This window comes from Tissierellales bacterium, assembly GCA_025210965.1.
Taxonomy (GTDB): domain Bacteria; phylum Bacillota; class Clostridia; order Tissierellales; family JAOAQY01; genus JAOAQY01.
In genome coordinates this window covers 115343-160697 of sequence record JAOAQY010000181.1, presented here as the reverse complement: position 1 = coordinate 160697, position 45355 = coordinate 115343, and the positions used below count along the sequence as shown (strand labels likewise).

The following is a 45355-nucleotide window of genomic DNA, read 5'->3' as shown; positions in this document are numbered from 1 at the left end:
TTTTAGGATAGTATATAAAAGAAGGGGATATTTATCATTTTTCGTGTATGGTTTCGGAAGTATGATATTTAGGATAGTATAAATACTAAATTTGTTTATGTAAATTGAATTAATTGGTTTCGGAAGTATGATATTTAGGATAGTATAAAAACGATTTCTGAAGTTATGCAATTAATTATCAAGTTTCGGAAGTATGATATTTAGGATAGTATAAAAAGTATAAAAAACAGAATTAACTTATTGTAAGTGTTTCGGAAGTATGGTAACTTAGAATAAAATCAAATATGGATTATAACTAGTCAGTTTTTGTGTCACATAACTTTGGCTTTATAGAAATAAAAAAGCTAATAGGATTTTATTTAAATCAGCTAGTGATAGAAGATGTAACTACCATAAGTAATAATCATCGTAAGATTAAAAGTATTTCCCTTCAAATAATAGTTTGAGGTTTCGGAAGTATGAAGCTTAGGATAGTAGCAAAGGAAAACATTGGCAATGTAAGTTGCTTTACAAGTTTCGGAAGTATGAAGCTTAGGATAGTAGCAAAGGATATGGGAGGTAAGATGAGAGCGAGCATATGTTTCGGAAGTATGAAATTTAGGATAGTAGCAAAGGAGGCGCGCTTATTCTATTACTTTATACTGCGTTTCGGAAGTATGAGACTTAGGATAGCATTTAATAGTAAACGTTGGAAAATATAAATTTAGAATTTTCTAAAGTAATGAAGTCAAGATGTAATTAGAGAATGTGTTGTGGTTTTATAAAGAGGGTAGAAGAATGAATATAAACATAGATTACTTCGTCAGAAAAAAATATAAAATTCCAAATAATATTTCTATTAAATCAGAATATAAGTACTTGAAGGTGATAAATAATCGAAATGTTGTTTATTTAGATATAATTATGCAGTGTGGCGGTTTTGCAATGCAAAAACAATTTCAGAAATTAGTACATAAAGTAAGTGGAACAGGAAGAACTGAGGAGAGTTCTAGAAAAGTTACTTCTGGAATAATAAATGAACTTTTAGCTGATGGTTTTATAGGTGAGAATAGAATTAATCAGAATAAAGTAATTTATCTTAAGAAACCTGCATTTGCTTTAACTGTTGGTGATTACAAAACATCTAAACGGATTACTTTGTCCAGGGACTTTAAAAACGATAAGTTGAGAATTTCATTATTAAAATTGGAAATGTTCATAATGAATGAACAATTAATTAATAGTAAAACTATGATGTATCAGTTGAAATTGGTTACGAAGCATATAAAAAAAGCAATTATTAGTAATGATAATAAATATAGATATGATCTAGATATACTGAATAGAATTTTGAACTTGGAAGATTATAAAGAGATAAAGAACTTGTTGATGGAATATCCTGAGAGAAATAATAAGCTTGGAATAATCAGAGGTATTTGGATTGATGTTGCAGATATATATAGAAAAATGATATTGCAGAGAGAAAGTATTTTTTTATCTCCAGAGTACTATAAATTATTTACATCAAATGAAGGGGAGATAACTATTCATTATATTCCTCATATTCTTATATTTGATGTAGGAAGAGATAATGAGTATTTTAAGAATAAATCTATGAAGCTGTTTAAAATGTTCTTTGAAATTGAAAATAACGATCTTAATAAGGTAAGATTAAATTATGAAAATAGTTTTGGTAAGAATATGGGGAATGATTTTGAAAATCATATAGGATATGTCCTTTCTATCATTGGAGAGGATGAAAATGTTCTTCAGGAGAAAAAGAAAGCCTTTGATGAAGTTACAGGAAATTCATTAGATACTCCTGTTATGAGAGAATGCAATATAATTCCTCTTCATACAGCCGAATATTTGTATCATTCAAGCCGTAAAGGAAATAGCTATAGCAAAAGCCATGATGCACGAATTGATAGTATACTGAATAAAAAGTTTAAAGATATAGAGAATGAGGGAATAAGAAAGGCAAATAAACAGTGTATAGAAATGTAAAATAAAAGAGAGCTCATACAAAGGCTCTCTTTTTTGTATCTGTAAGAATGAACAATCACTGGTTAGATATATGAGCTTGAACAACCAAACTACCCATATATGAATAAAAAACCTCTTAAAAATCATTGAAAATTTTTCTAAGAGGTATTTTATTTAAACAAGATCTGAGGTATTAACTGTGTGGGAAATTTTATAATCACCATCTTCTTTTTTTATAAAAGCCGTTATTCCTTGGCTTCTTAAGTCTGATAGTTCTTTCAGGAATTTGTAATTTCTTTTTCCTTTATAATTACTTGGGTATGAGTGAAAATTCTCTATGTACTTTAGTTCTTGTTCTTCAGGAGTCAAAACATCTTTTTTATAGAATGTACCGTAGGATTTTCTATCTGATGAGTAGTTTGAACGTAATGCTGTAGAAGGACTTACATTGTAAACACCATCTTCATAAACAACATTACATTCATCATAAGCACCAAGGACTCTTTTTATATCTGCTCTAACATCTTCTGGTAGAGAATTAAATATTTCTTTATTTTTCATAGTATCATCCTTTCTTATTATAATTCCTAAAATGATTATTAAAGTTTATTTCTAATTTTATTATACTATAAAAATACTCCGTTTAGAAGTATTTTTATAAAAATTATCAACTTTTGGGTTACTAGAGGAAAGAAAATTAATATATGGGGAACTAATATATGATGAATAGTGAGTAGAGAATAATATACAAGAAATTGCATTGAAAATGTTATAGTTTGAGGATATAACAAGTAATAAATAAAAAAAGTAATTGTGTATTTCGTAAACATATCAATATACATATATTACAATTTATATATTTTTTTGGCTTTAAAGTTCATTTCAAACATTATTTGTGATATAATTTATAGGAAAAATAATTTATTTTTAGGAGGAATTTATGAAGAAACTACATTTAATCTCAATATTATGTGTCACATCTATACTTCTAGTTGGTATGATAGGCTTTTCTTTTGCTGACGAAGTAATCTTAGAAAATGCTCAACTAGGAAATGACATAAAGATATTAATCAACGGAGAAGAGTACATACCTGAAGATTCGAGCAATACATTATATGCTCCAATTATGTATAACGGGAACCTATATTTCCATGAAAATTTAGTAGAATTAATTTCTAAATTAAACATTAATTATGACTACGATAACAAGGAAGTTAGTATTGGAAATGCAAAAAATCCCCAATATGTAACTGCTAAAGATCTTAATGCTAAAAATTTATATTATACAGAAAATCCTAAAGAGCTTTCTATTAAGAAGCAAACCTTTAAATCTGTTTGGAAAGTTGATCCATATTTTAGCGGTTATGATAATATATATTTTGATACCGAAAAACTACAAGGTAAAATTAACACTATTAAAGGAAATCTCTACTTTGAAAAATCCGGAAAAATTAGTGAAGTTAAAGTATTATTCAGAAAATCTAAAAGTGAATATTCTGAAGTACTAGAATATGTTACAGTTAAATCTGGAGAAATTACACCTTTCGAAATAGATACAAGAGGTGCTGAAATCATAGTAATGTTTATAAGTCAGTATGACGTAAAATATGATAAATTGAAAAATTTATCAATATTCGACCTACAATATAAATAACAAAAAATAATCTTCCTATTAATTAGGAAGATTATTTTTTATGTGAGTATGAGTACTCGCAGAGCAGGAAGTTTTACAATAATATAGGTATTTATAAAACTAAATTATTGAACTCAGCAGAGGAGTTAAATCATAGACTATGGAACTTTACTGATATGAGGTGCAAAGGGTGGCATGTAGTTGGAAAGAACCAAGATACTGAAAATGAGAAGTACTATTTCCATAGTTTTATCTATAGATTTTTAGTATTTTTTTATTGGTGTAATAAAATAGAGAAACAATTAGAGTGTATAGATACAACAATGGCCACTAATAAAGAGACAAGATTTCTAATGTTACTGAAATCAATGAAGTTAGTATTTTGTGATGCAGAGCTCTTTAATGACGATGATTATGATAGAAGATGTGAAAAGGACCATTTTTTCAAAAATAAGTTCGAGACATATATAAATTTTGTAGAATCCGGTGATGATGTACTAAAATATGATGAATACCTTAAAAAAGTAGAAGAGGATACGGATACACTTTTACCTTGGTTCGATTATATATCTGATATTGGGTTAAAAGGAATAATTGATAATAATTATAATGTGATCATTTGTTTTCATATTCTGCTAGTATCATTTCTAAATGTGTATGGTTATAATTTTCAAAAGACAAGTATAAAAAAGTATAATCGATAATCAAATTGCATTTAAACGCTTTTTTCGTTTAAACACAACAAAAGTCTTGCTAATCACGATATTTAATTATACAATTAACATAATAAAACACATAATCTGTTTAAATGTTTAAAAGGAGTTGTGAAAAATGAAATTATTGAAAGTCAAAGCTAAAGGCCTTAATTTGTTTTCGAAAGAATTGGAGATAGATTTCTTAGCACTAGACCGTGTTATGAGAGATAATAACGATATGTTATTTGAAATTTCACCAAAAATATATTTGAATAATGTACTTGCTATGATAGGAATAAATGCATCTGGTAAAACGACTACACTAAAAGTTATTTCATTCGTACTAAATATGTTAAATAATGAGTCTATAAATAAGATAGAAACAAATGATATCTTGGAAGGTATTTCTAGTGGTAGTGAGGTAGAGTTTGATGTATTTTTTACGGATTCTAGTGACTATATATTTAGACTAGAAACTAAGATTGAAGCTGAAAAGGGAATGAGTTCAGATGTTGATAAATATGTTATAGCCAAAGAGAGATTATGGAGTAAGAAAATAACATCCATTAAAACAAAGAAGAGTATATTTGATTTTACTAATATGGAACCTATTCAAGTAAGGAAAGGTGATGAAGAATTTTTACCTGAAGATATTAGTATAATTATTGCCCTGAATAAGAGAAATAATAGCAGGGTGATGTTCCAGGATCTAATTAATTGGACCAATGTCAATTTGATTAGAATATTGGGTGATTTTCCCCAGGAGCTGATATCTTTTCTTGATTCAAGTATAGAATATCTGAATCTAAACGTTGACGAAGAATTTGAGCAAGATGTTGAATTGAGGCTTAAATTTAAAGGTAGAGAAGAGATAGTGCTATATTCTATAGAGAAATTAAATAATTATCTTTCTTCTGGTACTGTGAAAGGTATAAATGTATTTATTAATGCAATGATCGTACTTTCTAACGGAGGATATTTGATTATAGACGAACTAGAAAATCACTTTAATAAGGAAATTGTTGCTACATTAATAAGGTTTTTCATGAACAAGAAGGTGAATAAAAAAGGAGCTTCCATAATATTTTCAACTCATTACCCAGAATTACTTGATGAGTTTGAAAGAAAGGATAATATATATATAATTAGGAATAATGGTGGCATTTATGCAGAAAACTTATCTAAACAATCAATAAGAAACGATGTTAAGAAAAGTGATGCTTATCAGAGTGACTTATTAAAAGGAACTGCTCCAGATTATTACTCTTATATTGGCCTAAAGAAAGTATTTAAAAAGTTAGGTGATAGATATGGAGCTTAATAGTACTGTAGCATGTATTTGTGAAGGCAATGCCGAAAGAGCAATTATGGATTTATTACTTGAGAATAACTTACTAATTTTTAATGAGGAACAATTACTAGACGGAGAAATAATACGTTGTAGGAATGGAAAAAAGTTTGAGAGTAGGTATTTAAACAAAAGATTTAAAGAGAAGATAACAGTACTGAGGATATTGGACTCAAGAAGAGAGAACTTTAAACTGAGCAAAGCATATCAACATCAAGTAGATGTTATTAATATCATTACTGCTCCTGAAATTGAAATTCTTATTATACTATGTGAAGATAAATACAAAGAATTTAATAAATCGGGATTAAAACCTAGTGAGTATTGTAAGGCAACACTTAAAATGAAAGATGTTAAAAGTGGTAAGACTGTAAGAGATTATTTTAAAGATATAGAAAAGCTAAAGTTTGCAATCCAGAAGTATAAGCAAATAAAGAAGGTCAAAAAAGGAGAGAAAACATTACTAGATCTTTTAAGGAATATATAGTTTATAAGAAAGTAATCCTCAATGTGAAAGCATTGGGGATTTTTTTGTATAAAAAAATTAATAATCATCTCGTTGATATAGAATTATTATTTTAATAGTTTATCAAATCTTTTCTTCGATAGGATAGAAGAAAGTAAATTCATGATTATGTTTATTTATGTAGTTCTCCAGTACTAATGAATCTTTTTCAGAGAAACCGATTATTTTTAGGCCCCTCCTGGTAAGCTTAGAAATTTCTTCAATGTTTTCTTTAGTAATAAGATTGTGGAAGATTACATAATCAGGATTAAGCATGAGGATGTTGCCTTTTGATTTTATAGCTTCTGCATTTTCCCCCTATTCAACAAAATTATATCTCTCTAGTACATTTGCATATAAGGATGGAGCCAGAGATACACATTTATCAGTTTCAAGTGATTTCATTTCAGATGATATAACTGAAATTCTTTCGTTGTTAGCCTCGATATAGTTGATTACTTCCAAAACTCAATTTCGCTAAATTTTGATATGGAAGTGAAGATTCCTTGAAAGTTATTACTAAGAATATCATTCTGAGAGGATACAACACTATCCATAATTTTTATATATTTGTTTTTATTAATCTTCTTCTTTGTTATTTGAACACTTCTTTTTTAAATTATTAGCATCAACTGTTATTTTGAGCTCAGAGTATAATGCCATGAAGTAGACGTAGTCGTCGATGAATTGAAAACCTAGTTTTTCAGCTGATGCAAGAACTTGATTATACTCTTCTTCACTAACTTTGCATATAATTAGTCTTTTCTTTCCTACTTTTTCTTTTTTTTCTTTTTTACTCTGTACGTATATATTTTTTATTGTTTTAGGTTCATGAAGACATACTAGTTTAATATATGTGTTCCTGGACATAAGTTTACACTTTTCTTTTAGTATTTTCTCTTCTTCTTCTGTTAATTTAGTTTGAAGATAATATTTCCTTTCTCCCATATTTCCTCCTAGAATAACAGGCCAGTATTTATTACATAGGCAGATAAGCCCATTAATATACTAGTTAGTATGAATTGACCTGTGAAGTTAAATAGTCCATATATAAATTTTAGTGTCATTACTATCATAATAGATATTACGCTTGGTATTAGGAATACCATAATTATCACCTCTATTTAAATTATAACAAAAAATACTCCATTATGAAATATTTTTTCAGAAATTATGTTTTTTGAGACTTTTTAATCATTGACATTTTCTTTGTATATTATTTAAATGATGTTTTAGAATTATATATATTGTGTTATAATATATTATAGTTTTTATTCTTTTCTAATATATACTTTATAGGATAAAAATTTACATTTATAAGGTGTCATTTACAATAAAAAATTAAAGGAGAAGGGCAATTGAAGATTGATATTAAGAATAAGAAAATCATAACATTTTTAGTGTTAGTGATTATAGGTTTATGGTATTACGAAGAAGAAATTAAAGAAATACCTCTTCAGGAGACTAGGGTAGTTGTAGCAACAAAAGATATTGCATTTAAAGAAAAACTAACTAGTAATAATACTAAAGCTTTGAATGTTGTACTAGGTGATTTAGATAGAGATAATCTAGTTCTTGATACGGAGTATAGCGAAGGGAAGATAGCAAATGCTCCAATTTACAAGGGGGAAATGATTAATACGAGTCGTATTGTAAAGAACTTAAAAAATGACAATAGAAGCATTTCTTTAGAGTTAAGAAAAGAAGATAAGGCACTTAATCTAAAGAAGAATCAATTTGTTGATCTTTGGATTGAACCAAATGAATTAGGTGAATCTTTAGAGAAAACATCATTAAAACTATTTGAAGGTAAAAGAATTATTTCTATAAAAAACGAAAGATATGAAGAAGATGAGAGTATGCCTCAGTATATTACTGTAGAAATGGACAGTGATGATGAGGTACAGAAGTTTTTAAATATTTCAGATGCATCTTTCTATAAAACGAAAGTTGTTGTGAACGATATTGATTATTCTGACATGAAGGAAAGGAGTAAGTAGAGATATGAAGGTTATTAATGTTACAAAAGCTAAAGGTGGGGTTGGTGGAACAACGCTAGTAATTAAAATTGCAGAAGAATTAGCTAAGTTGAAAAAGAAAACATTAATTGTTGAGAATACGTATTTCTTCTTAGATTTAATGAAATACTTAGATATGGAAAGCGAAGTCGATTTAAATAAATCTATAGATGAAATAAGTAGTTTGATAAAAACAGGGCTATTTGAACCAGAAGAAATTAAGGAAAATATTCATTCTTATAATAAGCATATTGATATTGTTGTCGGTACTAGAAATAAGGATAATAGATTAGTTGGTAATTCTGTAAATGAACTTAGAAATAAAGTCGAGGGTTATGATTATATAATTTTCGATAATCAAAAATTGATACTTAAGGACTTTTTCTTATTTGACCATAATTTCATTGTTGGTGAAATCAATCCTCATAATAAAAGCTATTTTAAAGAAAAGTTTGAGGATGAAAATTTTAGTGAAGAGGACCAATTAAGATTTGTTAATAGAACTTCTTTGGTAATTAATAAGGTTTTCGATGAAGAGGATATAAAACTTTATGGTAAGAAGAGAGTGCAAAATGAATTTTCCAATGTATTTGAAGTTCCACATACTAAAGTATCATCTGGTAAAGTTGATGTTTCGAGAATAGTTTCTTTTTTAGAAGGTGAACAGCCTCAAAAGAAAAGTATGTTTGGCTTTCTTAAAAGGAGGAATTAATTTTGAAACACTATTATAAAACTGTAATAGAGTATATCAAAAATGCTAGTAAAAGTGAGACATATACAGAACGTTTGATTAAAGCATCTGCAGGTGATTCTAAAGCAAGAAAGTATATAGAAGATAAAATTAGAAATAAACTAAAAATTGATTACAAAAATGAATATAGTAAGAATAATATGACCGAGGAAATTGAAGCTGATGTTAGAGAAATTTTCAATATAAGTTTTGGTTCAAAAGGGATTCAACAATATTTAGATAGAAAAGATATTAACGAGTTAATGATTAGAGGCAAAAAAGTTTTTATTGAAATAGAGGGTGTAATTCACCCGATGGATGAACTAGACTCAGTAGATGAGGCAGAAGAAATAATCAAGAAAATTGTTTCTGAGAATTTCCAAGGCGAGATTAATAAGATCAATGCTGAAGTTGAAACTCGGAATGAAAATGGAGATAGAGTTAAGGCCATGTTACCACCCGTGGCTGAGGAACCTATACTTAGTGTAAGGATGTTTAATGCATTTGATCCAACATTGGACAATATGCTTAAAAATAAGACTATGAGCTCCAAAATGGCGAATTTCATAACCTTTACGGTTAAAAATAAAACTAATAATTCAGTTATAGGTGGTATGGGATCCGGTAAAACTGCTTTACTGGAGTTTATGATTAGCCTGATAAATGCAGGAGAATCAATAGTTGTAATTCAAAATCCTTTTGAAATTACTAAGCTATCTAAAAAATTCCCACATTTAGTAGTAAGTAATCTACAAGTTACTAAAAGATATACAGCAAAAGATTTAATTATTTCTGCTTTAAGACTTAATGCTACTCGTATAATTCTTACCGAGGCTAGAGGAGACGAGATGAATGAAGTAATTAAAGCTAAAATGAGGGGGCATAAAGGCTCTATGTCGTCATCCCATTCATTAAGTGCTGAGGATATGATTGATGATAATGTTGATATGATATTGGAATCCGGGAAAACCGTTGCGGATATTAATCCTATAAAAAGAAGAGTGTGTAGAGCTGATGATCTTGTTTATAAAATGGAAAAATTAGGCGAGGAAGTAGACGAAAATGGAAGACGATTCAGAAGAAGAGTCTTATCAAGTATTTCAGAAATTCTAATTGATGATAACTTCAAAATTACGACTAATGTAATTTTTGAGTATAATAGAGAACTTGATGAATTCATTTGGGTTAATCCTATATCAGATACTTTGGCAAAAGAATTAGAGAAAAATGGAGCACCTCTAGAAGAAATAGCTGAATGGCAGACAGTAAGTTAGGAGGGGGAAATAATTAAGTATATTATAGCAATAGTAATATTATTACTAGTAATTTATTATGATGTACTAATAGGATATTTGTTTAAGAGAAGAAGAATTGTGGCTAGAACATCTTTAAGTAAGTATTTTAAGAAGTTTACATCAGAAAAGGTAATATTTGTTCAATTAAATTTGGACTCATTATATGAAAAAATACTAAGAGTAGTCATAACATTTTCCGTAGTAGTGTTACTACTAACAAAGAGTATATGGTTCTTTTTAGCAGTAACTGGACTAGGACTAGTTTCAATGATTTTGATAGTAAATATGATAGTTATTCGTAAATATAATAAGGTGATAGAATATTTTCCAGTAGCAATAGGAGTTTTTTTAGATCAGTATATGGAAGCTACAAGTATAAGACAAAGTTTTTATAAAAGTTTGCCAGAAATACCTAGAGAATTAAAACCCTTATTCGATTGGATTAGTAAGTCATTAGCTACTACTACAAATACTAAAGAATCTTTAATAGAGTTTCAAAAAAAGTTTGATGATGAGAATATAAATCAATTTATTGAGCTTCTAATTATTTCAGTTGATACAAAAAATGTACATGAAGAAATAACTAAGCTTAGTAACAGTATCCAAGAAGAAATTGAAAGGACTAATGATAGGAAATCAGATGTTGCTTTTGCAAGGATATCTTTTTATGTTATAACAGCTTTTTCTTTAGCAGGACTTGGATTTACCTATGCCTATTTTCCGGAGATGCAACTCTATTATTTATCTCCGGCAGGTTTAAAATCAGTTTTAGGTTTTGGAGTATGTACACTACTTGGTTTCGTTTCAATGACACTGTTACCGTATTATTAGGAAAAGGGGGATACGAAAATAGAATTTAATATATATATTTTAACCTTAATAGGTTCGTTAATTATTATATACTTTGACTCTATAAATAAAACTCTTTTCAAAAAACGTAGAATTAAAGTAAGTAATAGAAAAATAAAACAGCAAGATAAGTTAATAAGTAAAGAAGAAGAACTAACGCTTGAAATATGTAATATACAAAAAGGGTCTTATGTTAGAATGAAAATTCTAGCTTTTTTAGGGGGCCTTAGTGTTGCTCTAGCATATGTAATCTCAATTATAAATATTTCTGATTTAACAGCAGTTATTATTTTTATTGTATTGGTTTATTTTCCAAAGGGATATTTAAATTTAAGATATTTGAAAAAGATTACTGAAGTTGATAAGGAAGATCTAAAGACTATGGATTATGCATGTATATTGATGTCAACAGGCTCTTCAACAAGAGATATAATAAAATCTTTGCATAAGAGTGCCAAAGTTCATAAGGAAGTATTTAGAAGAGCATCTGTATCTAATAGTGTCACAGAATCAATTGAAATAATTAAAAGTGTGAGATATGGGAATTTAAAAAAAGTTGGTATAGCACTATCTAATGCCTATCATAATGATTCTACTTCTGCTATATCATATCTAGAAGCTAGAAAAAAATCGATTCTTGGAATGATGAGAACAGATGAGAAAAATAAAACTGCAAAGAGAAAGTTATTTTCAGTTTTAAGTTTAGCATTTCCTTTATTGGGGATGTGTATGATATTTTTACTACCATGGTTAGCACACATGATTAATGACATAAGTCAATTGAATAGGTAGTTATTATATATATAAATTAAGTGGAGGTGGGAATTGATTAATAAAAAGGGTTCTTATATTCTAGAAACCATACTTTATTCTGCATTGATTTTAGTGGTTTTAGTATTAAAATTTCGCAACCCTGTTATGAATGCAGTAGGTATGACTAACGAGAACTATGTAAAGATAAACAATACAGATATTGAAAGAATGAAATATGATGAATAAAAAGTGAGGGCGAATATGAGAAGAAGAATTAAAGAGAGATTAATAATAATTGGTAGTTATTTCGAAGCAATAAAGAATGATATTAAAAATAATAAGGGTTCCTTTTCAGTAGAATTTTTACTTATACTTAGTGTTATCGTTGGTGTATTTTTTGTAAAAGGTATTTTACCTGCAAAAGATGCGACTTTAGAAAGTACTGAAAGTTCAGTGGAGAGTATAAAGAAATTAAATGATGAAGATTAGGAAGAATAATAAAGGGAGTGCAATAATTGAGCTTTTATTGATACTCCCCCTTCTTATATTTCTGATTCTATTTTTTGTTTTTTTAATTGTGTTTGGATATGATAGTCACAAATTTAATAGAATTTGTGATAATTATTTTGAAAAAGCTCTTGTAGAAGGACAGTTTACAAATACATTAAAGGACGATTTTATAAATGAACTCGATGATGGGGGATTTAATAAAGACTTAGTTGAAATTACATCTCCACAATCAGAAGTATTAGATTCAGATGATGACACTTATGTGGTACGTGGTAACAGTATTGATGTGAAAATTAAGTATAATAAGGAATACAAAATAAATATGTATACTCTTGGTATAAAAAAGATTCTTATAACTAAGAGGTGCCAAGGAATGAGTGAGGAGTTACGATGAATAAACGTGGTAGCTTAAATTTACAGTTGATGATTGTTATACCTTTTATTATACTATGTTTTGTAGTTGTTTATCAGTTTACAATGACAAGATCTACAGTTAATAAGATGAAGAATGTAGTAAATATTGCTACTAATTCAGGTGCTTATAATGTGGTTAAGGGTACATCTTTAGCACAAGGGGTATTCTTGATTGATGAAGATGAAGCAAAACTAGATGTAAAGAATGTTCTAATTAAAAATTTTAATCTGAATAGTGATTTATCTCCTGATAATAGTAGCTACCTTAAAACTTTCGAGATTAAGGAATTAAAGGTAATCAATTCTATAGGTAATTATCATTCTGATGTAATGGATAGAAATTATGATGTAGAACATCCATCTATATTCCTTGTAATTGAGGTAGAAATCAAGGATATATTCGGAAAAAAAATAGTAATTGATTCATTAGCCTCCAGTCAATTAAAAAGCAAATATTAACATAAAAATACTTCGTTTTGGAGTATTTTTATGTTATAATAAATATATAGAAAACAAGGAGGAGAAGTAATGAAAAAATTAAAAATTTTAATATTAATAGCGATGTTAACAGCAATGTTTGGACAGATTTGTTATGGAATAACATATGATGAGTTGAGAGTAAAGCATGGAATTGATGAAGCTTATGAAAAAATAAAAACTAGGGAAGATTTATATAAATTACGAGATAGTGATGTGTATAAAAAATACGAAAGAGAGTTATCTGATTATGTTTCTTATTCAGACTTTTCAAGAATAGCATTTAGAATGGCGGGCTATGAAGAGAGTTCTCTAGAGAGAGCAGAATATTTAGGTTTTGATAAAGTTATGAGAGAAAAAGCAACTTCTGAGGATTTATCAAAATTGACAAAAGGAAATGCACTAAGATATCTATTCCTATTCAACGGATACGATACAAAAGGTTACGAGAAGTTATTTGAAGATAAGAATATGGTTACATGGGAAGAAGCAGAAGAGTTAACAAAAGGCATAAAACCTTTCGTATGGAACAAGGAATTTGCAAATAAAGAAATGTGGTCAGATGAAGAATTTATTGATTTTGTTAATAATAATCCAGATGCACCACTTTATATGTGGACAAAGTCATTTGAACTTAATGGTAAGGAAATCACTTTAGTTGATAGATTAAAAGATAATCATAAGGTAAAGTTATCAGATCATTATAAAAACATACCGGATGTAAATGAGAGAGTATTTCAAATGCTAAAGATAGTGACGTTCAATGCAGTAAAACATGGTGGTACCGCAACATTTTTCAGTGATGAAAAAAGAGGATTTATATGGATTGGGTTCAATGGAGATTATTTAGATGCTCAGACAACTGATAATTTCAGAATTACATTAGAAAATCAACCTTGGGAATTCAAAAATAAAAATACTGTAATAACACATACGTTTAACAGAATGTATACTCTCAATAAAGTGACTGATAGTGGTGGTATTTGGACAGGTATATATCCAGAAATATTTAAAGAATGCATTAAAGAGCTTTATAGGGAAAATTACAGTGATGAAATGTTTGACTATTTTGGTAGAGTAGCTAAGTATGAGTTTGAAAATGACCAAGACCGTGTATTTAACGGAATTGATGTATATTACAGAGCGGAAGACTTAAATCAAAGAGTAAGCAGTAAAATAAAGTAAGTGGGTGATATGGAAGATGAGAAAAATAGCGATAGTTTTAACCTTACTATTACTTATACAAGCAATACCAATAGGGAGCTTGGCTTTTGCAAGCTCCCTTAGTCCAGTTGACTTGGTAAATATGGATGAAGCGGAAATAGAAGCTCTGTCAGATACCGATATATATAATGCTATTACGTCTTCTGATAAGTATCCTCCGGCTATAGATGGGATACTTAAATATAGTGGTAAAACCGAGATGGTTAAAGTAAATTTAAATATAGATTCCTATAGAAAGTATAGACTGATTGTGTATGGAGTTCCTTTCGAAAAAGAAAGTAATTATAACGGGAAAATATTACCAGGATCTGAATCGAAATTTCTAGGTTTTAATGAAAAAGGAATCCCAGTAACAAATGATAAATATCCAAGTTTGCCTGGTGATAAAGAGCCCTATGAGAAGAAGTGGAACCACTATTCAGGGCAGTATAAAAAATCATGGCAAGATGTATCTAATACTGATGCATCAGGAGAAGATATTACAGCTCTATATAAACACCTTCTTCTATCAGGAACTATAAATGATGATGCATCTGATAACTATACACTGGCCTATATACTTTATGGAGTAATGGGGGACCTAAAAAAGTATCTTGGTGGTGATGAAGATACACTGAGAGAAAAGTTAGAAAGTGTAGTTCAATTACAAATGCTTCCTACCTTTGTATCAAAGGGAAGTTTCAAGATGACCCATAATACTGTAACGGATGAAAATCCTACAGGAAGTAAAAGATACGACACTATGGAATGGGAACGACTTGGAGATATAAAGGAACATTTAACAATAGTGCCAGAAAATAAAAAAATCATAATGTTACCTGAGCAGGATGAAGTAACAAATAAGTTTACTGTAACAGTACACTATGATGATAAAGTCAGTGGTATGGATACAGAGCAATTAATAAAGGAAAACGTTGAATTAGATTTAGGTGGAAAATTTGAAACTGTTAGGTCGAACAACCCGACGTTTACTTTTACAAAAATATACAAAAGAGATGAGTATAATTTTGGTACTTATGACATAGAAGAAACTGGAGGTTTTTATTTTGAAAGTATCTTCGGTGATAAGTATGATAAAGAAGGTAAAGCTAATTTTGAACTAGATGTAAGAATGAGGGGGAATATAGGTGTGCAGTTTGATGTTAAGCATGAGGATGCGGTACATAACTCAGTAAACCCACCTGTTTATACTGAAAATGGTAAATGGGATTCTCCGGATGATAAAGTGACAGTAGTTCTTGAGGATAAAACAGAAGTAAATCCTCAGGAAGTAGAACTAGATGATGGAACTATAAAGAAAGTGGAAGTTATTTCGTGGGTATGGTACCTAAAAAATAAAGATGGTTCATATCAGCAATTATCTACTACACTTAATCCTACATTTACTAAAGAAGTAGTTTTCGGTTCAGATTATTTGACGGATTCAACAGGAGAGAATGGTGTAGTAAGTGAACTTACATTTAAGCTTGAAGCTATGGATAATCTAGGGAATAAAGGTGAAATGGAAAGAACTATATCTATTACTCAAATAGGAAATGATCCACCACCAGTAGAACCAGAGAAAAATAAACCTCCTAACGCTGTTATTAATGTTGAAAGAATGATAAGAGCAGGGGATAGGATTGATGCAGATGGAAGACAGTCTAGTGATCCAGATGGTAGGGTTGTTGCTTATCGTTGGGATATAGATGACGCAGAGTATGATGACTGTGATGAAGAGGACGATAGGGTAGAGTTTTATTTGTTTGAAGAGGATGATGATTTCACTATTAATTTAACAGTAGAAGATGATCTAGGACTTACAGATGATACGGATGTTGATGTTCAGGTAGTAAATCCTTTAGAACCTAAGATAACTGTATCTGGATTCCTAAAGGAAAATAGAAAGGTTAATCTAAGTTCTCATTTAAGTAGGGACACTAAGTATTTCCGTATAGATGATGATAGGACTAGTTGGAAGATAACTCCTCTTGATGGACAGAATACAAATGTTATAAAGATTGACGGAGATGCGCTAGGGAGAGACATTGATGTATTGTTTAAAGAGAAAGGTCGATATCGAGTAGATATGACTGTAAATGCGAAGTGTTCTTTTCCGAAGTATGATGATATAGAGTACAGTAATAGTACTTACAAAATTATAGAAATTGTTCCGGATCAAAAACCAGTGGCCGGGATAAGTGTGAAAAAAGTGAATTATAGAAATCCAGATACTGATGGAATTGCAGTTCTTCAAGTAGCTGATAGTTCTAAAAGTTTAGACGGTGATTCTATAAGTCATAAAAAATGGTCATATGCATTTGATTCAAATAATGATGGGAATTTTTCTGATGAGGTTTTTAATATTGTTAGTGATGATAATGAGAATGTTGTCCATGTTGATGTAAATCATGTAGGAAAATACTTATTCAGATTAGAAGTAACAGAAAAATTTGGTCAGCCTACTATAGATAAATTTATTACTCCTGCAGATATTAAGAAAGATGATATTTCTGATATAGAAATATCAGAAAAAATTGCAGAAGTAAGAAATGTAGCACCAATAGTAGAACTAAATATTTTACCTGATGAACCTGTAGAGATTGTAGTATTCTATGATATGTACGATGAAAACAAGTTGGGTATGAATTCTGAGCTTGATAGACTTAGGATGGAACTGCTACAAAGAAAAGTTAAGGCTAATATAAAAATGGTGGATGTTTCTAAGGATACGATTACTATTGGACAAGGTATCAATATATTATGTAATTTCGTGAGAAGAGCCACTGGATATTTTGTTTTCGATGAAAAATATAGTGTTTCATCAAAAGGAGATTCTGAAACTTCCTATGATGTAAAGAAAAATGTTTCAACAGTACTTGAAACAAAACAAGCACTTCAACAAAATACAGATAGTCTTCCTGTTAGGGAAGGTGGTACTTTTGTTAAGTCTAGAACTTGGCATTCAGAAGAAGAATCAGACAAGAGCAAATCGGAATACTTAAACTACGAACTTGATGTTGATGACGCAAATGTCGGACATGTAGACGTAGATGGAGATATTAAAACTTTTTATGAAAAGAAAGATGGGGACCGTTATTACGATTATACAGGAATGCATCCATTTAAAGGTGTTGTAGAAAAAACATTCTCCTACGCTGGAATTGTTAGAGAAGAAATTTCGGATTATAAAGTTGCTAATATTGACGATATAGTTCAAAACAACACTTTGGATACAGCAATAGATAAAAAGTATGCTGTATTTTTAACTGATAAGAGAAATACATTTCACTATATGAGTGAGATTACTCAAAACACTCTTAAAGGTAGAGGTTATCAGTTAAGATATTCAATGGATAGTTTTGCGCTAGAATTAACCCCAGATCTACCAAAAATTAAAGAAGTAAAAATGGTAGGGAGTAAAGTGTATTACTTAACTCAGTATGGAAATATACTAAGTTCGGGTACAACTTTGAAAAATGGTTCAGGAAAATCATATTACGAACTAGAGGATTCTATTACATGGGATTCACTAGTAGATAATAATAGTGGTATAATTACTTGGGATAAAATGTCTAAGATAGATCCTTTGCCATCATTTCAAAACAAATATATTGTCATGGGTGCTTCAGACACTTATCGTTGGGGCACTGGACATGAATTATACGGAACGTTAAAGTATGATGAATCAACTAAAGTTCTAAGTTTAGTAACAAATATATCTTATGCAAAAGATAGTAGAAGAAGAGAAACTATTACTTATAATGCTACGGATATAATAGCAGAAGGTATAGAAATGGATAAGGTTTACTATATACCTCAGACTCATATGTATATATATGAATCTGATGGGAATGTTAGTTTGTTTGGCCAACTTAATTATTCTGGTAGTTGGTCACAAAACGAAAGATCCCATGATGATGGAAGGTATTATTCATCTGGTAGGACGTATTCTGTTCCATCTCCAATTGTACTGCAAGGAGATACAACCATCGAAGAAATCAGAGTTTCTTCGTTTCCGTATTTAGGTTCAGATAAGTTTTATATGGAATACCATAACGATAGGAAGTTCACTATGGTTACTATTAAATATCATAATGGTCTTTATCAGACCATTACGTCTGATAGAGGATATACATCAAAGGAGTATTACTTATCAAGTGGTTGGGAAAAGAGAAGCAAAGGTATGACATTTGCCTCTAAATATAACTACATTTATTCTAATAAAAATAATTTTAAAGTAGCAAAATATGATGATAAATATAATGAGGCAACTCGTCTTGTTTATTTTGAATATGAAGACGATGAATATGAAGATAGACGTACAATTGATTCAGACGAAGGTAATGTTCCGGACCGAATAGATATTCTATACACTGATAATGAGAAAATTATTGATTCGGCAATGAAGTTATCAGGTAATGAAGTTACCATAGTAAAAGTGAATGCAGATGGTAGTGTTCAAGGCTATGGAACTACCCGATACGGAGAACTTGGTAACTATTATAAAGACAGAAAAACCAATGTATCTCTGACTGGTAAGACTGGTTATGAGCACGATGAAGGAGTTAGAAAAGGATACAGTGATTGTACTTATGTATATTATCATTCTCCAGGATGGGTTACACCATTAGTATCTCATAATACTTTAAGTTCACCATATGATGCTAAAAATTACTTTTCAGCATATGAGATGATTTCCACTGATGTATTGGATCATACTTATGAAAGTGATTTGCCGGGACTTGTAGACCAAATTGTAGATGATAATTCCAATAATAATGATAAAGAAAATGCTTATATATTATTGGATACTAAAGCTACAATGAAATCTTTTTATTCTGATTACGAGAATGATGATTTGTATGATTATAGATGGGACATGAGTCACAATGAAAATTATTTCGAAAATAATTTAGGAAAAGACCCAAGAGCTATACCAGGAGGGAATCCGATAGAGGATTTTCCGTATACTGGACATTATAAGATTGACCTTAAGGTAAGGGATAATCCAGTAGGTGGTGATGACAGGTTTGATAATTATCGCTTATGGAATAAGAATAAAACGATTCTTAATATATATGTTCATAGGAAGCCAGTTGCAAAAGGGGAAATTTTCCTAGGGAAAGTAGGTGGCAAGTACCATATCTATGCTATGGATTCCGGTTCTTTTGATATAGATCATCAGAGTGAGACTAATAGAGGTATAGTTGAGCACGATTGGTACTGGAGAACTGCTACCGAACCTCTTTGGAAGCATGGGAAACTTGATGTAGTCGGAGCGGAATATGCTATGACTTATGAAGTTGCTCATAGGGTTAAAGATAAGGAGGGGCAATGGTCTGATATGGAATATATTCACTGTAACACGAAACCATATCCACCAGTCGCTCTATTTGAGATTGACCCAGAGGATTATTTACGAGATACTCAGGAGTTGAAAATAAAGGATAAATCCACAGACCCGAATGGAGATAATTCCATGGAGAAGTGGACATGGAAATTACTTAAGAAGAATACTTCGGGAGTATATGTACTATTAGATACAGTTATAAAAGGACAGGTTGATTTTAGAAAAGATTCCACCGAACCGCCATGGACAGATTATAGTACCAGGGGGATAGGGAAATACAAAATAACCTTGCAAATTGTAGATAATATGGGGAGTGTATCGAATCTTTGTTCTAGGGAATTTGAAGTCATACCAGAGAACAAGTCCCCGATAGTAGATTTCAGAATGAGTCCGGACCCTGTTTGGGTTGAAAAAGATGTAAATTGGAATGAAAGTGCCAGTGATCCAGATGGCAATCCGATAAATATCAGTTGGAAGTTTGAAAGGTATGGTGTCCAAAATATATCAGATATAAAAAGTACAATGACACCTACTATCAAAAATTTCTCAACCCTTAATATATTCTCAAGTGGAAACAAGTCTTTTGAGTTAAATAGTATGGAGTGGGGAGCTTATAGAGTAAGTCTAAGTGCTACTGATTCTCCTGATATGCCTCCGTATATAAACTCAGACATAAAGACTAAAACCTTAACTAAAGAGGTTTACGTAGTTCCTAAACTCCGTATAGTGAGCAATTATGTCCATAATGGAGTTGAGATGGTGTCAGGAGATGATTTAACTATAAATGCGACCACTAATCTAGAGGTTACACATTTGTATGCAGATTTCTATGATGACAGTGATACTAAACTAACTACTGTTAAGTTTGAAGAGTATAAGGATAAGTCAGATGATAGAAATTGGACCGTGGATACGGTCATCCCCGACTTAGAAAAAAATGGTGATATTAAGATTGTACTAAGAGCCTGTACGAATTTCGGGGGAAAGACAAAACTTAATTTCACTAGAATTGTTGAAGATACAATAACACTAGATGATGTTATTGCATTGAGGTTATTAAATTATAGGATAACAGATATAGTTAATCACACAGACTATACCTATCCCATAGCGAAAGTAGATTGCCCAGTTCCTTATAAAACGGGATATTATGTAACTTTTAGGATAGATTCTAAAGGAAAACCGACCATGGTTAAGGCTAAAATGTCCATAGATGGTTCCTTGGATGAAGAAATAATCCTGAGAAAGTTATCTGCTGATGAGTGGGAAGGGAAGTACTTTGCGGATGCTGATTTAAAATCAGGCAAAATTACAACCAATCTAACTGCTTTTAAAGGAACGTCTATTTACAACTTTAATTCAAAGGAGAGTTGGGATGGACATATTCTTGATATTAATGGATCAGCATTCCATGATGCAAGAATTAATAGAACTAACTAATTAAAGTATTTGGTGCCTGCTAAATTACTAATTTATAGGCACCAAGGATGGAGGAGAAGAAATGAAGAAAATATTATTGATACTTACAGTTCTTATGGTTATGTTAATGACTCCAACTTATGCATACTCTGTGAAAAATTCAGGGGAAATAGAAGTAACCTATTCAAATGGTGCACTATATGAAGGTAGCATTATGAATGGGAAATGGCATGGTAAAGGAGAATTGAAATTTCCTGATGGAACTGTATACAAGGGGATGTTTCAATATGGTGTATTTAATGGCATTGGGAATTTGGAATTTCCTAATGGGGATGAGTACGAGGGTGTATTCACTAATGGCATAATTCATGGCTATGGTGAATATAAGTTTGCAGACGGGAGCTATATTGAAGGAACTTTTGTAGATGGTGCTATCGATAAGTATCAATTATATAAAGAGAATACTAGAAGTAAAGGCACTCTTTATAAGAAAGGAAATAGCGTTAGAAAAGAAATTCTTAGAAGTATAGATCTCCAAACGGATTATTTAGCCTTTAATGGACGAGGTAAACTTAGATTTAATAATGGAGATATTTATAGTGGAGAATTAGTTAATGGTAAGTTTTCTGGTAAAGGAAAGTATGAGTCATTTTTAGGTGTTATATATGAGGGTACTTTTTTAGAAGATAAATTTTCAGGTAAAGGAACTCTTTATACATCAATCGGTGATAAGTACACAGGATATTTTAAAAATGGACTTTATGATGGAGAAGGTATATTGACTAAATTTAACGGAGATAAATATCAAGGAAATTTTTTAGAAGGTTTATATGAAGGTGAAGGGAAAATAACATACTATAATGGAAATGTATTTGAAGGGGAGTTCTTGGATGGAGAAAAGCATACGTTGAAAATACATTATAAAGATGAGAAGGAGGATAAAAAGTGCCATGGATATGGTAAATTGACAATTCATCCTAATAACTCAGAGAAAAGGGATGGTAAGAAGGATGTAGTATATGAAAAATGGGATAAGGGAGTTAAGAAATCCCGTATAGAGTATAAAAAATAAGAGGGAGGATTTTAAATGAAATCAACAGGAATTACTAGGAAAGTAGACGAGTTAGGAAGAGTAGTTATCCCCATTGAACTAAGAAAAACTATGGATATTGAATCAAAAGATGCATTAGAAATATTTGTAGAAGGAGATATGATTGTTTTGAAAAAATATGAACCTGCTTGTATTTTTTGTGGTCAGGCAAGAAATATTAAAAATTTAAATGGAAAAAATATGTGCTCAGAGTGTATAAATGAAATTAAATCCCTATAAGTTTGATTTAGTTCTGAATTAGTAGCATAATAAGCATATGAATATAGCCCAATTTTGAAGGGCACTAAAACAATAAGTTGAAAAAAACTTAAAAGAGGAATAACCATTCGTGGTTATTCCTCACCTTTTTTTTGAAATATTGAATTATGAATTGATGAAATTATATAAGGTATGTTATTGTTGTTTAAAAAATAGAAGGGTATATTATTAAGTCTAATTTGATTAATACTTTTATAAAACATGCCATGATTCAAGAAATCCGTTTTAATAAAAATTATGTCGTAATTAGTGACAGTTTCTAGTAGATATTTTTGATCAACACTTGCTGTTTTGATTCCAGTAAGTAGATTGTTTAGCTCGTTATGAATTTTGTTATGCCCCCCAATCAGCATAATTTTCTTATCTGAACTATTGATGTCTTTAATTTTTCCTTCAGTGTCAAGTTTAGACAGTATAGGCTCTTCTGGAATACTTATATTATTAATAGAATCTTCAAGTATTTTGATTTTGTTTTCAGAAGTCTCTAACTTCTTCTGTAATTTCTCACTCTCTTTTTTTTCATTTTTTAGTTTCTTATTTAGTGATATAATTTCCTTCTCTAGATTTTTTTTATAAGTATCCCGTAAGTAATTTACTTGTTTATTAAGCTCTTCTGTAGCTTTTTTTTCTGCACTTAGGTCTTTACTAATTCTTTCTATGGTACTTTCAAGAACCTCAATTTCATAAAACATTGTTTCTGAATTATTTTCGAAATACTGCCTTTTAACACTCTTATATGCTCTGCAGGTGAATAAAATAATTAAATTAGAAACTAAGAACTGAGTGGCCTTTTCAATATTTTGATTATGATATAAGTCCCAATACAAGCTTAAAATCGCCAATTTATCATCTTTTGTGATATCTATAGACTTTACCATTGATGAAAGCATTAAGTCTTCTAAATCAAACATAAAAGAGTTAGAAGTTATAGTGTTTCTTACTTCTTCAGAAGGTGATTTATCTAACTGGAATAACATATCAAGATTTGATAGTTCTCTATTGGCACTCTCTACACGTTCTAGTATTTGTTTTGCCTTAACTGAAGAGTTACTATTATTTAACAATTCATAAGTTATTCTATTTTCAATTAATTCTGATTCTGCGTTTTTATAATGATTAAATCTTGTGTAGATCATTTCTTGAAAAGTATCAACATCTTCGTTTGGACCGATTGGAATATTATTCGACTTAGCTAATAGCATAGTTATTGTTATTAGTCCATTCAAGTGATCGTCTGAAACTTTATTGATATCACCTAATAATGTATCTACTACTTTTTTTAGATCAATAGTTTTTTTTCTGTTTATGTATTTTAGTAAAGAACTCCACCCAGATTCTATTATTTCATATAAGTAATCATCTTTCTCCATTAATATTATCCCAAGGGCTCTTTTTGCATAAACTTCATGTTCTATATGACCGTTTGTTATGATTGGGTGATTATATAAATTTGAATTAGTGGCTAATTTGTGAGCTACTAATTTGACATCTTGATAAATTCTATCGATTGTTTTGTGACATTTTAAATTTGTGGCCATTGCTTCAACGACAAATATTGTAAGGTCAATTACTTTGGAATTATTCATAAGTTACCTCCCAAAATGAATTATATCATAGAAAAAGTAAGTTAGTTCAAATATTAGTAAATAGAGAGCCTAGTTTAGAAAATTGTTTAAGTGAAATTTTATTAAAGTTATATAGTAATTATATTGAAAATTAGATTAAATTAAATGTAAGAATGCTAAAAAACACTTGCACTAAATATATATATTGTGCGATAATGGTTATAATATAATAAATCAAACTTGAAATTTGAAAGGTGGAGTATATGTGGTCGAATATACCAAGTATGACTACGAACACGAAGACACTTATGGTGGACTATATGAAGTTACAAAGTCATGCAAATATATTGAAGATGGAATTGAAAAGTCACTAAGTGAAGTTCAATTACCAAAGAAAGGGGAAGTGGGAGTATTTTCTATAGGAGCTATATCTAAAAAGGCCAGGGAGTATACTGGTGAAGTAATGGAGAACTACGGAGATAAAATTGTAGTTATTAATGCTGTATTGGGTTTTAAGGAATCTTTTACTAAATGTGATTTCATAACTAGAGAAGTATCATTTAAAAAATTAAATATATAATGTGTAATAATATCTGTAAATTAAGTAGTTTTGCAGACAAGAGGCTATTGAATAATATCAAGATTGAAAGTAGCTAATACTCATCAGTTACTTGGCGGTCCTGGTGAGTTTTATTATTTTTTGTAGATAAACAATTGAAACTATATTATTGATTGTAAATTAGAATATTATAAGGAGAAATAAAATGAGTAAAATAATTGGGTTTTTATGCTACTATACGATAGGGAAATTAAACATAGAAGCAGATAAATTGAAAGATATTTTAAATAAGAGTGGTATTGATCAGACTATAATTGTTAAAAAACATAGTGATACTCAAGCATTTAAAAGGGCTTCATCATCTATTAGAGGAAACTTTAAAGGGTATAAGCTTAAAATGTTAGATAATAAAAAAGAGGGCAATATAATTTCTAGAGAGATTATGAAAGAAACACCAGATAATAAAAATAATATAATAACATCTATAGGTAATGTTGTTTATAATAAAGCTGAACGTAGTATGTCATACAATATTAATAAAGGCCTTGGTCTTAATGATGATTTACAAGAAATCACGAATAGAGTTGAAAAATCTATTGAGATATTTCAGCAGGAAAAAAGTGGTCTTAACGAGGACCGTATTAGCAATATAGTGGATAAGTATATGAAAAATATACTAGATGCTTCTAGAGTAGAGATCCATGGTAAATTGTGGTTCGTACCAGCTTATAAAATAGATCAGCTAGAAAAGATAGAGGATTTGTTTAAGAGATTAGACAGGAGTGTTATATCCTCAAGTTATACAGAGATTATGAGTTTACCTATTCCGGAGGAAGAAAAATATATTGAAAGATACTCTAGAGAATTTATTACTGATATATCGATAGAGCTACAAAACGTTATAAATAAATTAAATGAATGTTATAAAAACAATTCGCTAAAAAATACTATAGTTACATGGAAAAATAAAGGAACCCAACTAATTAAAAAAATTGAAATGCATGATGCTATATTTGAATGTAGTATTAAAATGAAAATGGAGTCAGATATTTTTAAACTTATTAAACTAATTAATATAGAACAAGAAGATATTGAAAGGAAGTGAGTGTATGAGAAGAGGATCTAGAGTGATAAATAAGAAAAGTAAAATTGTCGGAACCATAGCAGATTATAAAAATTATGAACTTAGTGTTAGGTATGATGATGGAACTGTAGAAAAGACCAAAGATGTTTCTATGTTAATAGAAATCAATGATTTTATTGCAGATTTTGTAGTAGGTAATAAAATTTTTGATCCAATTTTTGGTGTTGGGAAGATAATTGAAAAACAAACTTTTCAAGAAAAGACGACTGATGAAAAAGAATATTTATATAATATTGTATTTTCAGATGGTGATAAAGGCTCTAAGGAGTTTTTAATACCTCTATTTGAGGATGTAAATTATATTGTGATATAATTTAGAATAATAGAAGTATCATTGTTAGAAGGAGGTAATGTGTATGACAGAAGAATACAAGGATATTGATGTAGTCTATGTTAAAGAAGTTTTAGCTAATTACGGTATATATCACTCTTATGAAGCGGTATTATATAACTGTTATAATGGTAAACCTAATTCGAGAATTTTTATAGATCAAATAGTCGAAGGAAAAGATGAAGATATCTTTATCAAATATTTGGCAAACGTTTATAATTTGATTGATTATGAAAATATGAGTGATTTTGTAAGAATAGTTTCTAAGTCTGATGAACTAGTTACTGATAAATTTGATATATTAGACGAACTTGGAACAGAAAAAGAAATAACGGATCACATAGATGATGTGGAAAAAATTAAATTTATTTTAAAAGAAAGAGGGATCAAACATACAAAACTAGTTGTTCTTAATAATTGGAAAGAAATCAGTAATATGTTATTTGTCAATTGGTTGCCTTTAGAAGGATTATTAGATAACCATATCTATCAAATATATAGAGCGTATGATGTAAATATCGTTAAGGATATAGACGAAATGATGAAGTTTTTATCAATAATTAGATATTTGAAATATGGTGGTATAGAAAAAGATGAAGTAGAATTTAAAATGAGTAATATGGAAACTGTAATAGAAGTGTTGAATGTCGAAAACTGGAAAGATATTTTCTATAATTAAAAAGATTTAAAAACGAAAAATATAAATATATATAGTTGTTGAATGTATTGTGTAGTATGTTATAATATTAATATAAACATTTTTTATTTTTTAAGCTAATTCTAGATTGAATTAGTGGCATTATTAAAGAGTAAAGGCATATATTTGACTTTACAGTTTTTTTAAAGAGAGAACCCTAAGAATTTTTAATTTTTCTTAGGGTTTTATGTTTTTTGTATTATAAGAGAATTTAAAAAGGAGGTGATACACATGGGAGTAACAAAAACTGATAATGGTACTTTTTTACCTATTAGATCTGGAACTACGTGTCCAGTATGTGGTAGTAAAAAAGGAAGATGTTCAGAGTTTTATGACAACAATGATATTTTAATTTTTTATAGGTGTAAGTATCAGGAAAGCAGTATTGAAAATAAAGGATGGTTTATCCATTATGTTCAAGATGTTACCGGTGTGTCGCCTAAAGAGAAACCTATCAGGCTTTTACCAGATGTAAATGTTGGTGAAGAGATGACAGAAGAGAGATTAGAGATTACCAATTCTGTTTATAAGTTTTTTAGAGAGCTTGTGAAAAAATATGAAGGCTCATATTTGAACGCAAGGGATATGAAAGACTTGCTTGATAGAAATTTAAGTACTGAGGATATTGAAAGGATGGAGCTTTTTTCCATGCCAACATGTGTTATAAATTCACAAAAGGAACTTGATGAGTTTATGACAAGAAAGACTGATAAGCTGTTTGTAAAAGAGAAACAGTATAATGGGAAGCAAATTAGAATCATGGTTAGAAATTATAACGATGGAAAAAAGGCTTTCAATTGTCAGTTAATCACGGCACTTTCAAAAGACTTAGAGAGGAAGTTTGGTGCATCTTTACTTAAAGTCTCTGGGTTTATAAAAAGGTCCGACCAATTCAAGAATGATTATATTACATTTTATGATAAAAGATATAATCCATTATATGATGTTGTCGGGGAATTGTTAGCATGTTCTAATAGTGAAAAAACGGATATGTTTATCCTACAACACTTTTGGAAGGTGCAAAAATATGTACCAATAAAGGGGTATTTCATTCCGTATAAAGACTTTAAAGGGAGAATTCAGGCACTGCAATATCGTTTGACTACTCCACAGTACGATGAGAAAGGTAAGGCAATGAGATACTTCTGGTACTCAAGTAAAAATGCTCGTTCGGGAAGTCCCATAGATGTATATAAACCTAAAAATTTCTATGTGGATAAAACCAACAATCTTCGTGATGATGTAATTATGATTACGGAAGGAGCATTAAAAGGTAAGATCGCTTCAGAAAAGTTTGGATTTACCACTTGCTCAGAAGCAGGTGTTTCTAACTATAATATACTTGTTAGGACTATAATAGATTTGTCTAAGAAAATGTCAGAGAAGCCTAAGATAATAATGGCTCTTGATATGGATAAGTATGATAATGAAGAAGTCCTAAATGCAGAAGAGAAAACTATAAATCTGCTAATCCAAGCAGGTTTCCAAGTTGCTATAGCTTCTTGGAATATGTTTAAGGCAAAAGGCATAGATGATGCACTTGACCTAAACTTAAAAATCTCTTTTACAAAGGTCAATTAATTGGAGTGATAATATTACAGTTTTTTAAGACGATGATTCGTCACTAGGAGGTTTTTTTATGTCTAATTCTTTTAGATGGGCCCTTAGAATACTCAAAGAAATTGGGTATATTGTCTGCCCAAATGACAATTCTTATTCAGTTAAGAGTGTTGGAAAAGAAGTTTTAGCTTTGGATATGGATCCTGAGCTTAAAGCCTTAATAAACATGAAGAATCACGATTCTAGCGAAATAGTAAGAATGGCTAGAAAAGTGGTTTTGTTTAAGGCATCAATATAAATGTTTTATTAAGACGGTTAATCCGTCATGAGGAGGAGTTTTATGAAGAATTATAAGTTAGCAGTAAAAATTAAGGAAAGAATTTGGGCAACACATTTTGGTTTTGGTGATTCAGTTGCTGAAACGATTGAGAGATTTGAGAAAGATCTTTTTATCAGAAACAGATTACTTATGGAGTTTATAATTAAACCTTATTTTAGAAATTTGGAATACCAGTACGAACATTGGGCAATAGACTCCAAATTATCAGAGCGAATTGATTATGCAATCAAAGAGGATTTTAGGTACTTTCATCCAGAATGTCATGTACCTAAAACGGAAGATTTAGTAGTTGCGCTAGATTCGATAAACATTATTGATATCTTAAGGATGAAGTTAGCTTATAAGTGTTTTTAAGACGGTTAATCCGTCATGAGGAGGTTTTTTTATGGAACATATAAAAGAATTACTAGCAAGTAAGTTAAGTAGGTCTTTATATGGAATTTTTAGTATACCAGAAGAAGATATTTTTGAATATCTATTGAAACTTGAGTTTATTGAGTTGTTGTATCTGGATAAAGGAATTAAAACAGACTTGGAGTATGCTCTACAGAGGAGCAAGGAGATATTTGGCATTAAAAGTATGGATGACCAAGCTCCAGGACAGCTTACTTTAGGAATGTAAATAAAGTTTTGAAGAGGGATTAAACCCTCTTCATAAGTTTTTTAAGACGATTATTCGTCAGATTGGAGGTTTTTATGAAAAGAGAAAGTATGAGTATTGTAAAAGCAGTTACTTTCATGTTTGCTGACACAATGGCTCCTAAAAAGGAGTGCAAGAAATATTTCAAGTCAGTATTTAGTGGTAACTTAGTTGACGATGATATTTTTTTTGTAGGTGTAAAGGGTGAAACTCTTAAACTAGCCTATGAAAAACTTCTTAATGTTGTTAGTATAGATGAATCTATACTATATAGTTTTATAGATAAGGCATATACTGTAGTAGAGCTGAACAAAGAATTACAGAGTGATGAATTATCGATTGTTGAAAAGCAAAAGAGAAAACATTCACTCGTGACGAGTGAAGCTTTATTAGCACTCTATATATCAAAGCTTAGTGATGATAAGCTTGATAAGAGTGTCTATCTAGAATTTAAAAGTGAGTACAAAAATTATGTTAATGTTATCACGGATATATATTTATCTGATGATAGAAAATTAGCTATTGAAAAGAGAAAGAAAGTAGCTAAGGATATGCAAAAAAAATATAGTTGCTTTAATATTACTGATTCGTCTTTTGAAAGTGTGTTAGAAGAATATTCGAAAGGTGGTATATAAAATGTCACAATATATTGATGATTTAGTAGATGTTGTACCAAGGTACGATATTGGAGATGTTGTTCAGTTTTATTATGAAACACCTAATGGATTGAATTTTTTTAAACATATCTTTAAAGATGAAAATGATTGTAAATATTACACGGAACTATATAACTCTGGTACAATACTAGAATGGTAATGTATAATAGTATAATTGAAATTTGCTTGTATTTTGAGGCCTATAGGCCTCTTTCTTTTTTATTAAAATTGAATATATTAAGTTATTAAATAAACGAAAGAAGTCTTATTAGTTTTTAAAAATACTTCATAACGGAGTATTTTTATGGTATAATATAGACGAAATGAGGAGGGGTGATATGAGGATTGACTTAATAAAAAAAAATAATGAAGTTAATGTGTTACTTGAATTTACTAATAAGAATGAAGGTAGAGTTATGAGAGACTTGATGGAGGTATATTCTGATTGAAATGAAAAGAACACGAAAACTCCTTGGTAGAATTTTTAATCATAGACCTACTAAGTTATATATAAATTGTAAGAACGTAAGATCTGTAATGAGAATATTTTTAGGATTAATAAACGGAAAGGAATATTGCTTTAATAGTAATGAAGAAGCAGAATATTTTTCAAAGAGAGCGAACGTTCTGCTTAATAAGTTTCTTCTAGAAAAATATCATAATGAAATAAGCAATGAGTTACTATATTTTATAAAGTGGGAATTAAGCCATGAAGAAAGAAAGTTGATTGAAACGGATCCGATAAAAAGAAATAGATATGAAGTTGGTATTATATGATTGTATTGTAGAGAGGATGATAAAAATGAATAGATTAAAGAAATTAACTGCAATTATGATAGTGTGTATAGTAGTATTTACTGGAATTATATCATTTGCTGAAGTAGATGAGAAACAAGTCACTATTGCTAGCTTTAATGCTCTACACCTTGGGTGGAACAATAATAAAGATATAAAGTCAATGGCAGAAGTTATCAAAGATTTCGACATTGTTGGACTTGAAGAGGTAATGAATAAGGAAGGTGTAGAACAATTAGTGAAATCGTTAAATGATATGAATGCAGAGAAAAATTGGAGTTATCATATCAGTGATTTAAAAGTTGGTAGAGGTACATATAAAGAATACTATGCATATGTTTTTACTGATGAAGTTAAGTTATTATCTGCTGTTGGTTTTTATCCTGACAAGCAAGATATTTTTGAACGTGAACCATATGGTGCAACATTTAAAGTAAATGAGTTTGACTTTACTTTAGTGTTGTTCCATGGAATATACGGAAAGAGTAAAAGTCAGAGAGTAAATGAAGTTAGTAATCTAGACTTAGTATATACATATTTTCAAGAGCTTGATACAATGGAAAATGATATTTTAATTGCAGGAGATTTCAACTTACCTGCAGATAATCTTGCTTTTGACCTAGAGTATATAGATGGTATAAAAAATGCTATTGACAGCGATATAAAGACTACTATAGGAACTAAGGGATTAGCCTCAGCGTATGATAATATATTTTATTCAAAATATACAGATGAGGTAAAGGGTTCTGGTGTGGTTAATTTTACAAGAAATAATCATTCTATTGTAAGAAAGACTATTAGTGATCATATTCCAGTGTACATTTTAGCTGATTCAACAGTAGATGATGATGGAAGTAATAAAACTATGGAAAGTACCTCCATAACTTCTACTAGAAAAGGTAATATAGTTATGGGATCAAAGAATAATTTTTCTGAAGAAGTTGTCATCACAAATAATTCTAGTGAAATTGTTAATATTTCAGAATGGCAAATTGTTTCAGAAAAAGGTAATCAGACGTATTACTTTCCACAAGAAACTACATTAAGTCCTGGAGCAAGTGTTGTCGTACTGTCTGGTAAAAGAGGAGAAGAGACTGAAGAAAAAGGGAAATTAATATGGACATCTAAGTATATATGGAATAATAATGGTGATCCTGGTGCTCTATATGATACAACAGGAAAACTGATAGATAGAATTGCAAATTAGTATATTTTGTATATTATAAAAGCGATTTTATAAATATATATATTGTGTTATAATAAGAAGAAAATAGAGAGTAGGGGGGGAAGGTATGGCAAGAGAAAATTACTTAGAAAAATTAAGAACTGATAATGATCTTCCTAAACCAATAGATTTTGAAAAAAGCAGAATTACTAGTTTTGATGTTGAGAGGTTGTTATTACTTCTTCGTGAACCTTTTCCTGAAGAGGAAATAGAGATAACGAAGGGTGACAACTTTACGTCAAGAAATGTAAAGGTAATGAAGCAAATTGATAGGGTGCAAAAGGTGTTTGGAAGCACTCATGTAAACTTTTTGTATGATAGAGAAGTGGATAAACTAGATAGTGGTTATCTAGTGAGAATGGGTGTGGAAATTCAGATAGGTAATCACACTGATTACGAGGATAGCAATGGTATTCCAGGATCCAAGTTTATTCCTTGCTTTTCTGCACAGGGAGTAGGGTTTTCAACTTGTGATGATTTAAAAACCGCTGAAAAAAGTGCTAGAACAGATGGAATAAAACATGCTCTAAAAATTATGGGTATTATGAGGGATGACTACTTAAAGGAATATGAAATTGATGATACATTAGATTATGATTATACAGAAGTGACCATATCTGGAGATGTAAAATTTTCGAATGGAAAAAACGCTAATAATAAGATATTCTTTTTAAGTGATGCTATAGATAATACGACTGGTGAAAAGGTACAATTAGTTTTATTTAAAGAAAACAAAATGAATAAAAATCATGATAACATAAAAAAATTTCTATCGAAAGTTAAAAAAGGAGATATCTATTTAATAGGTTATACTCAAAAATTATATAATAGCACTCAACAGTATTTAATACAAGATATAAAAAATAAGGGGGAAAAGTGATGAATGATAAAATGATGATTGATGGCGAGAAATATGATGTTGTTAGATATGAAAATGACTTTCCTGAAGTTTATTCAGAAGTTCCATATTTGAATGATAAAATCGCTATGCAAAAGGTAAGGAATTCGCTTTATAATGACGAAACAGTACTTGGGAATTGTTTTAAGGTAACTAAAAATGGAGATATGATGGTAGCATTGACAAGCAGAATTATTGGCTTAATTAAGAGAGAAGATGTAACTTATATGAGAAAGAATGGCAATAATATAAAAATTGCACGAGACAAGTTGTCTCAAATGATTGAAGCAAAAGTTGAAAAGATCTACCCTGATAAAGATCAGTTAGGTAGAACTGTACTTGAGTTAAAAAGAACCGATGTTATAAAGAAAGTTAAAGATAAATATGTAGAAGAGCTTAAAGTTGGACATGTACTGAGAGGTAGAGTAGTAGGAGTTAGTACTCAAGCACTTTTCGTTGATGTAGGTGGGGATGTTGTAGGGTACCTACATTTAAGAGATATATGCAAAGCTTTTATAAAAAGTCCAAGAGAAAAATATGACATCGGTGATGAAATTGATGTTGTAGTGAAGGAAAAGAAAGTACTAGATTTTGGTAATCTATCACTTAGTTTTACTAGACAACCACTATTTAAGGACTTTAGTGATTTTAAGAAAGAATTTGAAGTAGATGATGTTGTCTCAGGAAAAATTAAGAATTTTAATCACGATAGAACTGGATTATACGTAGAGATTTCTGAGGATTTTGAAGGCTTAGCCGACTTTTATGGTGATCATTATTATAAATATGGTGATAAGGTAAAAGTTAAGATACATCAAATTGATGAAAAAAAACGTAGAATCAAATTAAGAATATTAGATTAATAAAGATTGAAGAAAAGTTAGAGAGGGGGTAGAACTTGAATTTATTAGCAGATGAAAATAAAATAGTATCTAAATCACCTTTTTCGGCATATCGTAATGAAAAAGATATTTACGATGGAAGAAAGACTTCCATTAGTCTTGAACATATTATGATAAAAGTTAAAAGAGGAGAGGTAAATGGCATTGATTACGAGATTTTAAAATGCGTATCTGAACTTGAGTTTTCTACGAGCCGAATGATAACTCAGTTGATTAATCTAAAAGGCTATAATGTTGAACAAGAAAAAGTCCAACGAAGGCTTAATTTCTTGAATAAAACTAATATAATATCTAGATATATGACTGTATCAGAAGAGTCAAAATCTAATACTAGGATATACTGTTTAGAGAAGGTAGGAAATGTTTTATTAAGAAGTAGAGAGTGGCCATCAAAATGGAAGCAGACAGACAGTATTAGGCCTCTTGAGACTAAAAAAAGAATTTTAGCTAGGAATCAAATATATTTGGAGTATTTAAGATCTGGGATGGATTTTGAAAGTGCTAAGTTTGATTACAAAATTAACTCCTTTAAATCGGATATGATTGTAGAAACTGGAACCAAGAAATATGTTTTTTTGATCAGTAGATCTTATCCTACTGAAATAGAAAAATTCGAAGTTAAAGTTAGTGATTATTTTGGTATGTGTGAAGATTTTATAGTGACTCCTCAGATGTTGGAACCACCAATGTTAGTGATTGTTGGTGAAGATGATAATCAGCTACTTGAAGTATTTAAAAAATTAGTAGTAAAAGGTCTTGATTATTCAAAAGTCTTGTTTACTACTGACTTAAGAGTTATAAATGATATAAATAGAAGTATTCTACAATTTTCCATACAAAATATAGGAACAATTGAAAATCCTAGTCATAGGGCTAGAATGGAAATTAAAAAATTTTTTCTAAATAGAGACTAAGAGCATATAATTAGATATATGCTCTTTACTTTTGCCATAAAACTTTAATATTCTAAAGATACATAAAGAAATGTATATATTGTTTATGAATATGGATATGATATAATTAAGTAAGAACATATTAAAGGTGGTTAGGAATGATTAGAAAAGAGAATCCCTATGATGCTGAACTTATTCTTCACAGTTATAATGTAGGCATAGTAGCAAAAGCAATTGGTGATGCAATGAAAATAGAACATTGTAATCTTTTTCACTTAGGCTTATTGCACGATGTAGGGAAAATTTTTATCCCTAAAAAAATTCTAAACAAACCTTCTAGATTAAATTTTGAAGAGTTTGAAAATATGAAGAGACATTCTGAATTTTCTGAATGGATTGTATGCTCAGAGTATTTGGATGAAGATGAAGGGGAAATTTATTCGAAAATTATAAGACATCATCATGAAAACTGGGATGGAACTGGTTATCCAGACAACTTATTGGGTAATAGTATTCCGGTTGAGAGCAGGATATTGACAGTAGCAGATGTATTCGATGCAATGATAACACCGAGAATTTATAGAAATTTTTCTATTCCGAATGTTATCGAAATTATGGAAAGTGAAGTGGGTAGAAAATTTGACCCTGAGATATTTAAAATTGCAAAACCAATTCTAATATCTAGAATGAATGAACTTTCTAAAGAAAAAAATTATCCAAAAGCATATTAAGAATACATACAAAGCACATAATTTTGAGATATAATTTTTTTGGTTTCTTTTGTGAACTCAAAAAGGAGGTATTAGAATGATTGAGGTAAAAAAGTATTTTGTTCCAAACATACTGCCAAATAATTTGAAAAAGATTAGGGAAGGAAGGGGTCTCAGTGTTAGAGAGGTTGCTGAAGCTCTTGAAATAAATGATTTACACTTAAATGCCGTAGAAAATGGAAAGGTCAATTTCTCCGGAAAGACAACACTTAAAGCACTTAAATATTTTAATATAAGTTTTTACAAATTATATGACATAAGAGAGAATGATATTGAGTTAGATGTTATAGATGTTACAGAGCACTCTCTTGAGACGAGTATCTCGCTTGATGGTTTAAGCGAGATTGATAAATCTACTTTAACAGAGAATAAGGATTTGTTAGAGAAAGTAAATAATCAAATTTTTAGTATTAGTGAACTTGGAATATTAAAGAAGATAGATATTATTAGTGTTGATATAGAACGATCTTATGTACAATTAAAAGCAATATATACTATAAAATATTCTAGAAAAGAAGTATTTGATATAAATATGATGAAAACTCATGACCGTGAATTATCTAGAACTCTAAGACAGGAAGGATTTCCAAAATATAAGAAGACAATTAAGAAAAAATATAGAAGAGAAGACATAGAAGTTAGGGATGGGAAGACTTATTATGGAGATAGTATTTTTATTGAAGGAAATGTGATATCTATCAATTCCAGAAGATACGAGTTAGATTTGGATCAAGAAGCTGTTGAAATAAAAAGTGATGAAGATACAGGCGAATTATATGTCCAGTTTAAAATAATTATGGTAGACATGAATAATATCAAAAAGATTAGAGAACATATTGGACTTTCAGCTGATGATATGAGCGTGGTATTAGATATGACAAAAGTAGGATATACTACTGTTGAAGGTGGAGAGAAAATTTCTACGAAGAAGATGTGGATCCTCTGCAATTTCTTTAAAGTTCCTTTAGAAGTATTGTTAAATGTTGAAAAATATTATGCTACGTATTGTCTCTAATTAATATTAATGATATAATTAATTGAATATTTATTTGAGGTTTTTTAACCTGAACTATCTAAATACTTTTTCAGATAGTGAGTTTTTAGTTTTTAGATTCTTAGATTAGAATCTATAGTTTGTTTGTAACCTGTTGGGATTTTTATTATTAAAAATTTCTTTCAGGTTTTTTTGTTTTTGAACTGAATGTTCAATTAGTTTTTAAGACGATTATTCGTCATAGGAGGTTTTATGAAAATTACAGTCGAAAGATTTAATGAAGTTACAAAAGGATTATCAGAAGAGTTTCCAGTTGAGGAAATCGAATGGAAAATAGGACCTATGGATCAGAACAAGGAAACTGCTCTTGTATTTCCTTTTGTTAATAACCGTGCGATTCAGAATAGGTTGGATGATGTTATCGGTTCATTTAGTTGGAGAAATGAATTTTCGACAATTTTAAATGGACAACTCTGTGGAATATCCATCAAAGTTTATGAACAAGATGGAAACTTCGAATGGATAACTAAATGGGATGGAGCAGAGAATCCCGAAATATCTCCTATTAAAGGAGGTTTGTCTGATGCTATGAAAAGAACCGGTGTCCAGTGGGGTATTGGAAGATACCTTTACGGATTAGATGATATCTGGGTCAAGATAGAAAAAAGGGGTGACTCTTTTTTCATCAAAGAATCTGAAATTGCAAAACTTCATGCTCATTTAAAAGGTGAGAAAATCGGAGAGAATGTGAGTTCTAATGAAGATGAAGTAGTTGATAAAGTAGAAAATATAGTAATTGAAAGCATCGAAGGTGCAATTACTACAGCACAAATTGGGATGGTAAATGCTTTACTTACCCAATTTAAAGATAAGAGTCAATCGGTATTACAGATGGCTCTAAATAAATATGGTGTGTCAACTTTAGAATCTATGCCTAAAGTTTCGTTCCATGAATTCATTATGTACATAAAAACACAATTAACTAATGTAGTAGATTAATTTTATGTAATTAGTGAATTATTTAATAAGACGATTATTCGTCATAGGAGGATTTTTATGAATGTTTACGAAATTATTACTAACATGATTATTGAAGAGATTGAAGCAGGAACAATACCTTGGAAAAAACCTTGGAAAGATGGTTTTCCGGTAAGATACGAATCTGGCGAGCCGTATAGTTTACTAAACAGGATGTTGCTACCTAAAAGTGGTGAATATCTAGGTTATAAAGCCATTAAGAAATTAGGTGGCAAAATTCGAAACTATAATCCACATATTATTGTTGGATACTTTCCTATAGAGACAGTCAAGAAGGTGAAAAGAGATGGTATTGAAGAAGAAGAAAGCAGTAAATATTTGAAGCCGAGATATTTTAAGGTTTTTCATCTTGATGATATAGATGGAATACCGTCAAAATTACCGGAAACTATTAATACTAACAGTAAGATTATTTCTGCAGAAGAACTCGTTTGTGATTATTCTAAAACATTAAAGGTTAAGAATGATTACAAAGGTGCATATTATAGTCCAACCTTGGATTATGTAAATGTTCCTAATTTAGCAAATTTCGATTCTTCTGAAAAGTATTATAGTACTCTCTTTCATGAGTTAGTACATAGTACTGGACATAAGAAAAGACTAAATAGATTTACTTCTGAGGATCAGTTTCAATTTGGGAGCGAATCATATAGTTTTGAAGAATTAGTTGCGGAAATCGGTAGTTCGATGCTATGTAGTATGTCTGGTATTATAGACAGTACAATAGACAACTCTGCCTCGTATATAGATGGATGGCTAACACAGTTAAGAAATGATCATAAACTGATTTTCAAGGCCTCTTCAAAGGCCCAAAAATCATGTGAGTTTATTATTTCACATAAGAATAGTGAGAAAGGTAGTAAAAATATTGCATAGTCTAATTTTTAGAAGTATTCATAATGAATGCTTCTATTTTTTTATACCATTTCCGTGATTATCCTTGATTAATAAAAATAAATAGTTTATACTTGATTTATCACGGAAAAACAAGGAGGATGTTTATGGATAAGAAAATTAATTTAAAATCTACTGTTACAAGTAAAAGACAAATTACAATTCCTAAAGAGGTTTGTGAACTGCTTAATATAAAGAGAGGGGACCAGGCATTATTTATTATGGAAGACGATAGGATAATTTTTGACATAAGAAAGGAGTCAGTAGATTGCTTTGCATGTTTTGGCGAGGGGAAACTTTATGGTGAAGAATGTTTTGTATGTAAAGGTGAAGGAGTTCTAAATAATGATGAATTAAAAGATGTTTATAAATTAATTAGCAAAGTAATGAACTCATCATTAAAATATTCAGTTAGCATTGGTCTTCAACAAGATTCGAGTACTATATTCTCTAAAGTATCTATAATAAAAAGTAATTTACCTAAAGATCAGAAAAATAGAATTCAAGATGAAATACAAAAACTCATTATTAGTCAACAAGCACCTAGAAGTATACAAGATATAAACAAATTTTGTACACCTACAGATATACTACTAGAGGAAATACTAGGACTATTATCTACAGATAGTGCAAAAGAAGAGGTAAAAAATTGGTTTAGATAACATTTTATAACTTTATTAAGCACAACATATATATTGTGTTATAATAAACTTGTTCGCACAATATTATTAAGGAGAATACAGATGGATAATGAAATCAGGGAACTACTGGAGATAAACTCTGAAAATGATGTAGATAAGATAGTTTTCAAAGAAAAGAAGAAGATATTAATAATAATAAATATACTTATGATATTAGGATTTATACTTATGGCATTCAAGGTATTAGTTCCTGACCTAGTAATTTGGGTTGCACTACTGTATCATATTTTAGTTAAAACATACAAGAGAAAGGATGTAAGGGATAAAATACAGGTAATATTAGATAATTCACAGCCAAAAGAAACAATATTAGAGGTCTTGAATTTCAAAGGGTTAACACCAAAAAAAATTAAAAGGAAACAAAAATGGAAAAAGAAAAGATTTCTGATATTTAAGTTTCTAGCTACAATATTTATCTTGTTGTTTTTAATTGATATTAAAGCTAATCTACAGAGTTTTAGTATTAGAGATATACTTATATCTGTGTTTCTGATATTTACGACCTCTTTGGTTTATTTTGATTACACTGTTAAACTGAGATATTTAGAGGTAGCAAACTTGCTAAATGAGGGTTTAACTTATTAGAAAAGTATTAGGGAGGGTAGCATATGATTGATGTAAATGAATTATGTCAAATGCAAAGATTGTTTCTTTCAGCAGAGATACTGAAATATATATATGAGTTGGAAGAAAATGAAAAGGCAGAACAGTTATTTAAAGTACATAATATTCTAGAATTAAGTTTAGAAACATTTTTTGAATCAACTAAAGAATATTATTACGATGATTATTGGGGAGGTCCAATTTCTAATGCCATTTTAAATTATATTCATAAAAATTGTGAGGAAAAGAAAATTAGGACATTGTCATTGTGTGAGATGATTGAAGGAGTAAACTATAGTCTTAATGATTTTTATGATGAAGTCGAGGATCATTATTCTATAGTTTTTCCGGGATATAAAGCTTGTAATATTATTGAGAGTATATTAAATAAATCAGAAAAATCTCATCAAATAACATGGAATTTCATAGATAAAGGAATGCTTTGTGAAAATAATACAGTTATAAGAACACTTGAAGCTGAGCATATTGACCTAGAAACTTGGAAAATTATGTGTTTGTATAAAGAAGAGGCGGAGAGTGGTAACGATGGTAATTATACTTATAATTTTGTCTATGAACCCGAACTCAGTAAGCTCGAATTACCTTATTGCAATTCAGGACCTTTTGTTTCATCAGAGGAAACAATTAAGGGAAATATGATTGATGTAAATTCTGATGTTATAGGAACTGATATGGGAGCTTTAGCAGAAAGAATTTATATTTATTATATTCCTGAAGAAGAAAAGTATGCAATTGTTGAAGTGAAATATCCATGTTTATGATGAACAAAGGAGGGATGAATTATGATTAGTTTAAAAGATTTGTCAAATTACGAGAGGTCTATGCTTGTTTCCACACTTTTAGGCTATAAAGATAGTTTAAGTGAGTATGATTGCAAAAATAAAGCTCTTAAAAGACTTATAGATCTTATCGAATTTACCTTAGAAGAGTATTACGATGATTGTGAACGAAATTATAAGAATGAGTATCCTGGTGAAGAGGCATCATTAATTATACAGAGCGTGCTTGATAGGAGAGAAAGTTCTCATAGTATTAAATTGTTATTTCGGGATGAGTATAAAATTGAGCATTCTGTGACTTTAGAAGCAGAACATATTGATATGGAAACTTGGGAGATAATTAATCTTTATAAAGAGGAAGCTAATCAAGTAAATGAGATCAATGGTACATATAAATTTATTTTTGACTTCGATACAGAAAACTTACAGTATCCCTGCTGTGTTGCAGGAGAAATTGGTTCAAATGAACTCATTACTCATAATATGATTGATGTAAATTGTGATACATATGGTTCTCAATTGGGATATTTAGCAGAAAGAATCTTTGTATTCTATATACCGGAAATTAAAAAGTATTCAATGGTTAAGTTAAATTATTGGAGTACATGAAGAAAAAATAGACGTTGGGATTGTTAAAAGCTTATGATTTTTTTGGTTTCTAATTTGAACTGTGGGTAAAATTGTATTATAATACATTTATACTATTTTTTATTATTTAAGCTGATTCTAGATTGAATTAGTGGCATTTTAACTTTGTGATCAAATAGATTTTTGACACAGTATAGGTTTTTAAAAATAATTGTCCTGGGGATATTATGTTCCGAGGGTATTTTGTTTTTTGAAATATTTATTAAGACGTTTTATACGTCATGGAGTTATTAATTTATTAAGACGATTATTCGTCATAGGAGGATTTTTATGAAAATTGAGAAAATGGAATTACTAAGAGGTATTAAAAGTGTTATGGGAGTTGCTAAGAAAAATGATGTTGATATTACTGATTGTGTCAATTTATCAGTTGAAGATAATGAAGTGGTTTTAAAAGCAACTGATTTTACCACAAGTATTGAAAGTAAATTAATGCTTGATGGATTTTTCAATGAAACAATGAATTGTAGTGTTAATTGTAAGTTGTTCCATAATGTAATTAATAAGATGCCACAAAGTATATTAGAGTTGGAAGTAGACTCTGATGTGTTGAAAATTGTTTGTGGTAAGATCAATTTTGAGTTAGCCATTTGCAATTCTGAATTTCCAACAAGCGAAAAGTTGGACAGTGAAGAGATTGTAGTAAATGGAATGGATTTTGCAAACTGTCTTACAAGTGTTATGGTCGCAACTGCAGATGTAAGTAGACCTATATTAAACGGTGTTTTTATAAATGCTGAAAATAAATCTATAGAATTTGTAGCCACTGATGGTTACAGATTGGCAACTAATAAGCTAGATTATTCAGTTGAAGGAAAGTTTTCAGGGATTTTACCTAATAAATCAGTGTCAGAGATAGTTAGGTTAACAAAGGATATTTGTGACGAGGATATAGTTATTATTTCTAAGGAAGATAGGATTAGGTTAGAATTCAATAATGTGATTATTGAGTCTATTTATCAGGAAGGGAATTATATTAATTATAAACACTTAGTTAATAATAATCCTATCTGCATTGAGATAGATAGTAATAGCTTAATAAGTTCAGTACAAAGAGTTTCTTTATTGGCAAAAGAGGGACAGAAAAAGTACATTGTGCTAAGTAATTCAGATGATGAATTATTATCTATTTCCGCTATAGCTGAAATAGGTGAGTGTATTGATAATGTGGTCTGCAATAAAAATACAGACGAAACGTTTAAAATCGCCCTTAATCCGTCTTTTTTATTAGATGGACTAAAGAGCTTGATGGGAAACATAAAATTGTTTCTAAAGGATTCTAAGTCACCTGTGTTCTTTAGTAGTGGTGACAATTTTAAGTATCTTGTTTTACCTGTAAGTATGTAGTTTTATTGATAATTATTATATAATAGTGTTGATTTTTTATAATTTTCGGGTAATATTATATTGTAAAGTGATAGTATAAAAGTGAAAGAAGATATGCTCGTAGAACGCGAGCAATTAATCAAAAAAAAGTTCAAAAAGAAGATATGCTCGTAGAACGCGAGCAATTAATCAAAAAAAAGTTCAAAAAGAAGATATGCTCGTAGAACGCGAGCAATTAATCAAAAAAAAGTTCAAAAGAAGATGTTAAAAATAGTCCTTAATTTTGAGGACTATTTTTTTTGAAGGAAGGAGTATAGTTTTGAAATTTGAATTGTTGACATTAGATTTTTATAATAATAATGATCATTTAAAAGAAATTGAGAAGAAAGTTGATAGACCATATTCAGTTTTTGTTGTAGATATTAATAACCTTACATTTGCAATACCGCTAAGAAGTTCTATAAGACATGATTATTTTTTTCCTTCGTCTAATATCACAAATGCGAAAAAGAGAGAAAATATATCCAATGGTATGGGGAATGCGGGGTTGGATTTTTCAAAAGCTGTTATTGTGGAAAAAAGAATGATATACGAACAGAGGCAGGCATAGTATACATAAGTAATGATGAGCATAGTTATCTTAAAGGAAAAGACTATTTAGTTAAAAAAGGAATGGAAAGATATATAGATAAATATAGAAAGGCTTATAATAAGCAACATATAAAATCTAATCAATTGCTTTGTAAGTATTCTACTTTACAAAATTACCATGATGAGATTGGTATATAAATATTACATAACTTTGAAAATACGGCTAGTAAATCTTAATTTTGTCAAATATTATTGTTATTTTTTTGCAATAATGCTATAATGAAGACATATTAATTTTTTATTTTTAAAGCTGTTTCTAGATTGAAATAGTGGCATTTTTAGTTGTAGAATAATTAGATTATTATTCTAGTGTTTTTAATTTTGTTTGAAACTCGGAAGATTTTTAATTTTTTAAATTTCTTGCGAGTTTTTTAGTTTTTTGAGAAGGGAGGATTTATTAAGACGTTTATACGTCAGGTTTCAGGTGTTATGTAAGACAAGTTTATTGTCAGTTACATTTTATTAAGACGATTATTCGTCATTTGGAGGTTTTTTATGAGTAAAAAGAAGAAAAGATTTAGTATGGCACCAGTTATTATTGTTGTTGTTCTTGGGTTCTTTTTAGTGAATGGTGTAGAAAAATTCACTAAAGAAGAGTATCAGAATCAAGCTGATGAAATTGCTAACTATATTGTTAGTGAATTTGAGAGACAGAGCGATAATGGTGTGGAACCATCATTGGATAAGATAGTGAGTAAAGCTCAAAGACTTGATGAGTCTAAGAGTTTAAAAATTACTTATTCAGATGGTTTGTTTGAAAAATCTTTCATCATCTTCTTAGAACTTGATGGTGGAAAAGTAATTAAGTTTAAGGATGTAGTTTTAGACTTAGACTAGTTACTAACTTGAAGAGGAAGTTATCTTCCTCTTCATTTCCCAATATCAATCTATGGAGGTGAAGTTTTATTATGAAGTATGTAGAAGAAATACTATCTACGGAACCTGTAAATGCAGATGAAGTAGAAAAAATATTTCAAACATATTTCCCAGGAGAATTTAAAGTTGTTTATAGACCTTGTAATTCATTTCTTGGTATTGAGCAAACTGTTAGATTAATTGTTCAAGATAAGTATTGGGTAACATGTTATCTTGATCAAAACCAACAATGGGAGATTGAGTACATTCATTAGAAGACGATGATTCGTCATTTTAGGAGGATTTTTATGAATAAAGAAAGCGTTTTAAATACGGTAAGACATTTAGGTAATGTTAGAGATAGATTAGGATATGATAGGCCACAAGTTGGTGATCAAGTTTTTTACTATTGTGAAGAAGATGAGTCTGATATGGTTTATTTAACTGTGATTGAGTCAGAACCTAACGGAAAACTGGTATTGTCAAATAAATTAGGGCCTATTTATGTTGAAGGTTCTCACCTTCGAATAGATATTAAGTCAAAACCATATACAACTATTTTCTATGATGAAGAAAATATGTTGTCGGATAAAAGTGAAAGCCTATTTATTGATCTGAGTGATTCTTACAAAAGATTTGTTATTAAGGGGACGGAACTTCATATTAATATGAAGAATAGAATGTGGAAGTATTGCGATAAAAGAACAGATTCTGAAAAACAGTTTGAAGAAAAAACTGGTAAGGGTGTAATTAATGTTCTTAATTATGATATTTACCATGTAAAACCAAAAACTAATGAAGAAGTAATATCAAATCTAGAGGTATTTGGTAAAGAAAACCTTAAAGATTTGAATGAGACAAATTACTCTTTGTCGGGAGTAATTTTTGATAGATATATGATTGAGTATAATTTTTTTGGTTCGTTCTGGAATTTTGAAGATAGAAAAGGAATTTATTAAGTAAGAAGTTTTATTAATGAAAGTTTTTGTAGAAGAGGATTAATTAATCCTCTTCATGTTTATTAAGACGATCAATTCGTCATTGGAGGAGTTTTTATGTTTAAAATGTATGAAGAAATAAAGGAGAAAGTAGAAACTATTAAGACTATAAGGGGAAAGTTAGGATATGATTTTCCACAAATAGGAGATGTGTTAATATACACTTCTTTGTTTAATGATAAAAAGGAAAGTTATGGTCTTGTAGTTGAGTCGAATACTGAAATCGGAAAGATAGTCATCCAAGTACAAACTGAATTTCCGTGTGTATCATTAGTTGATGGCCAACTATCTTTAAAGAAAGAAGATCCTATCTATCCTAAAGAAGATATTTGGATT

At 29.7% G+C, this 45355-nt stretch carries 52 protein-coding genes (1 of these 52 only partly in view); 48 read left to right on the top strand and 4 right to left on the bottom strand.

Going from position 1 to position 45355, the window contains the following annotated elements; translation table 11 throughout:
• Positions 1 to 458 precede the first annotated feature (458 nt).
• Positions 459 to 701 (top strand): hypothetical protein, encoded by a 243-nt coding sequence (locus N4A40_13365; protein MCT4662846.1) that lies wholly within the window; start codon positions 459 to 461, stop codon positions 699 to 701.
• Positions 702 to 777: 76 nt separating this feature from the next.
• On the top strand, positions 778 to 1986 hold the full coding sequence (locus tag N4A40_13360) for a hypothetical protein (protein ID MCT4662845.1): 1209 nt from the start codon (positions 778 to 780) through the stop codon (positions 1984 to 1986).
• A gap of 153 nt (positions 1987 to 2139) precedes the next feature.
• Here N4A40_13360 and N4A40_13355 read toward each other — a convergent pair whose 3' ends face one another.
• Positions 2140 to 2526, bottom strand: a complete 387-nt coding sequence (locus tag N4A40_13355; GenBank protein MCT4662844.1) for a hypothetical protein — start codon at positions 2524 to 2526, stop codon at positions 2140 to 2142.
• A 379-nt stretch (positions 2527 to 2905) separates the two neighbouring features.
• On the opposite strand from N4A40_13355, the gene N4A40_13350 reads away from it, so the two are divergent.
• The 4 genes from N4A40_13350 (at position 2906) to N4A40_13335 (ending at position 6128) form a co-directional block, all read left to right on the top strand.
• Positions 2906 to 3619, top strand: coding sequence for a hypothetical protein (locus N4A40_13350; GenBank protein ID MCT4662843.1), 714 nt, complete (start codon positions 2906 to 2908; stop codon positions 3617 to 3619).
• A 155-nt stretch (positions 3620 to 3774) separates the two neighbouring features.
• The gene (locus N4A40_13345; GenBank protein MCT4662842.1) at positions 3775 to 4302 is read left to right on the top strand and encodes a hypothetical protein; all 528 of its coding nucleotides are present in this window, start codon (positions 3775 to 3777) and stop codon (positions 4300 to 4302) included.
• Positions 4303 to 4429: 127 nt separating this feature from the next.
• Positions 4430 to 5614 (top strand): ATP-binding protein, encoded by a 1185-nt coding sequence (locus N4A40_13340; protein MCT4662841.1) that lies wholly within the window; start codon positions 4430 to 4432, stop codon positions 5612 to 5614.
• Positions 5604 to 6128 (top strand): hypothetical protein, encoded by a 525-nt coding sequence (locus N4A40_13335; GenBank protein MCT4662840.1) that lies wholly within the window; start codon positions 5604 to 5606, stop codon positions 6126 to 6128. Before N4A40_13340 ends, N4A40_13335 begins: the two co-directional genes overlap by 11 nt.
• A gap of 336 nt (positions 6129 to 6464) precedes the next feature.
• On the opposite strand, the gene N4A40_13330 is transcribed toward N4A40_13335, so the two are convergent.
• Entirely contained in the window at positions 6465 to 6611 is a 147-nt protein-coding gene (locus tag N4A40_13330) for a hypothetical protein (GenBank protein ID MCT4662839.1), read from the bottom strand.
• Positions 6612 to 6725: 114 nt separating this feature from the next.
• A complete protein-coding gene (locus N4A40_13325; protein ID MCT4662838.1) occupies positions 6726 to 7094 on the bottom strand; it encodes a hypothetical protein in 369 nt (122 codons plus the stop codon).
• Between the two features lie 410 nt (positions 7095 to 7504).
• Here N4A40_13325 and N4A40_13320 point away from each other — a divergent pair, with 410 nt between their 5' ends.
• From N4A40_13320 to N4A40_13260, 13 genes are all read left to right on the top strand, one after another.
• The gene (locus tag N4A40_13320) at positions 7505 to 8146 is read left to right on the top strand and encodes a hypothetical protein (GenBank protein MCT4662837.1); all 642 of its coding nucleotides are present in this window, start codon (positions 7505 to 7507) and stop codon (positions 8144 to 8146) included.
• A gap of 4 nt (positions 8147 to 8150) precedes the next feature.
• Positions 8151 to 8876 carry an AAA family ATPase gene (locus N4A40_13315; GenBank protein ID MCT4662836.1) on the top strand — a complete coding sequence of 242 codons (726 nt, stop codon included), beginning with the start codon at positions 8151 to 8153 and terminating at the stop codon, positions 8874 to 8876.
• A 2-nt stretch (positions 8877 to 8878) separates the two neighbouring features.
• Positions 8879 to 10168: an ATPase, T2SS/T4P/T4SS family gene (locus tag N4A40_13310; protein ID MCT4662835.1), complete on the top strand. Its 1290-nt coding sequence runs from the start codon at positions 8879 to 8881 to the stop codon at positions 10166 to 10168.
• A gap of 99 nt (positions 10169 to 10267) precedes the next feature.
• The gene (locus tag N4A40_13305; GenBank protein ID MCT4662834.1) at positions 10268 to 11020 is read left to right on the top strand and encodes a hypothetical protein; all 753 of its coding nucleotides are present in this window, start codon (positions 10268 to 10270) and stop codon (positions 11018 to 11020) included.
• Positions 11021 to 11236: 216 nt separating this feature from the next.
• The gene (locus N4A40_13300) at positions 11237 to 11830 is read left to right on the top strand and encodes a hypothetical protein (GenBank protein MCT4662833.1); all 594 of its coding nucleotides are present in this window, start codon (positions 11237 to 11239) and stop codon (positions 11828 to 11830) included.
• A 33-nt stretch (positions 11831 to 11863) separates the two neighbouring features.
• Positions 11864 to 12037, top strand: coding sequence for a hypothetical protein (locus N4A40_13295; protein ID MCT4662832.1), 174 nt, complete (start codon positions 11864 to 11866; stop codon positions 12035 to 12037).
• 15 nt (positions 12038 to 12052) lie between these two features.
• On the top strand, positions 12053 to 12280 hold the full coding sequence (locus tag N4A40_13290) for a hypothetical protein (GenBank protein ID MCT4662831.1): 228 nt from the start codon (positions 12053 to 12055) through the stop codon (positions 12278 to 12280).
• Entirely contained in the window at positions 12270 to 12695 is a 426-nt protein-coding gene (locus N4A40_13285) for a DUF4320 family protein (protein MCT4662830.1), read from the top strand. The genes N4A40_13290 and N4A40_13285 overlap by 11 nt, the downstream gene beginning before the upstream one ends.
• The gene (locus tag N4A40_13280; protein MCT4662829.1) at positions 12692 to 13174 is read left to right on the top strand and encodes a hypothetical protein; all 483 of its coding nucleotides are present in this window, start codon (positions 12692 to 12694) and stop codon (positions 13172 to 13174) included. The genes N4A40_13285 and N4A40_13280 overlap by 4 nt, the downstream gene beginning before the upstream one ends.
• Positions 13175 to 13243: 69 nt before the next feature.
• Positions 13244 to 14377, top strand: coding sequence for a hypothetical protein (locus tag N4A40_13275; GenBank protein MCT4662828.1), 1134 nt, complete (start codon positions 13244 to 13246; stop codon positions 14375 to 14377).
• Between the two features lie 16 nt (positions 14378 to 14393).
• Positions 14394 to 21188 (top strand): PKD domain-containing protein, encoded by a 6795-nt coding sequence (locus tag N4A40_13270; protein ID MCT4662827.1) that lies wholly within the window; start codon positions 14394 to 14396, stop codon positions 21186 to 21188.
• A gap of 61 nt (positions 21189 to 21249) precedes the next feature.
• Positions 21250 to 22239: a hypothetical protein gene (locus tag N4A40_13265; GenBank protein ID MCT4662826.1), complete on the top strand. Its 990-nt coding sequence runs from the start codon at positions 21250 to 21252 to the stop codon at positions 22237 to 22239.
• A 15-nt stretch (positions 22240 to 22254) separates the two neighbouring features.
• A complete protein-coding gene (locus N4A40_13260) occupies positions 22255 to 22497 on the top strand; it encodes an AbrB/MazE/SpoVT family DNA-binding domain-containing protein (protein MCT4662825.1) in 243 nt (80 codons plus the stop codon).
• A 113-nt stretch (positions 22498 to 22610) separates the two neighbouring features.
• On the opposite strand, the gene N4A40_13255 is transcribed toward N4A40_13260, so the two are convergent.
• Positions 22611 to 24122 carry a DUF2325 domain-containing protein gene (locus N4A40_13255; protein MCT4662824.1) on the bottom strand — a complete coding sequence of 504 codons (1512 nt, stop codon included), beginning with the start codon at positions 24120 to 24122 and terminating at the stop codon, positions 22611 to 22613.
• A 244-nt stretch (positions 24123 to 24366) separates the two neighbouring features.
• On the opposite strand from N4A40_13255, the gene N4A40_13250 reads away from it, so the two are divergent.
• The 29 genes from N4A40_13250 to N4A40_13110 all read left to right on the top strand — a co-directional run.
• Positions 24367 to 24681 (top strand): hypothetical protein, encoded by a 315-nt coding sequence (locus tag N4A40_13250; GenBank protein ID MCT4662823.1) that lies wholly within the window; start codon positions 24367 to 24369, stop codon positions 24679 to 24681.
• A 184-nt stretch (positions 24682 to 24865) separates the two neighbouring features.
• Positions 24866 to 25765, top strand: coding sequence for a hypothetical protein (locus N4A40_13245; GenBank protein ID MCT4662822.1), 900 nt, complete (start codon positions 24866 to 24868; stop codon positions 25763 to 25765).
• A 4-nt stretch (positions 25766 to 25769) separates the two neighbouring features.
• The gene (locus tag N4A40_13240) at positions 25770 to 26117 is read left to right on the top strand and encodes a hypothetical protein (protein ID MCT4662821.1); all 348 of its coding nucleotides are present in this window, start codon (positions 25770 to 25772) and stop codon (positions 26115 to 26117) included.
• A 43-nt stretch (positions 26118 to 26160) separates the two neighbouring features.
• On the top strand, positions 26161 to 26814 hold the full coding sequence (locus N4A40_13235; GenBank protein ID MCT4662820.1) for a hypothetical protein: 654 nt from the start codon (positions 26161 to 26163) through the stop codon (positions 26812 to 26814).
• 249 nt (positions 26815 to 27063) lie between these two features.
• Positions 27064 to 28413 carry a DUF3854 domain-containing protein gene (locus tag N4A40_13230; protein ID MCT4662819.1) on the top strand — a complete coding sequence of 450 codons (1350 nt, stop codon included), beginning with the start codon at positions 27064 to 27066 and terminating at the stop codon, positions 28411 to 28413.
• Between the two features lie 58 nt (positions 28414 to 28471).
• Positions 28472 to 28690, top strand: coding sequence for a hypothetical protein (locus N4A40_13225; protein ID MCT4662818.1), 219 nt, complete (start codon positions 28472 to 28474; stop codon positions 28688 to 28690).
• 42 nt (positions 28691 to 28732) lie between these two features.
• Positions 28733 to 29086, top strand: coding sequence for a hypothetical protein (locus N4A40_13220; protein MCT4662817.1), 354 nt, complete (start codon positions 28733 to 28735; stop codon positions 29084 to 29086).
• A gap of 31 nt (positions 29087 to 29117) precedes the next feature.
• Positions 29118 to 29354, top strand: a complete 237-nt coding sequence (locus N4A40_13215; GenBank protein ID MCT4662816.1) for a hypothetical protein — start codon at positions 29118 to 29120, stop codon at positions 29352 to 29354.
• A gap of 74 nt (positions 29355 to 29428) precedes the next feature.
• A complete protein-coding gene (locus tag N4A40_13210) occupies positions 29429 to 30007 on the top strand; it encodes a hypothetical protein (GenBank protein ID MCT4662815.1) in 579 nt (192 codons plus the stop codon).
• A gap of 1 nt (position 30008) precedes the next feature.
• Positions 30009 to 30188, top strand: a complete 180-nt coding sequence (locus N4A40_13205; GenBank protein MCT4662814.1) for a hypothetical protein — start codon at positions 30009 to 30011, stop codon at positions 30186 to 30188.
• A 290-nt stretch (positions 30189 to 30478) separates the two neighbouring features.
• A complete protein-coding gene (locus N4A40_13200; GenBank protein MCT4662813.1) occupies positions 30479 to 30805 on the top strand; it encodes a hypothetical protein in 327 nt (108 codons plus the stop codon).
• Between the two features lie 25 nt (positions 30806 to 30830).
• On the top strand, positions 30831 to 32030 hold the full coding sequence (locus tag N4A40_13195) for a lamin tail domain-containing protein (protein MCT4662812.1): 1200 nt from the start codon (positions 30831 to 30833) through the stop codon (positions 32028 to 32030).
• Between the two features lie 85 nt (positions 32031 to 32115).
• Positions 32116 to 32928, top strand: coding sequence for a hypothetical protein (locus N4A40_13190; protein ID MCT4662811.1), 813 nt, complete (start codon positions 32116 to 32118; stop codon positions 32926 to 32928).
• Positions 32928 to 33809, top strand: coding sequence for a S1 RNA-binding domain-containing protein (locus N4A40_13185; protein ID MCT4662810.1), 882 nt, complete (start codon positions 32928 to 32930; stop codon positions 33807 to 33809). Before N4A40_13190 ends, N4A40_13185 begins: the two co-directional genes overlap by 1 nt.
• 35 nt (positions 33810 to 33844) lie before the next feature.
• A complete protein-coding gene (locus N4A40_13180) occupies positions 33845 to 34762 on the top strand; it encodes a replication-relaxation family protein (GenBank protein MCT4662809.1) in 918 nt (305 codons plus the stop codon).
• A gap of 137 nt (positions 34763 to 34899) precedes the next feature.
• A complete protein-coding gene (locus N4A40_13175) occupies positions 34900 to 35472 on the top strand; it encodes an HD domain-containing protein (protein MCT4662808.1) in 573 nt (190 codons plus the stop codon).
• Positions 35473 to 35548: 76 nt separating this feature from the next.
• Positions 35549 to 36526 (top strand): helix-turn-helix transcriptional regulator, encoded by a 978-nt coding sequence (locus N4A40_13170; protein MCT4662807.1) that lies wholly within the window; start codon positions 35549 to 35551, stop codon positions 36524 to 36526.
• A 231-nt stretch (positions 36527 to 36757) separates the two neighbouring features.
• On the top strand, positions 36758 to 37504 hold the full coding sequence (locus N4A40_13165; GenBank protein MCT4662806.1) for a Rad52/Rad22 family DNA repair protein: 747 nt from the start codon (positions 36758 to 36760) through the stop codon (positions 37502 to 37504).
• Between the two features lie 57 nt (positions 37505 to 37561).
• Positions 37562 to 38419: a zincin-like metallopeptidase domain-containing protein gene (locus N4A40_13160; protein MCT4662805.1), complete on the top strand. Its 858-nt coding sequence runs from the start codon at positions 37562 to 37564 to the stop codon at positions 38417 to 38419.
• Between the two features lie 125 nt (positions 38420 to 38544).
• A complete protein-coding gene (locus N4A40_13155) occupies positions 38545 to 39099 on the top strand; it encodes a hypothetical protein (protein MCT4662804.1) in 555 nt (184 codons plus the stop codon).
• 81 nt (positions 39100 to 39180) lie between these two features.
• Positions 39181 to 39723 carry a hypothetical protein gene (locus N4A40_13150; protein ID MCT4662803.1) on the top strand — a complete coding sequence of 181 codons (543 nt, stop codon included), beginning with the start codon at positions 39181 to 39183 and terminating at the stop codon, positions 39721 to 39723.
• A gap of 23 nt (positions 39724 to 39746) precedes the next feature.
• Positions 39747 to 40523: a hypothetical protein gene (locus N4A40_13145; protein MCT4662802.1), complete on the top strand. Its 777-nt coding sequence runs from the start codon at positions 39747 to 39749 to the stop codon at positions 40521 to 40523.
• Between the two features lie 21 nt (positions 40524 to 40544).
• A complete protein-coding gene (locus N4A40_13140) occupies positions 40545 to 41150 on the top strand; it encodes a hypothetical protein (protein ID MCT4662801.1) in 606 nt (201 codons plus the stop codon).
• A 309-nt stretch (positions 41151 to 41459) separates the two neighbouring features.
• A complete protein-coding gene (gene dnaN, locus N4A40_13135) occupies positions 41460 to 42536 on the top strand; it encodes a DNA polymerase III subunit beta (GenBank protein MCT4662800.1) in 1077 nt (358 codons plus the stop codon).
• A 298-nt stretch (positions 42537 to 42834) separates the two neighbouring features.
• Positions 42835 to 43125 (top strand): hypothetical protein, encoded by a 291-nt coding sequence (locus N4A40_13130; GenBank protein ID MCT4662799.1) that lies wholly within the window; start codon positions 42835 to 42837, stop codon positions 43123 to 43125.
• A gap of 536 nt (positions 43126 to 43661) precedes the next feature.
• Entirely contained in the window at positions 43662 to 44003 is a 342-nt protein-coding gene (locus tag N4A40_13125) for a hypothetical protein (protein MCT4662798.1), read from the top strand.
• Between the two features lie 71 nt (positions 44004 to 44074).
• Positions 44075 to 44296 carry a hypothetical protein gene (locus N4A40_13120; protein MCT4662797.1) on the top strand — a complete coding sequence of 74 codons (222 nt, stop codon included), beginning with the start codon at positions 44075 to 44077 and terminating at the stop codon, positions 44294 to 44296.
• 33 nt (positions 44297 to 44329) lie between these two features.
• On the top strand, positions 44330 to 44980 hold the full coding sequence (locus tag N4A40_13115; protein ID MCT4662796.1) for a hypothetical protein: 651 nt from the start codon (positions 44330 to 44332) through the stop codon (positions 44978 to 44980).
• Between the two features lie 96 nt (positions 44981 to 45076).
• Positions 45077 to 45355, top strand: partial view of a hypothetical protein gene (locus N4A40_13110; protein MCT4662795.1) — the 5' end (the start) only. Its footprint extends 405 nt past the window's final position; 279 of the gene's 684 nt are visible here — the first part of the coding sequence; the start codon lies at positions 45077 to 45079; its stop codon lies beyond the right edge, outside the window.

Excerpts from the sequence above, each read along its gene's own strand:
- N4A40_13210 (MCT4662815.1), top strand. The coding sequence starts at position 29,429 with ATGAAAAGAGAAAGTATGAGTATTGTAAAAGCAGTTACTTTCATGTTT.
- N4A40_13165 (MCT4662806.1), top strand. The coding sequence starts at position 36,758 with ATGAAAATTACAGTCGAAAGATTTAATGAAGTTACAAAAGGATTATCA.
- N4A40_13280 (MCT4662829.1), top strand. The coding sequence starts at position 12,692 with ATGAATAAACGTGGTAGCTTAAATTTACAGTTGATGATTGTTATACCT.
- N4A40_13195 (MCT4662812.1), top strand. The coding sequence starts at position 30,831 with ATGAATAGATTAAAGAAATTAACTGCAATTATGATAGTGTGTATAGTA.
- N4A40_13145 (MCT4662802.1), top strand. The coding sequence starts at position 39,747 with ATGATTGATGTAAATGAATTATGTCAAATGCAAAGATTGTTTCTTTCA.
- N4A40_13345 (MCT4662842.1), top strand. The coding sequence starts at position 3,775 with ATGAGGTGCAAAGGGTGGCATGTAGTTGGAAAGAACCAAGATACTGAA.
- N4A40_13260 (MCT4662825.1), top strand. The coding sequence starts at position 22,255 with ATGAAATCAACAGGAATTACTAGGAAAGTAGACGAGTTAGGAAGAGTA.
- N4A40_13335 (MCT4662840.1), top strand. The coding sequence starts at position 5,604 with ATGGAGCTTAATAGTACTGTAGCATGTATTTGTGAAGGCAATGCCGAA.
- N4A40_13170 (MCT4662807.1), top strand. The coding sequence starts at position 35,549 with ATGATTGAGGTAAAAAAGTATTTTGTTCCAAACATACTGCCAAATAAT.
- N4A40_13235 (MCT4662820.1), top strand. The coding sequence starts at position 26,161 with ATGACAGAAGAATACAAGGATATTGATGTAGTCTATGTTAAAGAAGTT.
- N4A40_13290 (MCT4662831.1), top strand. The coding sequence starts at position 12,053 with ATGAGAAGAAGAATTAAAGAGAGATTAATAATAATTGGTAGTTATTTC.
- N4A40_13215 (MCT4662816.1), top strand. The coding sequence starts at position 29,118 with ATGGAACATATAAAAGAATTACTAGCAAGTAAGTTAAGTAGGTCTTTA.
- N4A40_13115 (MCT4662796.1), top strand. The coding sequence starts at position 44,330 with ATGAATAAAGAAAGCGTTTTAAATACGGTAAGACATTTAGGTAATGTT.
- N4A40_13275 (MCT4662828.1), top strand. The coding sequence starts at position 13,244 with ATGAAAAAATTAAAAATTTTAATATTAATAGCGATGTTAACAGCAATG.
- N4A40_13315 (MCT4662836.1), top strand. The coding sequence starts at position 8,151 with ATGAAGGTTATTAATGTTACAAAAGCTAAAGGTGGGGTTGGTGGAACA.
- N4A40_13365 (MCT4662846.1), top strand. The coding sequence starts at position 459 with ATGAAGCTTAGGATAGTAGCAAAGGAAAACATTGGCAATGTAAGTTGC.
- N4A40_13255 (MCT4662824.1), bottom strand. The coding sequence starts at position 24,122 with ATGAATAATTCCAAAGTAATTGACCTTACAATATTTGTCGTTGAAGCA.
- N4A40_13240 (MCT4662821.1), top strand. The coding sequence starts at position 25,770 with ATGAGAAGAGGATCTAGAGTGATAAATAAGAAAAGTAAAATTGTCGGA.
- N4A40_13340 (MCT4662841.1), top strand. The coding sequence starts at position 4,430 with ATGAAATTATTGAAAGTCAAAGCTAAAGGCCTTAATTTGTTTTCGAAA.
- N4A40_13225 (MCT4662818.1), top strand. The coding sequence starts at position 28,472 with ATGTCTAATTCTTTTAGATGGGCCCTTAGAATACTCAAAGAAATTGGG.
- N4A40_13140 (MCT4662801.1), top strand. The coding sequence starts at position 40,545 with ATGATTAGTTTAAAAGATTTGTCAAATTACGAGAGGTCTATGCTTGTT.
- N4A40_13220 (MCT4662817.1), top strand. The coding sequence starts at position 28,733 with ATGAAGAATTATAAGTTAGCAGTAAAAATTAAGGAAAGAATTTGGGCA.
- N4A40_13265 (MCT4662826.1), top strand. The coding sequence starts at position 21,250 with ATGAAGAAAATATTATTGATACTTACAGTTCTTATGGTTATGTTAATG.
- N4A40_13350 (MCT4662843.1), top strand. The coding sequence starts at position 2,906 with ATGAAGAAACTACATTTAATCTCAATATTATGTGTCACATCTATACTT.
- N4A40_13185 (MCT4662810.1), top strand. The coding sequence starts at position 32,928 with ATGAATGATAAAATGATGATTGATGGCGAGAAATATGATGTTGTTAGA.
- N4A40_13230 (MCT4662819.1), top strand. The coding sequence starts at position 27,064 with ATGGGAGTAACAAAAACTGATAATGGTACTTTTTTACCTATTAGATCT.
- N4A40_13245 (MCT4662822.1), top strand. The coding sequence starts at position 24,866 with ATGAGTAAAATAATTGGGTTTTTATGCTACTATACGATAGGGAAATTA.
- N4A40_13300 (MCT4662833.1), top strand. The coding sequence starts at position 11,237 with ATGAAAATTCTAGCTTTTTTAGGGGGCCTTAGTGTTGCTCTAGCATAT.
- N4A40_13360 (MCT4662845.1), top strand. The coding sequence starts at position 778 with ATGAATATAAACATAGATTACTTCGTCAGAAAAAAATATAAAATTCCA.
- N4A40_13200 (MCT4662813.1), top strand. The coding sequence starts at position 30,479 with ATGAAAAGAACACGAAAACTCCTTGGTAGAATTTTTAATCATAGACCT.
- N4A40_13125 (MCT4662798.1), top strand. The coding sequence starts at position 43,662 with ATGAGTAAAAAGAAGAAAAGATTTAGTATGGCACCAGTTATTATTGTT.
- N4A40_13150 (MCT4662803.1), top strand. The coding sequence starts at position 39,181 with ATGGATAATGAAATCAGGGAACTACTGGAGATAAACTCTGAAAATGAT.
- N4A40_13205 (MCT4662814.1), top strand. The coding sequence starts at position 30,009 with ATGTCACAATATATTGATGATTTAGTAGATGTTGTACCAAGGTACGAT.
- N4A40_13175 (MCT4662808.1), top strand. The coding sequence starts at position 34,900 with ATGATTAGAAAAGAGAATCCCTATGATGCTGAACTTATTCTTCACAGT.
- N4A40_13120 (MCT4662797.1), top strand. The coding sequence starts at position 44,075 with ATGAAGTATGTAGAAGAAATACTATCTACGGAACCTGTAAATGCAGAT.
- N4A40_13155 (MCT4662804.1), top strand. The coding sequence starts at position 38,545 with ATGGATAAGAAAATTAATTTAAAATCTACTGTTACAAGTAAAAGACAA.
- N4A40_13285 (MCT4662830.1), top strand. The coding sequence starts at position 12,270 with ATGAAGATTAGGAAGAATAATAAAGGGAGTGCAATAATTGAGCTTTTA.
- N4A40_13355 (MCT4662844.1), bottom strand. The coding sequence starts at position 2,526 with ATGAAAAATAAAGAAATATTTAATTCTCTACCAGAAGATGTTAGAGCA.
- N4A40_13270 (MCT4662827.1), top strand. The coding sequence starts at position 14,394 with ATGAGAAAAATAGCGATAGTTTTAACCTTACTATTACTTATACAAGCA.
- N4A40_13325 (MCT4662838.1), bottom strand. The coding sequence starts at position 7,094 with ATGGGAGAAAGGAAATATTATCTTCAAACTAAATTAACAGAAGAAGAA.
- dnaN (MCT4662800.1), top strand. The coding sequence starts at position 41,460 with ATGAAAATTGAGAAAATGGAATTACTAAGAGGTATTAAAAGTGTTATG.
- N4A40_13190 (MCT4662811.1), top strand. The coding sequence starts at position 32,116 with ATGGCAAGAGAAAATTACTTAGAAAAATTAAGAACTGATAATGATCTT.
- N4A40_13160 (MCT4662805.1), top strand. The coding sequence starts at position 37,562 with ATGAATGTTTACGAAATTATTACTAACATGATTATTGAAGAGATTGAA.